Source organism: Paraburkholderia sp. BR10937, assembly GCF_040965695.1.
GTDB lineage: Bacteria > Pseudomonadota > Gammaproteobacteria > Burkholderiales > Burkholderiaceae > Paraburkholderia.
The window spans coordinates 1-56267 of record NZ_JBFRCL010000051.1 but is presented as its reverse complement, the minus strand read 5'-3'; the positions used below and the strand labels follow the sequence as shown (position 1 = coordinate 56267).

Annotated in this window: 53 protein-coding genes and 1 rRNA gene (1 of these 54 running past the window's edge); 28 read left to right on the top strand and 26 right to left on the bottom strand. The window is 65.1% G+C overall.

The features are described from left to right. Both cls and AB4Y44_RS32035 read right to left on the bottom strand, forming a co-directional pair. Positions 1-1118: the 5' portion of a cardiolipin synthase gene (cls, locus tag AB4Y44_RS32040; RefSeq protein ID WP_368701801.1), read on the bottom strand. The gene continues 154 nt to the left of window position 1, outside the view; only the first 1118 of its 1272 coding nucleotides appear in the window; the start codon lies at positions 1116-1118; the stop codon falls past the left edge of the window. Between the two features lie 73 nt (positions 1119-1191). After that, the gene (locus tag AB4Y44_RS32035; RefSeq protein WP_368701800.1) at positions 1192-1668 is read right to left on the bottom strand and encodes a MarR family winged helix-turn-helix transcriptional regulator; all 477 of its coding nucleotides are present in this window, start codon (positions 1666-1668) and stop codon (positions 1192-1194) included. 95 nt (positions 1669-1763) lie between these two features. Here AB4Y44_RS32035 and AB4Y44_RS32030 point away from each other — a divergent pair, with 95 nt between their 5' ends. Then, positions 1764-2132 (top strand): antibiotic biosynthesis monooxygenase family protein, encoded by a 369-nt coding sequence (locus AB4Y44_RS32030; protein WP_342924739.1) that lies wholly within the window; start codon positions 1764-1766, stop codon positions 2130-2132. Between the two features lie 105 nt (positions 2133-2237). Here AB4Y44_RS32030 and AB4Y44_RS32025 read toward each other — a convergent pair whose 3' ends face one another. The 6 genes from AB4Y44_RS32025 to AB4Y44_RS32000 all read right to left on the bottom strand — a co-directional run bounded on the left by AB4Y44_RS32025 (position 2238) and on the right by AB4Y44_RS32000 (position 6201). After that, entirely contained in the window at positions 2238-2579 is a 342-nt protein-coding gene (locus AB4Y44_RS32025; protein ID WP_342924740.1) for an RcnB family protein, read from the bottom strand. A 65-nt stretch (positions 2580-2644) separates the two neighbouring features. Then, a complete protein-coding gene (locus AB4Y44_RS32020) occupies positions 2645-2851 on the bottom strand; it encodes a hypothetical protein (RefSeq protein WP_342924741.1) in 207 nt (68 codons plus the stop codon). A gap of 291 nt (positions 2852-3142) precedes the next feature. Beyond that, positions 3143-3499, bottom strand: coding sequence for a molybdopterin-binding protein (locus AB4Y44_RS32015; RefSeq protein ID WP_368701799.1), 357 nt, complete (start codon positions 3497-3499; stop codon positions 3143-3145). Positions 3500-3644: 145 nt separating this feature from the next. Then, complete coding sequence (locus tag AB4Y44_RS32010; RefSeq protein WP_368701809.1) at positions 3645-5186, bottom strand: methyl-accepting chemotaxis protein; 1542 nt, start codon at positions 5184-5186, stop codon at positions 3645-3647. A 152-nt stretch (positions 5187-5338) separates the two neighbouring features. Continuing rightward, the gene (locus AB4Y44_RS32005) at positions 5339-5638 is read right to left on the bottom strand and encodes a DUF3311 domain-containing protein (protein WP_368701798.1); all 300 of its coding nucleotides are present in this window, start codon (positions 5636-5638) and stop codon (positions 5339-5341) included. 26 nt (positions 5639-5664) lie between these two features. Further along, on the bottom strand, positions 5665-6201 hold the full coding sequence (locus tag AB4Y44_RS32000) for a DapH/DapD/GlmU-related protein (RefSeq protein ID WP_368701797.1): 537 nt from the start codon (positions 6199-6201) through the stop codon (positions 5665-5667). 325 nt (positions 6202-6526) lie between these two features. On the opposite strand from AB4Y44_RS32000, the gene AB4Y44_RS31995 reads away from it, so the two are divergent. Then, a complete protein-coding gene (locus AB4Y44_RS31995) occupies positions 6527-6982 on the top strand; it encodes an MEKHLA domain-containing protein (protein WP_342924744.1) in 456 nt (151 codons plus the stop codon). Positions 6983-7010: 28 nt separating this feature from the next. Here the strand turns inward: AB4Y44_RS31995 and AB4Y44_RS31990 are convergent, their stop codons facing one another. Continuing rightward, a complete protein-coding gene (locus AB4Y44_RS31990) occupies positions 7011-7652 on the bottom strand; it encodes a TetR/AcrR family transcriptional regulator (RefSeq protein ID WP_368701796.1) in 642 nt (213 codons plus the stop codon). A 390-nt stretch (positions 7653-8042) separates the two neighbouring features. Here AB4Y44_RS31990 and AB4Y44_RS31985 point away from each other — a divergent pair, with 390 nt between their 5' ends. The 5 genes from AB4Y44_RS31985 to AB4Y44_RS31965 all read left to right on the top strand — a co-directional run bounded on the left by AB4Y44_RS31985 (position 8043) and on the right by AB4Y44_RS31965 (position 16478). Beyond that, on the top strand, positions 8043-9170 hold the full coding sequence (locus tag AB4Y44_RS31985; RefSeq protein ID WP_368701808.1) for an efflux RND transporter periplasmic adaptor subunit: 1128 nt from the start codon (positions 8043-8045) through the stop codon (positions 9168-9170). 9 nt (positions 9171-9179) lie between these two features. Next, complete coding sequence (locus AB4Y44_RS31980; protein ID WP_368701795.1) at positions 9180-12407, top strand: efflux RND transporter permease subunit; 3228 nt, start codon at positions 9180-9182, stop codon at positions 12405-12407. Then, on the top strand, positions 12404-13858 hold the full coding sequence (locus AB4Y44_RS31975; protein ID WP_342924748.1) for an efflux transporter outer membrane subunit: 1455 nt from the start codon (positions 12404-12406) through the stop codon (positions 13856-13858). The genes AB4Y44_RS31980 and AB4Y44_RS31975 overlap by 4 nt, the downstream gene beginning before the upstream one ends. A 115-nt stretch (positions 13859-13973) precedes the next feature. Further along, positions 13974-15296, top strand: a complete 1323-nt coding sequence (locus tag AB4Y44_RS31970) for a leucine-rich repeat-containing protein kinase family protein (protein ID WP_368701794.1) — start codon at positions 13974-13976, stop codon at positions 15294-15296. A gap of 192 nt (positions 15297-15488) precedes the next feature. Then, the gene (locus AB4Y44_RS31965) at positions 15489-16478 is read left to right on the top strand and encodes a D-alanyl-D-alanine carboxypeptidase family protein (RefSeq protein WP_368701793.1); all 990 of its coding nucleotides are present in this window, start codon (positions 15489-15491) and stop codon (positions 16476-16478) included. On the opposite strand, the gene AB4Y44_RS31960 is transcribed toward AB4Y44_RS31965, so the two are convergent. Then, complete coding sequence (locus AB4Y44_RS31960) at positions 16475-17263, bottom strand: helix-turn-helix transcriptional regulator (RefSeq protein WP_368701792.1); 789 nt, start codon at positions 17261-17263, stop codon at positions 16475-16477. The genes AB4Y44_RS31965 and AB4Y44_RS31960 overlap by 4 nt on opposite strands. A gap of 108 nt (positions 17264-17371) precedes the next feature. Here AB4Y44_RS31960 and AB4Y44_RS31955 point away from each other — a divergent pair, with 108 nt between their 5' ends. Then, the gene (locus AB4Y44_RS31955) at positions 17372-18451 is read left to right on the top strand and encodes a zinc-binding dehydrogenase (RefSeq protein WP_368701791.1); all 1080 of its coding nucleotides are present in this window, start codon (positions 17372-17374) and stop codon (positions 18449-18451) included. A 7-nt stretch (positions 18452-18458) separates the two neighbouring features. On the opposite strand, the gene AB4Y44_RS31950 is transcribed toward AB4Y44_RS31955, so the two are convergent. Beyond that, on the bottom strand, positions 18459-19625 hold the full coding sequence (locus tag AB4Y44_RS31950) for a radical SAM protein (protein ID WP_342924753.1): 1167 nt from the start codon (positions 19623-19625) through the stop codon (positions 18459-18461). Between the two features lie 221 nt (positions 19626-19846). On the opposite strand from AB4Y44_RS31950, the gene AB4Y44_RS31945 reads away from it, so the two are divergent. Further along, positions 19847-20305 carry a VOC family protein gene (locus AB4Y44_RS31945; RefSeq protein ID WP_342924754.1) on the top strand — a complete coding sequence of 153 codons (459 nt, stop codon included), beginning with the start codon at positions 19847-19849 and terminating at the stop codon, positions 20303-20305. A gap of 45 nt (positions 20306-20350) precedes the next feature. Here the strand turns inward: AB4Y44_RS31945 and AB4Y44_RS31940 are convergent, their stop codons facing one another. Then, entirely contained in the window at positions 20351-21277 is a 927-nt protein-coding gene (locus AB4Y44_RS31940; RefSeq protein ID WP_368701790.1) for a substrate-binding domain-containing protein, read from the bottom strand. Positions 21278-21543: 266 nt separating this feature from the next. Here AB4Y44_RS31940 and AB4Y44_RS31935 point away from each other — a divergent pair, with 266 nt between their 5' ends. Then, positions 21544-21819, top strand: coding sequence for a hypothetical protein (locus tag AB4Y44_RS31935; RefSeq protein ID WP_342924756.1), 276 nt, complete (start codon positions 21544-21546; stop codon positions 21817-21819). Between the two features lie 262 nt (positions 21820-22081). Beyond that, positions 22082-22258 carry a hypothetical protein gene (locus AB4Y44_RS31930; protein WP_342924757.1) on the top strand — a complete coding sequence of 59 codons (177 nt, stop codon included), beginning with the start codon at positions 22082-22084 and terminating at the stop codon, positions 22256-22258. Between the two features lie 163 nt (positions 22259-22421). On the opposite strand, the gene AB4Y44_RS31925 is transcribed toward AB4Y44_RS31930, so the two are convergent. Together AB4Y44_RS31925 and AB4Y44_RS31920 are read right to left on the bottom strand one after the other, a co-directional pair. Continuing rightward, positions 22422-22730 carry a hypothetical protein gene (locus tag AB4Y44_RS31925; RefSeq protein WP_028207982.1) on the bottom strand — a complete coding sequence of 103 codons (309 nt, stop codon included), beginning with the start codon at positions 22728-22730 and terminating at the stop codon, positions 22422-22424. Positions 22731-22817: 87 nt separating this feature from the next. Beyond that, positions 22818-23690: a GNAT family N-acetyltransferase gene (locus AB4Y44_RS31920; RefSeq protein ID WP_246089312.1), complete on the bottom strand. Its 873-nt coding sequence runs from the start codon at positions 23688-23690 to the stop codon at positions 22818-22820. Between the two features lie 239 nt (positions 23691-23929). On the opposite strand from AB4Y44_RS31920, the gene AB4Y44_RS31915 reads away from it, so the two are divergent. The 11 genes from AB4Y44_RS31915 to AB4Y44_RS31865 all read left to right on the top strand — a co-directional run bounded on the left by AB4Y44_RS31915 (position 23930) and on the right by AB4Y44_RS31865 (position 36493). Next, positions 23930-25420 carry an aldehyde dehydrogenase gene (locus AB4Y44_RS31915; RefSeq protein WP_368701789.1) on the top strand — a complete coding sequence of 497 codons (1491 nt, stop codon included), beginning with the start codon at positions 23930-23932 and terminating at the stop codon, positions 25418-25420. Positions 25421-25670: 250 nt separating this feature from the next. Further along, positions 25671-26339, top strand: coding sequence for a haloacid dehalogenase type II (locus AB4Y44_RS31910; RefSeq protein WP_342924759.1), 669 nt, complete (start codon positions 25671-25673; stop codon positions 26337-26339). A 25-nt stretch (positions 26340-26364) separates the two neighbouring features. Next, positions 26365-27639, top strand: a complete 1275-nt coding sequence (locus AB4Y44_RS31905; protein ID WP_368701788.1) for an NAD(P)/FAD-dependent oxidoreductase — start codon at positions 26365-26367, stop codon at positions 27637-27639. Positions 27640-27711: 72 nt separating this feature from the next. Continuing rightward, positions 27712-29328 (top strand): ABC transporter substrate-binding protein, encoded by a 1617-nt coding sequence (locus AB4Y44_RS31900; RefSeq protein ID WP_368701787.1) that lies wholly within the window; start codon positions 27712-27714, stop codon positions 29326-29328. 91 nt (positions 29329-29419) lie between these two features. Beyond that, complete coding sequence (locus AB4Y44_RS31895; protein WP_342924762.1) at positions 29420-30376, top strand: ABC transporter permease; 957 nt, start codon at positions 29420-29422, stop codon at positions 30374-30376. Continuing rightward, positions 30373-31329 (top strand): ABC transporter permease, encoded by a 957-nt coding sequence (locus tag AB4Y44_RS31890; protein WP_342924763.1) that lies wholly within the window; start codon positions 30373-30375, stop codon positions 31327-31329. The genes AB4Y44_RS31895 and AB4Y44_RS31890 overlap by 4 nt, the downstream gene beginning before the upstream one ends. Next, positions 31326-33191 carry an ABC transporter ATP-binding protein gene (locus tag AB4Y44_RS31885; RefSeq protein WP_368701786.1) on the top strand — a complete coding sequence of 622 codons (1866 nt, stop codon included), beginning with the start codon at positions 31326-31328 and terminating at the stop codon, positions 33189-33191. Before AB4Y44_RS31890 ends, AB4Y44_RS31885 begins: the two co-directional genes overlap by 4 nt. Continuing rightward, positions 33188-33508: a (2Fe-2S)-binding protein gene (locus AB4Y44_RS31880; RefSeq protein ID WP_368701785.1), complete on the top strand. Its 321-nt coding sequence runs from the start codon at positions 33188-33190 to the stop codon at positions 33506-33508. The genes AB4Y44_RS31885 and AB4Y44_RS31880 overlap by 4 nt, the downstream gene beginning before the upstream one ends. Further along, positions 33487-34962, top strand: coding sequence for an FAD-dependent oxidoreductase (locus tag AB4Y44_RS31875; protein ID WP_368701784.1), 1476 nt, complete (start codon positions 33487-33489; stop codon positions 34960-34962). Before AB4Y44_RS31880 ends, AB4Y44_RS31875 begins: the two co-directional genes overlap by 22 nt. Next, complete coding sequence (locus tag AB4Y44_RS31870) at positions 34959-36128, top strand: FAD-binding oxidoreductase (protein ID WP_342924767.1); 1170 nt, start codon at positions 34959-34961, stop codon at positions 36126-36128. Before AB4Y44_RS31875 ends, AB4Y44_RS31870 begins: the two co-directional genes overlap by 4 nt. 2 nt (positions 36129-36130) lie before the next feature. Continuing rightward, positions 36131-36493, top strand: a complete 363-nt coding sequence (locus AB4Y44_RS31865) for a helix-turn-helix domain-containing protein (RefSeq protein ID WP_368701783.1) — start codon at positions 36131-36133, stop codon at positions 36491-36493. Between the two features lie 152 nt (positions 36494-36645). Here the strand turns inward: AB4Y44_RS31865 and AB4Y44_RS31860 are convergent, their stop codons facing one another. From AB4Y44_RS31860 to AB4Y44_RS31825, 8 genes are all read right to left on the bottom strand, one after another. Beyond that, complete coding sequence (locus tag AB4Y44_RS31860) at positions 36646-37617, bottom strand: succinylglutamate desuccinylase/aspartoacylase family protein (protein ID WP_368701782.1); 972 nt, start codon at positions 37615-37617, stop codon at positions 36646-36648. Further along, the gene (locus tag AB4Y44_RS31855; RefSeq protein ID WP_368701781.1) at positions 37614-39086 is read right to left on the bottom strand and encodes an NAD-dependent succinate-semialdehyde dehydrogenase; all 1473 of its coding nucleotides are present in this window, start codon (positions 39084-39086) and stop codon (positions 37614-37616) included. Before AB4Y44_RS31855 ends, AB4Y44_RS31860 begins: the two co-directional genes overlap by 4 nt. 166 nt (positions 39087-39252) lie before the next feature. Beyond that, positions 39253-39753, bottom strand: a complete 501-nt coding sequence (locus AB4Y44_RS31850; RefSeq protein WP_042269347.1) for an Lrp/AsnC family transcriptional regulator — start codon at positions 39751-39753, stop codon at positions 39253-39255. A gap of 44 nt (positions 39754-39797) precedes the next feature. Further along, entirely contained in the window at positions 39798-41204 is a 1407-nt protein-coding gene (locus AB4Y44_RS31845; protein ID WP_342924771.1) for an aspartate aminotransferase family protein, read from the bottom strand. A gap of 180 nt (positions 41205-41384) precedes the next feature. Continuing rightward, on the bottom strand, positions 41385-42311 hold the full coding sequence (locus tag AB4Y44_RS31840; protein WP_342924772.1) for a glyoxylate/hydroxypyruvate reductase A: 927 nt from the start codon (positions 42309-42311) through the stop codon (positions 41385-41387). A 17-nt stretch (positions 42312-42328) separates the two neighbouring features. Continuing rightward, complete coding sequence (locus AB4Y44_RS31835) at positions 42329-43204, bottom strand: GNAT family N-acetyltransferase (protein ID WP_368701780.1); 876 nt, start codon at positions 43202-43204, stop codon at positions 42329-42331. 132 nt (positions 43205-43336) lie between these two features. Next, on the bottom strand, positions 43337-43711 hold the full coding sequence (locus AB4Y44_RS31830) for a BON domain-containing protein (protein WP_342924774.1): 375 nt from the start codon (positions 43709-43711) through the stop codon (positions 43337-43339). Positions 43712-43893: 182 nt separating this feature from the next. After that, positions 43894-44187 carry a hypothetical protein gene (locus AB4Y44_RS31825; protein ID WP_342924775.1) on the bottom strand — a complete coding sequence of 98 codons (294 nt, stop codon included), beginning with the start codon at positions 44185-44187 and terminating at the stop codon, positions 43894-43896. A 109-nt stretch (positions 44188-44296) separates the two neighbouring features. On the opposite strand from AB4Y44_RS31825, the gene AB4Y44_RS31820 reads away from it, so the two are divergent. Then, positions 44297-45262, top strand: a complete 966-nt coding sequence (locus AB4Y44_RS31820; RefSeq protein ID WP_368701779.1) for a GlxA family transcriptional regulator — start codon at positions 44297-44299, stop codon at positions 45260-45262. Between the two features lie 13 nt (positions 45263-45275). On the opposite strand, the gene AB4Y44_RS31815 is transcribed toward AB4Y44_RS31820, so the two are convergent. Beyond that, the gene (locus AB4Y44_RS31815) at positions 45276-45989 is read right to left on the bottom strand and encodes a GNAT family N-acetyltransferase (RefSeq protein ID WP_368701778.1); all 714 of its coding nucleotides are present in this window, start codon (positions 45987-45989) and stop codon (positions 45276-45278) included. Positions 45990-46105: 116 nt separating this feature from the next. Further along, positions 46106-46969, bottom strand: a complete 864-nt coding sequence (locus tag AB4Y44_RS31810) for an NmrA family NAD(P)-binding protein (RefSeq protein WP_368701777.1) — start codon at positions 46967-46969, stop codon at positions 46106-46108. Between the two features lie 230 nt (positions 46970-47199). Here AB4Y44_RS31810 and AB4Y44_RS31805 point away from each other — a divergent pair, with 230 nt between their 5' ends. Next, complete coding sequence (locus AB4Y44_RS31805) at positions 47200-48117, top strand: LysR family transcriptional regulator (protein ID WP_368701776.1); 918 nt, start codon at positions 47200-47202, stop codon at positions 48115-48117. Between the two features lie 11 nt (positions 48118-48128). Here the strand turns inward: AB4Y44_RS31805 and AB4Y44_RS31800 are convergent, their stop codons facing one another. Then, a complete protein-coding gene (locus AB4Y44_RS31800) occupies positions 48129-49082 on the bottom strand; it encodes a LysR family transcriptional regulator (protein WP_368701775.1) in 954 nt (317 codons plus the stop codon). Between the two features lie 127 nt (positions 49083-49209). Between AB4Y44_RS31800 and AB4Y44_RS31795 the strand changes: the two genes are divergently transcribed. After that, positions 49210-49914: an SDR family NAD(P)-dependent oxidoreductase gene (locus AB4Y44_RS31795; RefSeq protein WP_342924785.1), complete on the top strand. Its 705-nt coding sequence runs from the start codon at positions 49210-49212 to the stop codon at positions 49912-49914. Positions 49915-49947: 33 nt separating this feature from the next. Here AB4Y44_RS31795 and AB4Y44_RS31790 read toward each other — a convergent pair whose 3' ends face one another. Beyond that, positions 49948-50385, bottom strand: a complete 438-nt coding sequence (locus AB4Y44_RS31790) for a carboxypeptidase regulatory-like domain-containing protein (protein WP_368690806.1) — start codon at positions 50383-50385, stop codon at positions 49948-49950. Between the two features lie 508 nt (positions 50386-50893). Between AB4Y44_RS31790 and AB4Y44_RS31785 the strand changes: the two genes are divergently transcribed. The 3 genes from AB4Y44_RS31785 to AB4Y44_RS31775 form a co-directional block, all read left to right on the top strand. After that, entirely contained in the window at positions 50894-53107 is a 2214-nt protein-coding gene (locus AB4Y44_RS31785; protein WP_342924782.1) for a glycoside hydrolase family 3 C-terminal domain-containing protein, read from the top strand. A gap of 353 nt (positions 53108-53460) precedes the next feature. Continuing rightward, on the top strand, positions 53461-55740 hold the full coding sequence (locus AB4Y44_RS31780; protein WP_368701774.1) for an EAL domain-containing protein: 2280 nt from the start codon (positions 53461-53463) through the stop codon (positions 55738-55740). 439 nt (positions 55741-56179) lie between these two features. Next, positions 56180-56267, top strand: a 16S ribosomal RNA gene (locus tag AB4Y44_RS31775); the annotation flags it as partial.

Here is a 56267-nt window from a genome sequence, read left to right as displayed (position 1 = left end):
TTGAGATTGGCCTCGTCGTTGAGCTTGAACGAGCGGCTGTCGAAGTTGGTCGAGCCGACCGACACCAGATATTCGTCTACGACGATCAGCTTGCAATGGAACATCGTCGGCTCATACTCGTACATCTCCACGCCCGCCGCGAGCAGGTCGCCCCAGCACGCGCGCGACGCCTCGCGCACCGTGTGAGTGTCGATGCGCTTGCCGGGCGTGATGATGCGCACCTTCACGCCGCGCTTCACCGCCTCGACGATTGCGTTGATCGTCAGCTTGTCCGGCACGAAGTACGCCGTCGACAAATGAATGGAGTGCGCGGCGGCGGTGATCGCCATGAGGTACATCAGTTCCATGTCGTCGCTGCCGCCCGAGGGTGAACTGCTGAACATGTGCGCGAGGCCGTGGCCCGCGGCGTCGATCTCGGGAAAGTACTGCGTGCCGTGCAGCACATTGCCCGTCGACTTGACCCAGTTGTCCATGAAGACCGCCTGCATCTGTCCGACCGCGGGGCCTTCGATGCGAAAGTGCGTGTCGCGCCAATGCTTTTCGTCCTGCGCGTGGCCGGTCCATTCATCGGCGATACCCACGCCGCCCGTAAAGCCGATGCGTCCGTCGATCACGAGCAGCTTGCGGTGCGTGCGGTCGTTCATGCGGCCAAGACCCGTCCAGTGCGGCTTGTGATACAGCACGAGCTGGGCACCCGCCTCGCGCAGCATGCGTTGATAGCGCTTGTCCATCTTCGACGAACCTACCCAGTCGAGCAGCACATGCACGGCGACGCCCGCGCGCGCCTTGTCGGATAGCGCACGGGCGACTTCTTCGCCTATCGCCCCGGACCAATAAATGAAGGTCTCGAAGGTGATGGTGTGCTGCGCCGAGCGGATGCCCGCCAGCATCGACGGAAAGATTGCGTCGCCGTTCACGAGCACCTCGAAGCGGTTGCCTTCCACGACGGGCGGCCCGAGCAGCAGCCCCATCGAACGGATGAACTGCGGACTGTCGCTCGCGTAGAGCCGGTTGATCTTGTGCTCGATCTTCTTTTCGCCGCTCGTGAGGTTCGCGATCACCAGGATGACGACGAGCGTCACCGCGACCGTCACGACAATGAGGGCAATGGTCGACATGCGTGGGCCTCGCCTCGCGGATGGTAACGATGCCCTGCTGTAGCACATTGCATGCGCACGCAGCGCCGGGAGATCAGTCCGGCTCGTCGGCTCCGGCCATGTCGTCCAGATGCGCCTGCAATTTCATGATGACGCGCTGCAAGGTCTTGATTTCGTTGACGGTCACGCCATCGGAGAGCTGGTTGACCCAGGGGGCCTGAAGACGCATGGCCGCTTCTAAGGCTTGCCGGCCCTCGTCGGTCAAAACGACAAGCTGCGCGCGGCGATGGTGAGGGTTGGCCTCGAAGCGGACCAGACCGTCGTTGGCAAGGTCGTTCACGATCCGCTGCACGTTTTGCCGATTGGCCCCCAGATCGCGGGCGATCCAGGCCACTGGCTGTGGCCGCTCCGCGGCACGGATGGCGCCGAGCATTTGCCAGCGTGCGCTCGTGAGCCCGAGGCCCTCGACCAGGCGGTCGCCCGCGGTGAGCAGGCCGCTATTGAGCCGGAAGAGATCGAGCATGATGCCCGACAGGAGTTCGCCGGCCGGTGTTCTCGCAGCTTCATGCATATGTCACCTTATTTTCAAATTGACATCATCATGTCAATTTACTATAAATTGGCCATGACCGGTTGACATCATGCTTTTAGACTCTGGAGTGCACCATGCTGCAATTACGACCGCTTGATCCTTCTTTCCCGATCGAACGCCAACTTGCCATTGACGCCGAGCCCGTCGTGCTCGTGAATGTTTTCACACTGGATCTGGCCGATGAGGCGAAGTTTCTCGAGGCCTGGCAGGAAGACGCTGCGTTCATGAAGCAGCAAGCCGGCTTTATTTCAACGCAACTCCATCGGGCGCTCGGAGAGCAGGCAGCTTATTTGAATTACGCGGTCTGGGAATCCACGGCGCATTTTCGGGCGGCGTTCTCTGCACCTGCATTCCGTTCGAGTCTGGGCGCTTACCCTTCCTCGGTGATCGCGTCGCCGCATATCTTCCAGAAAGTTGCCGTGCCGGGTATTTGCGAGAGCTAGCTTTATTTGCCGTCGTTGCGGCTTGATTTCAGGTCGCTGCCGGTTGCCGGCCCTCGGCCGCGTGGCGGCGAAGAGCGGGCAAAGCGTGGGAAAACAACGGCATGATCAATGGGTGGCGGCGGGCAGAACCGTTGAGATCACACCGGTCGCGCTGGCAACGAGCACGTAGTCGCCGGCTACGCCGACCCAATGGTAGCCGCGCGGGGGCGCTTTCAGGCCGTGCTGGTTCCAGTTTTCGACCACGAAAATCCGGTCACGGTACTCAGGCGGCAGGCGGTCGCCGCGCTGCCAGTCGCGATGCGGAATCGCACCCACCGGACGGTTGGCTCGTTCGATCGAGGTGGGCGGCGGGTTGCCCGGACGGTGTTCAGGCTGCGATGCGAACGCGGTGCCTGTCGTGGCGAGCAGGGCGGCAATAATGAAGAATGTCGTGACTTTCGCTTTCATGGTGAATGTTCCAAATAGCGTTCAAGAAAAAAGGAAGTGAGCTGAAATTTACTTAGGAATGTTGATCACTCACTAACGGATTCACTTCCACCGGATTCGCTGGCGCGACGCTCCTCATTGGCGACGCGGTTCGACGTACGCTTCTTGACGAGGGATTCGCCATGCGGGACAGTGCTCGGCGCTGGCAAGCGGGCCATGGCCATGAACGGCGCCATCATGAGGAGGCCGGCAATCGCGAACGTGGCGTTGAGTCGGTTGATGTACGTGTTCACGGTTTTCTCCTGGCAATAAAGTAAAGGATGACTAAATTATCGATGGATTGACTCGAGGTTCGAGGGGAGCCCCGGGTAGACTGCGTCCGAATCCAAAGCTTGCATCAAGTTTACATTTCGTAAGATTTGCTTTCAAGCAATGGGAGCGAAGTTTTTGTGCGGCGTATCGCCTCACAAAATTGGAGCGCGAACACGGCGGCGGTGGCTGCCATAGCCGCAAGGCGAGCCGCGGCCGGGCGTGTCAGTCAGTGACGGCCAGCCTGCGTTGCACAGGCCAGCCGGGGAACAGGCTCAGCGCGCGAGGACGCGAGCCTCGATGCGCGCGAGACGTTTGACGTGGCGCGGCGCGGGTACGGGATCGGCGCCCGAAAACAGCACCGGGGCGCCGTGCTGCGCGTCGAGCGCTTTGTCCCCGCATTCGTACGCGAGCAGGTCCGTCAGGCGTACGCCGCGATAGGGCGCGACCGCCCGAATGAAGCGCTGCGTGGTGTAGCAGCGCAGGTCGAACGCCGGGCCCGTCACGGCCGGATATTGCCGGAGCGCCTCGAGCAAAAGGGACAGCGGACGCACGAGGCTGCCCGTGAGCTGGAGCGGGGCACTTTGTCCGGCGGTGTGGTCGATCGGGACGGGGGCGGTGGCGATTTCCATGCATGAGTCTCCGGGCCGGCAATGTAGCATTCGCTATAGTTCCGCGTATATTACGCTCGCGACAGGCCGCAGTCAGCCTCGCCCGCAAGATGCCGGACATGCCGCGGCGCTTCAGTCCCCCAGCGCGCACGGCAATCGCTTGAAGTCAGGCGAGGGCGCCCTCCCTGAGCCTGAACGCGGCCACGGTCTCGCGAAGCGCGTGCGCCTGCTCGGCCAGCGCATACGTCGCAGCCGATGCCTCCTCCACGAGCGCCGCGTTCTGTTGCGTGACCTCGTCCATTTGCGTGACGGCGATGTTCACCTGCTCGATGCCTGTCGACTGCTCGCGCGACGCCGTCGAAATATCCTGCACGGTGCCGGAAACCCGCTGCACGGCTTCGACGATCTCGTCGATGATCTGGCCGGCGTCGGCCACCTGGGACGATCCGCTTTCGACGTGTTCCTTCGACTGCTCGATGAGCGCCTTGATCTCGCGCGCCGCGCTCGCGCTGCGCTGCGCGAGCGTGCGGACTTCGCCCGCGACGACGGCGAAGCCGCGGCCCTGCTCGCCCGCGCGCGCCGCTTCTACGGCGGCGTTGAGCGCAAGGATGTTGGTCTGGAACGCGATGCCGTCGATCAAGCCGATGATCTCGCCGACCTTGCTCGAGCTGTCCGCAATGGACTGCATCGTGCCGACCACGCCGCGCATCACCGTGCCGCCGCGCGCCGCGGTCTGCGCCGCCGTCCCCGCAAGCGAACTGACGTGCTCCGCATTCTGGGCGTTCATGCGTACGATCGACGTCAGCTCTTCCATGCTTGCGGCCGTTTCTTCGAGCGACGCCGCCTGCTCTTCGGTGCGCGAGGACAGATTCTGGTTGCCCGAGGCGATCTGCGCGCTCGCCGTTGCCACGCCTTCGGCGTTGGCGCGGACCTCGCTCACCACGCGCGCGAGGCTCGTCTGCATTTTCGAAAGCGCAGTGAGCAGTTCCGCGGTTTCGTCGTCGCCATGCGCATGCAGATCGGTCGACAGGTCGCCGTCGGCGACCTCGCGCGCAAAGTTCACGGCGCGGCCCAGCGGGCTCGTGACCGTGCGGCTGAACAGCACGCCGCCCGCCAGTGCGAGCAGGAACGCGACCACCATCAGCACGGCGCTCACGATGGTGGCGTGCGCGGCCTCCACCGCGGCCTGGGTGGCCACTTGCGCGTTGGTGGCGGCAATGGTCTGCGCGGCGCGGTCGAGCAGTTGGGCTGGCGCGCGATCGACGCCGGCGACCACGGTATCGCCCGCAACGGGATCGGCGCCCGCCGCCTTGAACGCCTCGAAGCCCTTGCGATACCCCTGGCCCATCGCCTCGTGCGCCTCGGCGAACTGCGCGACGAGCGTGCGCGCTTCGCCTTCGGGCAGTTTCGTTTCGAGCGCGGCGGCGAGATCGTTCACGGTGCGCTCGCGCTTCTGAAACGCGCTCCAGTAACGATCGAGTTTTTGCGGGTCCTTGCCGCGCAGGAGTGTGTCTTTCCACTCCTGCACCTGCAGCTTGAACTCGACGAGCGTGGCCGACACCATGCGCTCGCTCGCGGCGGCGTCCTGTACGGTGGTGCGGTAAGTATCGATGGCCTCGTTGAGCGTGTGGATGCCGTAGAACGCACCCGCTGACATGAGGGTGAGCGACGCGGCGAAGGCGAGGGGAATCTTGCGGCTGAGTTTCATGGGAGTCGTATGGCTGTAAATGCAGGGGCGCATGACGCGCCGACCTCCTTATTACGGCTCGAGCCTGCTGTTCTTGAGTTTTCGCGCGTTACGCCTGCTTTCGTCATACATATGCCGTTGTAAACACCACCTTGCGCGTGCAGCGCCGCGAGCTAGAGATCGACGTCTCCTTCGAACGCTTCGAAATGAAACTCGGCCGCGGAGTCCGGGTCTGGCGTCGAGGCGCCGTCGCCCCTTGTGGCGCGATTCGCGGCATTCACGTCGCCTGCGAGAAACACGATGCCGCTTGTCACGCAGCCACCCAGCAGCCAGAACAGCGGATACCAGTAGAAGAACGGCGTGCCGTCCCACATGGGATCGATCGTGTCGCAGGCGGGCACGGCGATGAGGGCCAGCCACGGCAAATACAACAGGGAAAGCCAGCGTCGCAGCGATTCTGGATTGTCTTTCAATTGAAATGATCAGCGCTGCGAAATAACTAGCTGTCCAACGTGGCGAGATACGGTTGAGGCGACGGACGGTGCAGCGACGGATGCAGCGACCCCCAGCTCCTGGCGCTTTCCAGTGCTTCGATCTGACCGGTTTGCGAACTGCGCCGATACACGAGGCCGCTTCGGCCACTGAGGTCTATGGCTTTTACCACGTCACCCGAAGCAAGCCGGATGCGGGTTCCGGCCGTGAGGTACAAGCCCGCTTCGACCGCGCAATCGTCTCCGAGCGAAATGCCGACGCCGGCGTTCGCGCCAGGCAGGCAACGTTTCCCGATCGTCACCTGATGCTTGCCGCCTCTGGAGGTCGTCCCCATGATCGACGCGCCGCCGCCCACGTCGGATAGCTCGCCCACCAACGCGCCGAGACTGATGCGGCCTTCCACCATGCACGGTCCGATCGTGCCGGCATTGACGCCGACGAAGCCTTCCGCCGCCACCGTGGTGCCGCAAGCCAGGTGCGCGCCCAGCAGCACCCGGTCGGCATCGGCAATCCAGACGTCTTCGGGCATGACGTAATCGATCATGCGAGGCACCTTGAAGGCGCCGCGAACCTCGACCGGAACACCTTCGGCGCGACAAGAGCGAAGCATATCGAGCGTCCGGCCTGGTTCGCATGGGCCGAGCGTTGTCCACGCGACATCGGCCATGAGACCGAGGAAGCCGGTCAGGTTGGCGTGTCGCACGCTGAAGTCGCCGATACCGCGGCATCGGCTCGCAGCGATGCGAATGGAGACCACGTGTCGAGGACCGTGTTGTTGCGGGAGACTGGGCTGGGCGCCCACTCTCGCGCACGGTTGATAGAATTGCGCAACGCGCAAGCAACCTCTCGACTCGAAGGAGCCAGTCTGCATGTCACGGACCACGGATACCGAATTTTTTCGCCTTCTCGCCAACAGCTATCGCCGCCTGTTGGGCGTTGCGCTCGTACCCGAAGGCATGGGCGACACAGAGGGCGCGGCCTGGCTCTACGAGCGCGCGCCGTTCGGCTTGCTTGCGCACGGCACGCAGGCGGACCCCGTGTTCATGTATGGCAATCGTCGCGCGCAAGCGATCTTCGGCTACGATTGGGACGAAATCACGGCGCTGCCTTCGCGTCTTTCCGCGCAGGCTCCCGAGCGTAGCGAGCGCCAGTCATTTCTCGATTCGGTGACGCGCGAAGGCTTCGTGAGAGACTATCGCGGCATCCGCATCACGAAATCGGGGCAGCGCTTCTGGATCGAGCACGCGACCGTATGGCAACTGATTGACGAAGCCGGTGTGCTGCACGGGCAGGCCGCGATGATTCCGCACGTTGCGCCGTGCTGACGCGGGCTTGCCCTCGCGAAGCCCGCCATCATTTCGCGTTCTGCGAACCCTTGCGGTTCGCTTGCGGCGCTGCCACGGCATAGCCCGCGAGAAATACGTCGATTGCCCGGTTCACGACCTCCAGCAATTTCGCGCGCGAGGCTTTGACCTCATAGCCAAGCGTCGCGATTTCGACCAGCTCGGCTTCGAGAAGCGCCAGCAGATGTTGCGCGGCGACGCCTGGGTCGCACGGCCGGATTGTGCCCGCTGCGATCGCGCTCGCCAGAAAATCGCGCACGTGCATCAAGCCCCGTTTCGGACCCGATTCGTACAAGGTCCGCCCCACGTTCGAGCGGTCGACCTCCTGATAGCACAGCCGGCGCGTAGCCAGAACAGAGGGCTGCAGCACGGCCGTCAGGTAGTGCACCCCAAACGCGACGAGCGACTCGCCTAGCGGCATATCGAGCGTCAGCTGACTGAACGCATGGCGGATTTCCGTCCCCGCGCGGCTCGTCATTGTTTCAGCAAATAACGCCTCTTTCGACTCGAAATAGCTATACAGCGTCGCCTTCGACGCACCCGAACGAGCTGCGATTTGCGTCATCGACGCCTGCTCGAAGCCGACGTCCCGGAACACTGCCAGCGCGGCTTCGATGATGGATTGACGCTTTTCTTCGGTCTTCTTTCTCATGGGGTCTCCCTTCCTCACTCGCTCTCAGGCTGGGACGCGAGCGCCCACGTCAATACCCCGACTCGTCATGGATTGAAACATTCGTTGCCGGGTAAGGCGATTGACAGCCATCGATCGTTCCATTATAAACCATACCGTTCAGTTTAGTTATGTGACCGGGAACATCCAATTCAGGTTTGGAAGCGGATACGCAACGAGGTATCCGCCTTTCCGGGCTGCAAGACTTCAACCGCTTAGTACTGCGAGTCAATGGCTTCGCGCCTTCCGATGTTCCGGCAAGGCGAGTCAATGCACGATTCGATGGGATATATGCCACAACAGATTCATGCAAGAGAGGGGTGGAACAGGAAAGGCCGACGCTTGAGCACGGCGCTTTTCTGCTCGACCGTCATATTGGTCGCCGGCTGTCAACGTCACGACGCCGGGATGCCCGCTAACCCCGCCAGCCAGCGCGTCGAAGTCGGCGTCAAGACGCTCGTACCGCAACGCATCGTGATGACGGCCGAGCTTTCGGGCCGGCTTTCGTCGCTCAAGGTGTCGGATGTGCGGCCGCAGATTGGCGGCATCGTGCAGAAACGGTTCTTCGTCGAGGGCTCGGACGTGAAGGCGGGGCAGGTGCTCTACCAGATCGATCCGGCCACCTACCAGGCGACCTACGATCAGGCGCGCGGCACGCTCGCCAAGGCTCAGGCAACGCTCGCTTCGGCGAAGACAAAAGCCGACCGCTACGCACAGCTCGTGAAGATCAACGCGGTCAGCGCGCAGGACAACGACGATGCGATCGCGGCCGTTCGCGAGGACGAGGCCGACGTGATTGCGGATCGCGCATCGCTCGAGTCGGCGCGCATCAATCTCGGCTACACGCGGATCACGGCGCCCATTTCAGGCCGCATCGGCGCTTCGTCGGTGACCGAAGGCGCGCTCGTGACCTCGGAGCAGACCACCCCGCTCGCCACCATTCAGGCATACGACGAGATGTACCTCGACGTCACGCGCTCGAGCGCCGACTGGCTGCGCTTGCGCAAGGCGTTTGCCTCGGGCCGGCTCAAGCGGTCGGGCACGGGCGCGGCGGTGCAGCTCGTGATGGAGGACGGCACGCCGTACGCACACGCGGGCGTGCTGCAGTTTTCAGGCATCACCGTCGACGCCACAACGGGCTCGGTCACGCTGCGCATGGTCTTCCCGAACCCGGAAGGCGAACTGCTGCCCGGCATGTTCGTGCGCGCGCAGCTCGACGAGGGCGAGAGCTCGAGCGCGCTGCTCGTACCGCAACTCGCGGTCACGCGCGCTTCGGACGGCGGCGCGAGCGTCTGGGTCGTCGATGCGACGGGGCACGCGAAGCAGGTGGCGGTGCACGCGGACAGCGCTTATGCAGACCAGTGGATCGTCACGAGCGGACTGAAGGCAGGCGATCGCGTGATCGTGAGCGGGCTGCAGAAGGTGCAGGCGGGCGTGGCGGTTCACGTGGCCGCGAACTTGGCCAGCGCAGTTGCGGCTTCGTCTGCTGCGAAGTCGTAAGGAGGGCGCATGGCAGGTTTCTTCATCCAGCGCCCGATCCTCGCGTGGGTCGTCGCGATCGTCATCATGTTGATCGGCGGCGCGGCGACTACCACGCTGCCGATCGAACAGTATCCGACTATCGCGCCGCCTTCGGTGCAGGTCACGGCGACCTATCCGGGCGCCTCCGCCGACACGGTCGCGAAAGCCGTCACCCAGGTGATCGAGCAGAAGCTTTCCGGCATCGATAACTTGCTCTATATGTCGTCGACGAGTAGTGGAGCGGGGCAGGCGACCATCAACCTGACGTTCAAGCCAGGCACCAATCCGGACATCGCGCAGGTGCAGGTCCAGAACAAGGTGACTCAGGCCACCGCTTCGCTGCCGGAGACGGTGCAGGAGCAGGGCGTGCAGGTGGCGAAGGCGTCGAGCGACTTTCTGATGATCGTCGCCCTGTCTTCGCCGGGCGGCTCGCTCAATTCGATCGACCTCGGCAATGTCATCGCCACGCAGATCGAGGACCCGCTTACCCAGATCAGCGGCGTGGGCGACGTTACGCTCTTTGGCGCGCAGCATGCCATGCGGATCTGGCTCGACCCCGTGAAGCTGCGCAGTTTCGGTGTCACCGCGTCCGACGTGACGACAGCGGTCACCAACCAGAACGTGCAGCTTTCCGTCGGCGAACTCGGCGGCGCGCCTGCTACGGATTCCCAGGCAATCAACGCGACGATCTCGGCTTCGAGCCTGATGACGACTGCCGACCAGTTCGGCGACATTCTGCTGCGCGTGAACAGCGACGGCTCGAAGGTTCGACTCAAAGACGTCGCACGCGTCGAAGTGGGCGGCGATTCATACGATACGTCCTCGCGGCTCGACGGCAAGCCGGCCGCCGCGTTGGCCGTCAAGCTCTCGACCGGCGCGAACGCCATGGCGGTCGCGAAGGCCGTGCGCGCGAAGCTCGTGGAGCTGCAGCCGCAATTGCCGAAGGACGTGGCGATCGCGTATCCGTACGACTCCACGCCGTTCGTGAAGATCTCGATCGAGGAGGTCATGAAGACGCTCTTCGAAGCGGTGATCCTCGTGTTCCTCGTGATGTATCTGTTCCTGCAGAACCTGCGTGCGACGCTGATTCCGACGATCGTCGTGCCGGTCGCGCTGCTCGGCACGCTGGGCGTGATGTCGGCGATCGGCTTTTCGATCAACGTGCTTTCGATGTTCGCCATGGTGCTCGCGATCGGCCTGCTCGTGGACGACGCGATCGTCGTCGTCGAAAACGTCGAGCGCATCATGGCCGAAGAGAAGCTCGATGCGAAGGCGGCGACGAAGAAGGCGATGAGCCAGATCACCGGCGCGCTCGTCGGCGTGACGACTGTGCTGACCGCCGTCTTCATCCCCATGGCCTTCTTTTCCGGCTCGACCGGCGCGATCTATCGCCAGTTCTCGGTCACCATCGTTTCGGCGATGGTGCTCTCGGTGCTGCTCGCCATGACGCTCACGCCCGCGCTCTGCGCGAGCCTGCTGAACCCGTCGGCCGTCGAGCACGCACAGAGTCGCGGCTTGCTTGGCGCGTTCAATCGCTTTTTCACGAAGGGCAACGCGCGCTACAGCGCCACGCTTGCGCGCGTGGTGGCCAGGCCCGCGCGCTGGATGCTCGGTTTTGGACTGATCGTGGGCGTGGTCGGCATTCTGTACGTGACGCTGCCTTCGTCGTATCTGCCGGAAGAGGATCAGGGCGCGATCATGGTGTCGATTTCGGCGCCGGTCGGCACGCCTTCTTCGAAGACGCTGCAGACCGTCGCAGCCGTCGAGCAGTATTTCCTGAAGCAGCCCGCGGTGACGCACGTGATGGCCGTGAACGGTTTCAGCTTCAACGGGCAAGGGCAGAACAATGCGCTCGCGTTCGTGCAGCTGAAGGACTGGAGCCAGCGCGGCTCGAACGATAGCGCGCAGGCGGTGATCTATCGCGCGAACGCGGCCTTCGCGGGCAATCGCGATGCGCAGATCTTCGTGATGAACGAGCCCGCAATTCATGGTCTCGGCACGCAAAGCGGCCTCGACTTCGAGATCGAGGACCGCGCGGGCCAGGGGCATGACAAGCTGCTGAAGGCGCGCAACCAGTTCCTCGCGCTGGCCGCGAAAGACCCGTCGCTCGCAATGACGCGCTCGGCCGGCCTCGAAGATACGCCGCAGCTCTACGTCGATATCGACCGCGAAAAGGCGAGTGCACTGGGGCTGTCCATCGCCGATGTCGACACGACGATTTCCACCGCGTTCGGCTCCGCGTACGTGAACAACTACATCGACACCGGGCGAATCCAGAAGGTCTACGTGCAGGCGGATGCACCGTACCGGATGATGCCGGACGACGTCGGGCAATGGTACGTGCGCGCGGATTCGTCGTCGTCGAGTACTTCGTCATCCTCGAGTTCGTCGTCGAGCTCGACTTCGACTTCGGGTTCGACGTCTACATCGTCCACGACGACGTCGGGCTATGACGGCCAGATGGTGCCGTTCTCCGCATTCGCCACTACGCGCTGGACGTTCGGGCCGCCGCAAATCGAGCGCTACAACCGCGAACTGGCGATGCAGATGAGCGCACAGCCCGCGCCCGGTGTGAGCACCGGCCAGGCGATGGCCGCCGTCGAAAATCTCGCGAAGCAGTTGCCCACCGGATTCGGCATCGAGTGGACGGGGCAGTCGTATCAGGAAGTGCTTGCCGGTTCGCAGGCCACGTATCTGTATGCGATTTCGCTGATCGTGGTGTTTCTGTGCCTCGCGGGGCTGTACGAAAGCTGGTCGGTGCCGCTCGCGGTCATTCTCGTGGTGCCGATCGGCGTGCTTGGCGCGTTGTTAGGCGCGCATTTGCGCGGGCTGTCGAACGACGTGTATTTCAAGGTCGGCCTGCTGACGACAATCGGCCTCGCAACGAAGAACGCGATTCTGATCTTCGAATTCGCGAAGGATCTCCAGGAGCAGGGCCGCGGGCTCGTCGAGGCCACGCTCGAAGCCGCACACCAGCGCTTGCGGCCGATCCTGATGACATCACTGGCTTTCGTGTTCGGTGTGCTGCCGCTCGTGATCAGCACGGGCGCGGGCTCGGCCGCGCGCCATGCGATCGGGACCGGCGTTGCGGGCGGGATGGTCGCGGCGACAGCGCTCGCCATCTTCTTCGTGCCCGTGTTTTTCATCGTCGTGCGCCGGCTGTTCAAAGAGCATGGCGACGGCGAAGCCGCGCAGCCCGCAAAGGAACAGGAATGAAACTGAAGCTTCTATCCGTGCTCTGTGCTGCAGCATTGAGTGCATGTTCTCTCGACCCGGTTTATCAACGGCCCGCTGCGCCGGTCTCCACCACGTGGCCAACGGGCGCCGCGTACGCTACGGGTGCATCGGCGGCTACGCCCTCAACATCACCCGCGGCACCGAACGCGGCCGACGTCGGCTGGCGCGACTACTTCAAGGACCCGCGCCTGCAGGAGCTGATCGGGCTCGCACTCGACCACAACCGGGACCTGCGTGTCGCGGCGCTGCAGGTGGCCGAGTACGAGGCGCAGTACCGCATCACGCGCGCGGAACTGGCGCCGACGATCGACGCCGGCGGCTCGCTCACGAACACGCGCACCGACGGCGCGGTGAGCCACTCGAACACCGTGTCGGTCGGCACGACGTCGTGGGAAATCGACTTCTTCGGGCGCATCCGGAGCCTCAAGCGCCAGGCGCTCGAAAACTATTTGTCGACGCAGGCCTCGCGCACCAGCACGCAGCTTTCGCTCGTGGCCGATGTGGCGACCGACTATCTGCAATTGCTCTCCGACGAGACCCTGCTGAAGGTCTCGACCGACACCGCTGCGGCCGACCAGAGCACCTACGATCTCACGGTGAGCATGATGAAGATCGGTAGCGCGTCGCTGCAGGACGTGCGCGAGGCGCAGACGTCGCTGGCGAGCGCACGCGCAAGCGTGGCGTCATACACGCGCGCGGTCGCGCAGGACCGCAACAACCTGATCGCCGAAATCGGCTGTCCGTTGCCCGACGACTTCGCCACCGGGCCCACGCTGCTCGAGGGCGACACCATGTTCGCCGACGTCGATGCGGACATGCCATCCGATCTGCTCGCGCGGCGGCCCGATATCGTCGAGGCGGAGCATACGCTCAAGGCGGCGAACGCGAACATCGGCGCCGCACGCGCGGCGTTCTTTCCCAAGATCGAGCTGACAGCGAGCGCCGGCACCGCCAGCACGAGCCTCTCGCAGCTGTTCAAGGCGAGCACGGGTGCGTGGACGTTCGCGCCGACGATCACGATGCCGATCTTCGATTACGGCAGCAACAAGGCGTCGCTCGACGTGGCGAAGATCGAGAAGGAAATCGACGTGGCCGACTACGAAAAGGCGATCCAGACGGCGTTCAAGGAAGTGTCGAACGCACTGGCGGGACGCGCGACCTATGTCGATCAGGTCGCGGCGGACCGCGACTACGTGAAATCGGCGCAGGATTACTACGATCTCGCGCAGGCGCGCTACAAGACCGGCACCGACAGCTTCCTGACCGTGCTGACCGCGCAGCGCACGCTCTATACGGCACAGGAGCAACTCGTCACCGACGAGCTGGCGAAGCTCTCGAATCAGGTCACGCTGTACAAGGTGCTGGGCGGCGGCTGGTCGGCGACGAGCGTGCACGAGCAGGCTGCCGCAAGCGAGCAGGCGCGTTCCTGAAGCTTGCAGCCCAAAATGCGGCCCAGGCGAGTCACCCGCTAGAATTGCGATGGTCGGCGCTGCATTGTGCAGCGGCGCTTGCGACTTCCTTGCCATTACTCGATTCCATTCACGCGTGAAGACCGCTACCCTCGAACAACTGCGTGACGGGCAACTCGCCGGCGCACGACAGCTCAAGCTCGCCTGCGGGTTGACCGAATTTCCGCGCGAGATCTTCGACCTCGCCGACACCCTCGAGGTGCTCGACCTCTCGGGCAATGCGCTCACGTCGCTGCCGGACGACCTGCCGAGGCTGCGCCGTCTGCGCATTCTGTTCGCTTCGAATAACCCGTTCACCGAGTTGCCGCCTGTACTCGGCGACTGCGAATCGCTGAGCATGGTCGGCTTCAAGGCGAACCGCATCCGCCGCGTTTCGGGGCGCGCGCTGCCGCCGCAATTGCGCTGGCTGATCCTGACCGATAACGACGTCGATGCGCTGCCGGCCGAAATCGGCGAGCGTCCGCATCTGCAGAAGCTGATGCTCGCCGGCAACCGGCTGCGCTCGTTGCCCGAGACGATGGGCGCCTGCAGCCGGCTCGAACTGCTGCGGATTTCGGCGAACCGGCTCGACGCATTGCCCGACTGGCTGTTGCGCCTGCCGCGGCTCGCGTGGCTCGCCTACGCGGGCAATCCGCTGAACGTCGCGCGCGAGCAGGTGGCGCTGGCCGATGCGCCGGTGCCCGATATCGACTGGCATTCGCTCGCGCTCGGGCAAACGCTCGGCGAGGGCGCATCGGGCGTGACGCATCGCGCGACGCGTCTTTTGCGCGACGGGCATCCGGTGGAGGCGGTCGCCGTCAAGCTGTTCAAGGGCGCGGTAACGAGCGACGGTTTGCCGGAGCTCGAAATGGCCGCGTGCCTGCAAGCCGGGCCGCATCCGAACCTTATCCCGGTACTCGGCAAGATCACGGGTCATCCGCTGGGCGAGCACGGTCTCGTGATGGAACTCATCCCTCCGTCGTTCGTCAATCTCGCCGGTCCGCCGAGCCTCGACTCGTGTACGCGGGACGTCTACGCAGCCGACGTGCTGTTCGACCGCCCGGTTGCGTTGCAGATCGCGCGCGGGATCGCATCGGCGGCGCGGCATCTGCATGGGTGCGGGATCATGCACGGCGATCTCTATGCGCACAATATCCTGCACGACGGCTCGGGGCATGTTTTGCTCGGCGACTTCGGCGCGGCGTCCTTTCGCGATAGCGACGATCGCGCACAGTCTCAGGCGCTCGAGCGCATCGAGGTGCGCGCGTTCGGCTGCCTGCTGGAAGAACTCGCGCAACGTCTGGCCGGAGAGGCCCATGAACGCGACGCCGGGTTCGATGCGCTGATCGCAGACTGTTTCGCCGAGCAAATCGACCGGCGGCCTTTGTTCGAGGAGATTGTCGAGCGGCTGTCCGCCTGACGCCATGAAACGGGCGGTTTCGCTGACGCCCGAGGAATTTTCGCAAGCCGCTGAATACTCGGTGTGAAGGACAAGAATTCTGTCCTCTTTCCCACACTCATTCGTGCAACGAGCAACTACAGTTGAATCGTTGGGGATCAGTTGCACGTTGGACCCGCCATCGCCTGATTGCCGTCCCAGGGTGTGAACGCCATGAATAAATTCCTCAGCGCGCTTTTGCTCGCTTCGGCGCCGTTCGTCGCGTGGGGCGAGACGCCATTCCTCCATTCACACAGCGCGATCGTGTACGACGTCGCGCGCCACGCAGTCCTGCTCGAAAAGAACGCCGACGAGGCCCAGCCGATCGCCTCGCTCACCAAGCTGATGACGGCGATGGTCGTGCTGGACAGCGCCCAGCCGTTGGGAGACACGGTGACCGTCGACAACGACGACATCGATCGGCTCAAGCATACGGGGTCCCGCCTCCCTATCGGTGCGTCGCTCGAGCGAGGAGAGATGCTGCGTCTTGCGCTCATGGCGTCGGAGAACCGCGCTGCATCCGCGCTTTCGCATGCGTTCCCGGGCGGCCAGCCGGCGTTCATCCGGCAGATGAATGAAAAGGCGCGCGCGCTGAATATGGCGAATACGCACTTCGACGATCCAACCGGGCTCTCGCCCGAGAATCTCTCGACGGCGCGCGATGTCGTGAAGATGGCGGATGCCGCGGCGCGCTATCCGTTGATCAGCGAATACACTACGCTTCCCCGTTACGAAGAGGCGATCGGCACGAGGACGCGGTTCTATCACAACACCGACCCGATAGTGAGCTCAGCCGACTGGGACGTGCTGGTCGCAAAGACAGGCTATATCCGCGAGGCGGGGCGCTGCATCGTGGTCGATGCGAACATGCCGAACGGGCAGGTGATGATTGCGCTGCTCGGCTCGCGAACCTCGTGGGGACGCTCTGCCGATCTCGTCACCATACGGCGTTGGCTGAATGGCGACGACACGCCGGTCGTCGAACCGCGCTATTACGCAAGCGCCCGTGCGCATCATCGCTATTCGATGCTCGCGCGTTCTCACGGCGTCAGGGTGCGGCTCGCATCGTACCGGAGCGCCCCGACGTCGGGTGCACACCGGCAGAGCGTCAAACACCACGCCGGCAAGCGGGCGCACCATACGTTGGTTGCCGCGATAGGCTAAGCGGCGTCCGCGCCGATCGGCGTGTAGATCGCGAGCTTTAGCGCCGGGTCGTCGTTGGCCTGAAACGTCGCGTACTCATAGCGCTGCGTACCGCGCTGCGCGTGCGCAAAGACCTTCTGGCCCGACGCGCCGCTGCGCACGTCGTGTGCACTCCACCACCTCGCGAACTCTTCGCTGCCTGAACGCAGGCGCTCGACCAGCTCGACGAACGCCGGGTCGCCCGCATGGAGGTCGTGGCTCGTGCGAAACAGCGCGATCATGCGGCGGGCTTCGTCGGACCAGCTCGCGCCAAAGAGCCGCCGTGCCTCGGGTTCGATGAACATGTAGATCATGATGTTGCGGTCTTCCGCCGCGAGGCGATCGAAGCCCAGCAGATCGGAGGCGGCCTCGTTGCACAGGAGGATGTCCCAGCGCCGGCCGGTCACGTAGGCCGGCAGGGCGAGACGGGCGACGATCCGCGCAAGGGTCGGCGGCACGCTCTCACGCGCGAAAGTGCGTGCCTCGCCACGCTGCGCGAGCGCGCGCAAATGGGCGGCTTCGGCCTTGTCGAGCCGCAGTGCATGGGCAAGCGCATCGAGCGTCGCATTCGAGGGGCTGACGGCGCGTCCCTGCTCGAGCCGGACATACCAGTCGACGCCGATGCCCGCGAGTTCCGCGACTTCTTCACGCCGCAGGCCGGGCGTGCGGCGGCGTTGGCCGCCGCCCAGGCCGACGTCGCCGGGGCTCAGTTTCTTGCGCCGGGAGCGCAGAAAATCGCCGAATTGGGTTTGTGTCGTGACTGTCATCGCGTTCGCTTCGTGTAAGGTGGGACGGCGCAATCCTGGGATCGCAGCGGGCCTTGTTGCCCATTCTAAGCCTGCCAGAATCGGCTCGTTCCCCCTTCTGGAAGCGCCATGAAAGCAGCCATTCTGAAAACGCTCGACACGCCGCTCGCGATCGAACAGATACCGGATCCCCCTGCCGGCACCGGCGAGGTCATCGTGGACGTCGTTGCAGCGCCGGTGTTGTCCTATGCGCAGGAAGTGTTCAGCGGAGAGCGCCGCTATCCCATCGCGCTGCCGATCGTGCCTGGTTGCGGCGCGATCGGCCGGGTTCGAACCATCGGCCCGGATGCGACGAAGCTGCAACCGGGCGATTGGGTGTTCTGCGATCCGACGGTGCGTGCGCGCGACGACGCACTCATGCCCGACATCGTGCTGCAGGGCTGGAGCGCGCGGGGCGAGGGCGGTCAGAAATTGCAGTGCTATTTTCATGACGGCCCGTTCGCGGAACGGGTAAGGGTGCCGACCGAGAATGCGGTGCGTATCGGCGACATCGATCCGGCCGACGCCGCGCGATGGTGCGCGCTCAATACGCTGCTCGTGCCTTATGGCGGGCTGCTCGCGTCCGATCTGCGGGCGGGCGAGATCCTGCTCGTGAACGGCGCGACCGGCAACTTCGGCAGCGCGTGCGTCGCGGTCGCGCTCGCCATGGGCGCGCGCTGCGTCGTTGCACCCGGGCGCAACGTGCAGGCGCTCGGGAAGCTCGCGCGCAAATTCGGCGAGCGCGTGCGAACCGTGGCGCTTTCGGGCGACGAAGCAACGGATCGCGAACGCATGCAACGAGCGGCGCCTGGGCCGATCGACTGCGTGATGGACCTGATGCCGCCCTCGGTTCCGGCGACGACGGTGCGTGCCGCGGTGATGGCGGTCCGCCCATACGGGCGCGTGGTCCTGATGGGCGGGGTCGGCATGCTCGGCGGAGCCGGGCTCGAGCTGCCCTATCCGTGGCTCATGCGCAATGACATCACGGTGCGGGGCAAGTGGATGTACCCCACGCTCGCCGTGACGCTCATGACAGGTTTGATTCGTGGCGCACTGCTCGATCTGGGCCATTTCGATGTGACGACCTTCGCACTCGACGCTGCGAACGAGGCCGTCGCTCATGCAGCGGCGCACGGCGGGCCATTCAGCATGACGGTGATCTGCCCGTAGCGCCGATTCATGCGCTTTGCGGCGACGAACGGCGTGCACCCTTTCGTCCTGCCAGTGCGCCAAGCGCCGTCCGAGGCAATTCTTCGGTGGCCAGTGCCCACAGCGAATACGCCACGCCGCGCTGGAACAACAAGCCGACTGCACTGCGAAGCTCGCCCCTGCCCAGCGCATAGACCGAGTCGGTAACGGCCTTGGCGCCGTGCATCAGGACGCTGGCATGGCGGTAGCACCCCATCATGCAGGCGTTGCACGGTTCGCGTTGATCGGGGAGGCGGTCGAGGTCGAACACGGAGCCCATGGGCTCATGCCACGGCTCGCAACGCCAGACGTCGAGGTTCCAGTCGATATAAAAATACTTGCTGCCGGCGATACACGGAACGAGTTGCTGCTCGCCGCGCACGAACCGCGCGACTTCGTCCAGTGCGGCGCCCGGGTCCATCACGCGAAAGCGCTTTTTGAGGGCCTCGATGGCACTCAATGCTTCGAGTAGTTCGTCACGGCTGAGGTCGACGAGCTTCGAATTCTCGTCGTAAACAAGCGATGTGGAACCGAATGCGTCGCGCCTTGGGTAGGAAAACACCACGGAATCGAAGCCAAGCTGGCTGAGCGTTTCGGGAAGCGCTGCGTAGCGGACCAGATGGCTCACTGTCACCGTTGCGCAAACCGGGATGCCGAAGGTGTGCGCCTGGGCGATGCCCTCGCGGATGCGGGCCGCGAGGCCGGGCAGGCCGCGATTGCGCTCGTGCTCGCTCATGTCCGCGCTATCGATCGAGATCAGGAGACGCTTGAGGCCGGCTTCAGCGAGCTGCTTGATGTGGCGGGGGAGGAACCAGCCGTTCGTGATCACGCCGCACTGGATGCCGGCTTGCGTGGCCGAGCCTACGAGCGATTCGATTTGCGGATGCACCAGCGGCTCGCCGCCCTGGAGCGTCATGTAGCGGATCTTGCGTCTGCGCAGCATCGGCATTGCACGCGCGAACGCATCGGGATCGAGATAGCGGCGCGGGCCTGCCATTTTCTTCTCACGCGAGAAGCCGCAGAAGTCGCATGCAGCGTTGCAAACATTCGTCACCGAAACGTCGCAGACCGCCGGCAGCGGATTGCGGGGCTCGCTCGCGCCGTTGCTTACATTTGGCAAACTGCGCCACTTGATGGTCCGCTCTGTCCTGTCCATGGTGTCCTCGAGGTTTGCCAACTCGTTCCGCACGAACCATCATAGGTTACACAGTGCACACGTGTCGGATCGGGAACGATATTTGTTCAATCATGGCTCAAACGAATCCTGTTTGACTGGCCAGTGTCGGACGCCTTCAATCCCGATGCTTGAGGGCGTCTCACTGGGCAGTTCCGGGCGGGTTCGTGAACGTTATGCACGGGTTGCAGAAGGAGAGGGAAATGGTTGACACCACAACCACCAGGCCGCGCGTCATCGGCTTCAATCACGTCGCGCTGGAAGTCGGCGATATCGAGGAAGCGCTGGCTTTCTATGGTCGCATCTTCGACTTTCAGTTGCGCGGCAAGAGCAGGACGATGGCCTTCATCGATCTTGGCGATCAATTCATCGCGTTGCAGGCGGGACGCAAGCAGGCCGCCGACGACGGCCGGCACGTCGGCCTCGTTGTCGACGACAAGGAGGCGGCGCGCGCCGCGCTCGCGGCGGCGGGCGTGAAACCGCTCGACGGTCCGTTTCTGGATTTTCGCGATCCATGGGGCAATCGCATCGAGATCGTGGGCTACGACAACATCCAGTTCACGAAGGCGCCGAACGTCCTGCGCGGCATGGGCCTGACGCACCTGACCAAGAACGAAAGCGCGAAGAAAGAACTGGCCGAAAAAGGGATGGCGGCGAGTTGAAGTCCAGCTTTCGGTGATGGCGGATCGGCGGGACGGCTGCTTCGCTCAATTCGCTTGAGGTTGCGCTTGCTGCTCTTGTGGCGCCGGTTGTGGTTGCGGCGGCGGTTGCGGTACCGGTTGCGGTTGCAGCGGTGCTTGCGGTGCCAGTTGCGGCTGTGGCTGCAGCAGCGGCAGCGGAGGAGGTTGCGGCGCCGTGATCGGTTCGAGCCCGCTGTGCGTAATCGCGGCCGCCGCCTCGGGCGAGGACAGAAAGCGGATCAGCGCTGCTGCGCCGACCGGATTTCTCGCTGTGGTCGCAATACCGCCGGAGTACACCGTGTAACGTTGCACTTCCGCGGGCAGACTGCCGACCACCGTTATCCCTTTCACCGGCAATAGTTCCACGACCTGTTGCAAGCCGATCTCCGCGTCGCCGTTCGCGACGACAGTGGCGACCCGCTCGGCGGAAACCATGCGGCTTCTGCTTTTCACGCGCCCGTCAAGGCCCAGGCGCGAAAACAGTTCGTTGGCGATATAGGCGCCACTCGCACTATCCGGATAGACAATCGACTTCGCTGCAAGCAGCGTGCGGCGCAAGGCGTCGACCGTGCCGATGTCCGGTTTCGGCGCGCCGTCGCGCACCACGAGGCCGATTGGCGCGCGCGCGAAGTCCACCTTGCTGCCAGGCACCACGTTGCCGGCGCGAACCTGGCCGTCGAGCGCACTGCTGACCACGATCAGCACGTCGGCCCACTCGCCGCGCGCAAACCGCACGGGAATCGCATTCAGGGCGTTGCCCGTTGCCGCCCCCCAGACGGTGGCCAGCGTATAGCCGCTCTCGTCCTCGAATTGCGGGCCCAGATCACGATACGCTGGCGCAAACCAGCCCGACATCATGACTTTCACCTGGTCAGCCAGACATACGCCGGGGCCCAGTAGTGCGAACGCGATGCAGAGCGCGAGTGTGCGAACCCTCAGCTTGTGGATAGTCACGGTTGCGCCCCATCTCGATCGGCTGATCCGGCACCACGGACATGTATCGCTCCCTATTTGCGAGCAAAGCGTGCAACGAAAGCGCGCGATGAAAACGCGTTATGAAAGCGCGTCGTGGATACGACCTTTTGCATCGTTTATACAACACGTTCGTTTGTGCACACACTGGTTTTCTTCGCCTCTGATAGTCTTTTCCCAGCGACAGTTCGAGCGGTTATCAAACTTGACGCGTGCGATCGTGAAATCGAAGACAGGGGGGCTTATCCATGTTGCATTGGCTTTCAAACTTGATTGCCCACAATGCCGCAACGCCGGAGAAGCAGGCTCAACGCGCGATGAGTGAGTTGCGCATGGCACTGTTCCAGGCCGAACAGCGGGTTCTGGATGCGCAACTGCAGGCCGAGTATTACCGCACGCGAATTGCGTTTTGCGAGGAGGTGCTGAAGGCCGGCATCGAACAGGTGTCGGACCTGCGCAAAGGGCAACGCGAAGCGGTTACGCACGACTTGCGTCCGAACCTGAAGCTCACGACTTCGCAATAGTCGGGCGCGGCAGAAGAAACTCCTCGGCAGGGATAGAAAGTAAAAGAATCACAATGTGATGTAATATCTGTCCAGGGAGTTCGCCAGTCGATGCAAGGCCGAATCCGTACGGCGATTTGGGGACAAGGTGTGCGGCCGCACGGATCCGTGCGATGGCCCCGCATGGGCCGTGGCAGTTGCGGCTACGGCACCAAACTTGCTGAGTCGGTGTGTAGGGAAACCTTACTGGTCGAACAACTAGACCCTACATCAGGAGACGATCATGGATAAACGTGAGTACAGCCACTCCCAGGAGATCGAACAGGACGACGTTGATCCGGAAAACGAACCATTTCTGCATCCGTATCGTGCGTTACTGCACGAACCCACCGTCGTACTGATTGGCAACCCAGGCGACCGCGCAGACGTCGCTACGTCGGCGATACTGGGCTATAACTGACACGCAACGTTCGCTCGTTGATTGCCGGGTCAAATACTCGGTATTCCGAATTATCTGATTCGGCGATTCAACGGTTCGACGTTGGCGACAAGCGGCCGATGTGCGCCCATCCGGGCGCATCGCGCTCTTCCATCCGGTAGCCGGCAGAACAATCGACGCACCGCTAGACGCGCGGTAGATCGTCGATGGATTTTTCGACGTTACCGTCCGGCACTTCCAGATCGATTCCATCGATTCCGTTGGGATGCGGCACCGGCTTGATCTTCGGGCCAAGAAATCGCATGCCGCCCAGCGTAAACACCGAATACACCACGGCGCCCGAGCGGATGTCGCTGGTCACGGCCGCCACCTCGGAGATGGTGGGTGTCGAGAGCCAGTCGTGCGTCTGGGGGTCGATCAGCGCCCAGCGCACGTGTGTTACGCGGTCCGTTGAGGAACTGATGCGGACACCGTCGATACCATAGGTAGCCATAGCCGTCACCCTCGAGACGAGAATCCTAATGGTAATCCGTTCGCTGCCCGGGTGGTAGCGCGCCGGATGCCGTCCACCCGGCCGCGCTCACCACACCGCCTGGCTCGTGATTGCAAACTGCTTGAACTGGGTATCGACGTGCAACGGCGCGCCGTGCTCCGTCTTCTCGATGTGATCGACGAGCGGCAGCCCCACGCCTTCGAGCCAGTCGGAGAGGCCCAGGTCGACGGGCGTATCGATGCGCACGAACATGCCCGCGTTGGAGGCGAGCCAATGGCTGATCAGCGCCTTGGCGCGGCAGGCGTCCGGCGAATCGGGGGCGATCACGGGGCCGATCACGTGCCCGTCGCCAAAGCGGCGGAAGAGGGCGAAGCCGATCAGGTCGCCGTCGCGGTCGAGCGCGATGCCGCTCGCTTGATCGAGCAGTTTCGGCAGCATGTCCGAGCGGTCGAGGCCGCTTGCGCGCGTCGCCAGCTCGATGAGGCGGGGCCGGTCGCTCGCGCCGATCGGGCGCAGCCGCTCGCCCGCGGGCAGCGAGACGAGCGGCGGCTGAAACGCCGCGCCCTGGTGCTGGTGAATGCGGCCGATGCGCGTAAAGCCGAGCCGCTCGACGAGCGGCCAGCCCGTGTCGCTCGCGTGGAGCAGCAGCGTGCGCGAGGCGAGCGCCTGCATCCAGTGCTCGATCATGGCCCGGCCAATGCCGCGGCGCTGATGACTGGGCTTGACGATCAGCATGCCGAGCGTCGCCGCGTTGGGTCCGAACAACCAGGAGAACGCCGTGCCGACGAGCGAGCCGCTTTCGTCCACGGCCACGATGCCTTCGCCGATGCGGGCGGCGAAACGCCAGTCTTCGGGGCGGTGCCGCCAGCGCACTGCCGTCGACAACGCATGCGCGGCGGGCAGATCGTCGGCAGTAAATGCGCGGTAGGTAATGACGCTGTTCAGGTTTGGGTCGGACACGCCGGCCTCCAGATTCTGTATACGCGTCCCGTGACTATCGCATTGCCCGCCGTGGCTGACTAGGACGATCTTCCTGTTTGGGCGCGCGCCCGGCCGGCCCCCGTGATGCAATGCAAAACGCGGGGTTGGACGGTCAATAACGCGTCGATTCTGCTGATTGCGCTTTTTTGTCGGCGAAATATGCGGTGGCAGTGGACCTACGATATTTCCCATCGAGACCAAGTCGAGGGAACCCAGTCATGGACCAGTTCGATCCCGCCGCAGTGGCTGCCTCAGCGGCTGAAAAAGCCGGCCATTTCATCGGCGGCGAGTGGGTCGCCGAGGGCGCGGCGCGCATCGGGGTCGCGCGGCCATCGGACGGCGTCGTCTATGCCTCGGCGCCGCTTGGCGATGCGCAACTGGTGGACCGCGCCGTCGACAACGCGAAGCGCGCGTTTCGCGCGAGCGGCTGGCCACGCATGGCGCCGCGCGAGCGCGCCCGCATCCTGCGCCGCTTCGCCGACTTGATCGCCGCCGACACCGCCACGCTCGCGCCGCTCGAAGCGCTCGGCTCGACGCGCCCCGTGCGCGACGTGTGCGCGTGGGACGTGCCGTTCACGGCGGAAGGCATCCGCTTCTATGCCGAGTTCGCCGACAAGGTCGGCGGCGAGGTCGTGGCCACCGATCACGACCATCTGGGCATGACGATCGCCGAGCCTTATGGCGTGGTCGGCGCGATCGCGCCGTGGAATTTCCCGCTCGTGATGGCGTCGTGGAAGATCGGTCCGGCGCTCGCGGCGGGTAATGCCGTGGTGCTCAAGCCCTCGGAGATGACGCCGTTCTCCGTGCTGCGTCTGGCAGAACTCGCGATCGAGGCGGGCATTCCGCCCGGCATCTTCAACGTGGTGCAAGGCGACGGCGCGACGACCGGCGACGCACTCGTGCGCCACCCGGACATCGCGAAACTCACGTTCACAGGATCGACACGCGCGGGCTCGGCGATCATGGCGGCGTGCGCGCAAAGCGGCACCAAGCCGGTCACGCTGGAACTGGGCGGCAAGAGCCCGCAAATCGTCTTCGCGGATGCGCCGAAGCTCGACGAGGTCGCGCGCCGCATCGCCGGCGCGATTGCGGGCAATGCGGGGCAGGTGTGCGTGGCCGGCTCGCGCCTCTTGGTCGAGCGCACCGTTGCGGACGAGCTCGTTGCGCGCATCGAGCAGGCGTTCGCCGCGCTGCGCGCCGGCGCGACGTGGGCTTCGGGCACGACGCTGCCGCCCATCATTTCGGCAACCCAGGCCGCGCGCATCGAAGCGATTGTCGAGCGCAGCGTAGCCGAAGGCGCCACGCTCTACTGCGGCGGCCGCCGCGCCGACGCGCCGGTGCCCGGCGCGTTCTACCTGCCCACCATCCTCACCGGCGTGACGGCGCACACCGAGGCGGTGCGCGCCGAGATCTTCGGCCCGGTGCTTACGGTGCAGACCTTCGACACCGAGGAAGAAGCGCTCGCGCTCGCCTCGCATCCCGAATACGGCCTTGCCGCCGGCGTGCACACCGCGGACATCGGCCGCGCGCTGCGGCTCGTGCGCGCGCTGGAGGCGGGCACCGTGTGGGTCAACCGCTACGGCCGCAGCAACGACTTCATGATCCCGACCGGCGGCTACAAACGTTCGGGCATGGGCAAGGATCTCGGGCGCCAGGGTTACGAAGCGCACCTGCGTTTCAAGAGCGTGCTGATCGATACGGGAACCTGACGACATGCTGACTGCAAAGCTGACGAATGACGCAGGAAAACGCACGGTCATGCGGCTATGACCCGCGCGATGGCGCCACCGCAGAATCTGCTGCGGCGGCCCCTGCAAACGCGTGGTTTATACCGTGCAGGCCCCACGATTCGACGCCAACCCCCAATTTTGCGCTGCTTAAATTTTCCACAGGGACGCACTTCCACCTGTTTTCGCCACTGAGCCCGGAGCGGGTTCATCACACGAAAGGATTGCCATCATGATCGATTTCGAGCCGAAGTACATCACGTTCGACTGCTACGGCACGCTGACGAAGTTCCGCATGGCCGACATGGCGCGCGAGCTGTATGGCGACCGCCTCCAGGGCGCCGATCTCGAGAAGTTCGTCGCGTTCTTCGCGGGCTATCGCCGCGACGAGGTGCTCGGCGCATGGAAGCCGTACCGCGACGTGGTCGTCAATTCGGTGCGCCGCGCCTGCAAGCGCATGAACGTCGAGTTCATCGAGAGCGAAGCCGAAAAATTCTACACCGCCGTGCCGACCTGGGGCCCGCACCCGGACGTGCCCGAAGGCCTCGCGCGCCTCGCGAAGAAGTACAAGCTCGTGATTCTCTCGAACGCGTCGGACGACCAGATCCAGAGCAACGTCGACAAGCTCGGCGCGCCGTTCCATCGCGTGTTCACGGCGCAGCAGGCGCAGTCGTACAAGCCGCGCATGCAGGGCTTCGAGTACATGTTCGACCAGCTCAACTGCAACCCCGGCGACGTGCTGCACGTTTCGTCGAGCCTGCGCTACGACATCATGACGGCGCACGACATGGGCATCAAGCACAAGGCCTTCGTCAAGCGCGGCCACGAGCCGGGCACGCCGTACTACGAGTACTACGAAGTCGAGACGATCGGCGAACTCGCTTCGCAACTGGGTCTGTGAGAAGAGCGATAACCGAGGCCGCCCGATGAAGCTCGACTCCTACTGGCTCGATACCGCCCCTGGCGGTCTGCTCGCAAGCGAGGGACCGGTGGAGGGCCGCGTGGACGTCGCCGTGGTTGGCGGCGGCTTCACGGGGCTTTCAGCGGCGCTCGCGTTTGGCCGCCGCGGCGCGAGCGTCGCGGTGCTGGACGCGGGCCGCATGGGCGGCGGCGCATCGGGGCGCAACGGCGGCCAGTGCAATACCGGCGTGGCGCAGGACTATGCGGCGCTGCGCGAGCAGCTCGGCGTCGAGCGCGCGCAGGGTTGCTACCGCGCTTACGCGGCCGCCGTCGATACGGTCGAGCGGCTGATTCGCGAAGAGGGCATCGACTGCGACTATCTCGCCTCGGGCAAGCTCAAGCTCGCGGCGAAACCGCATCACCTCGAACACCTCGAACGCACGGCCGAGTTGATTCGCCGCGAGGTCGATCCGGACATCGAGATCATCGGCCGCGAGCAGATTCGCAGCGAGGTGGAATCGGACAGCTTCCATGGCGGACTGCTCCAGAAGCACGGCGGCCAGATGCACATGGGGCGCTTCGCGGTAGGGCTCGCAAACGCCGCGGTACGACGCGGCGCACAGCTCTACGAGCACGCCGCCGTGACGTCCATCGCGAAAGAGAGCGGCGGCTATCGTGTGGAGTCGGCTCGCGGAACGTTGCTCGCGCAACAGGTATTGATCGCGACGGGCCCTTCGCGGCATGGGCCGTTTGCGTGGTATCGGCGGCGTCTTGCGCCGGTCGGCTCGTTCATCGTCGTGACGGAACCGCTGCCGCCCGCGCAGCTCATGCGGCTATTGCCCAACCGCCGCTCGTACACGACGAGCCGCCTCATGCACAACTATTTCCGCGTGACGCCGGATTCGCGCCTGCTGTTCGGCGGCCGGGCGCGCTTCACGGCGTCGGAGCAGCCGTCCGATGCCAGAAGCGGGCGCATCCTGCAGCGCACTCTCGCGCAGCTCTTTCCGGCGCTCGCGAGCGTGCGGATCGACTACTGCTGGGGCGGGCTCGTCGATATCACCGCGGACCGCCTGCCGCGCGCGGGTCGGCACGAAGGCGTGTGGTTCTCGATGGGCTACAGCGGTCACGGCACGCAGATGTCGACGCACATGGGCCAGGTAATGGCCGAAGTGATGAGCGGCAACCCGTCCGCGAACCCGTGGCGCGATTTCGCGTGGCCTGCCATTCCGGGGCACACGGGCAAACCGTGGTTTTTGCCGCTCATCGGCGCGTACTACCAGATCAAAGACGTTTTTTACTGACCCAGCTTTTCCACAACACACAGCCTCGATACGTCGAGCTGCGGCCCCCCACATCAGACGCGGAGAAGTTTCATGAGCATCGACAAATCGCTTGAAGACATCGCTCACACGGGCGTGCGGCTCGATGAATTGACGAAGCGCGGCGCCTCGCGCCGCGACCTCCTTCGCGCGATGGTCGCGGGGGGCATGATGTCGATGACGGGTGCGGGCCTGCTTGCCGCGAGCGGCGCGGCCTTCGCGCAGGAAAAGCCGAAGCAGGGCGGCAAGATCCGCGTGGCGACGCAGTCGTCGTCCGCGTCGGACACGCTCGACCCCGCGAAGGAGTCGGTGTCGACCGACTATGTGCGCGCGAACATGCTGTACAACGGCCTGACCGAGTACGACTCGCATCTCGGCGCGCAGATGGCGCTCGCGCAGTCGCTCGAAACGAAAGACGCGACGGTGTGGGTCGTCAAGCTGCGCAGCGGCGTGCAGTTCCACGACGGCAAGACGCTCGCGCCCGCCGACGTGGTGTACTCGCTCATGCGCCACAAGGATGCCGCGGTGGGCTCGAAGGTCAAGACGCTCGCTGACCAGTTCCAGGACGTGAAGGCCACGGGCCCGAACGAAGTGACGATCACGCTCTCGGGGGCGAACGCCGACCTGCCCGTGATCCTCGCGGACGCGCACTTCATGATCCTCAAGGACGGCGCGAACGACTTCAAGACGGCCGTGGGCACCGGCCCGTTCAAGCTCAAGGAGTTCTCGCCGGGCGTGCGCACGGTGGTCGTGCGCAACGAGCGCTACTGGAAGCCGGGCCTGCCGCATCTGGACGAGATCGAACTGGTCGGCATCGGCGACGAGTCGGCGCGCGTGAACGCGTTGCTCTCGGGCGACGTGCAGCTCATCAACCAGGTGAGCCCGCGCTCGACCTCGCGCATCAAGGGCACGCCGGGCTTCGCGGTGAAGGAGACGAAGACGGGCCAGTACACCGACCTCATCATGCGCGATGAAGGCGGCATCACGGGCAACGCCGACTTCCGCCGCGGCATGATGCACCTGTTCGACCGCGAGCAGATCCGCAACGCCGTGTTCCTCGGCTATGGCGCGATCGGCAACGACCAGCCGATCGATCCGACCAACAAATATTATTTTGCTGGCCTGCCGGAGCGCACGTTCGATCCGCAGAAGGCCAAGTTCTACTTCCAGAAGGCGAAGCTCGGCAGCACGCCGCTGCAGATCTATGCCTCCCCGGCAGCGGACGGCTCGGTCGAAATGGCGATGCTGCTGCAGCAGGTCGCGCCGCAGGCGGGCCTGAACCTTCAGGTGGTGCGCACGCCCGGCGACGGCTACTGGTCGAACCACTGGATGAAGCACCCGCTGACCTTCGGCAACATCAACGCGCGCCCGAGCGCCGACGTGATCTTCACGCAGTTCTTCAAGTCGGATGCGCCGTGGAACGAGGCGAACTGGAAGGACCCGAAGTTCGACCAGATGCTTCTGGCCGCGCGCGGCGAGCCGGACGAGGAGAAGCGCAAGAAGATCTACGGCGACATGCAGGTGCTCGTGCACAGCGACGGCGGCATCGGCATTCCGCTGTTCCTCAGTTCGCTCGACGCGCATACGACGAAGCTCAAGGGCCTCGGTTCGATTCCGATTGCCGGACTCATGGGCTTCAAGTTCGCCGAGAACGTCTGGCTCGAGGCGTAGTTCCTGGTGCGATGTATGCGGCCGGTGTGCGCCTGGATGGGCGCCCGGCCACCGATTCCCCGCTTCATGATGCTCAGGGAGGCGACATCCGATGAAAGCTCACGCGCAACGTCTCATTGCCGCGCGTCTCGGTCTCGCGCTGCTCACGTTGCTGATCGTCTCGGCAATCGTGTTCGGTCTCACGGGCCTGTTGCCCGGCGACGCCGCGCAGCAGGCCCTCGGCCAGGCGGCCACGCCTGAGCAGGTGGCCGCGCTGCGCCACCAGTTCGGCCTCGACCAGCCCGCGCTCACGCGCTATGTCCACTGGCTGCTGCAAGCCGTGACTGGCAACTTCGGCACCTCGGTGTCGAACAACCAGCCGGTGAGCGAACTGATCGCCACGCGCCTGCCGAATTCGCTCGTGCTCGCGGGGCTCACCACGCTCGTTTCGGTGCCGCTGGCGCTGGCCATCGGCATCTTTTCCGCGGTGTTCCGCGGCTCGTTGCTCGACCGCGTGCTCAACGTGCTCACGCTCTCCGCCGTGGCCGTGCCCGAATTTCTGGTCGCCACCATCGCAGTGCTGATCTTCGCGGTGAAGCTGCGCTGGCTGCCCGCGCTCTCGTACCTCTCGGAGGTGGACTCGTTCGGCACGCTGCTGCGCATCTATGCGATGCCGGTCATGACGCTGTGCTGCGTGATCGTCGCGCAAATGGCGCGCATGACGCGCGCCGCCGTGCTCGACCAGCTGAGCGCGGCTTATGTGGAAATGGCGCGCCTGAAGGGGGCGTCGCCCGCTCGCATCGTGCTGCGCCACGTGCTGCCGAACACGATCGGCCCGATCGCCAATGCCGTCGCGCTGAGCCTCTCGTATCTCTTCGGCGGCGTGGTGATCGTGGAGTCGATCTTCAACTATCCGGGCCTCGCGAGCCTGATGGTCGACGCCGTGACGAACCGCGATCTCCCGCTCGTGCAGGGCTGCGTGATGGTGTTCTGCGCCGCCTATCTGGTGCTCGTGCTGATCGCGGACCTGTGTCAAATCGTATCCAACCCGAGGCTGCGTCAACGATGAACCGACCCGCCACATCCCATGCCGCGACCGTGCTCTACGCGACGAGCGAGAGCGAGGAACGGCCCGCCGCCGACGTCGTCAAGGACGTGCCGGGCGACGTGCCCACGCCGCCGCGCACGCCGCTGCGCCGCATGGTCGGGCGCCTCCCGGTGCTCGGCCTGATCGGCCTTGCGATCGTCGTGTTCTGGCTCGGCGTGGCCTTCATCGGGCCGCTCGTCGCGCCGTACAAGGGCGGCGCGATCACCTCCACGGAAATCTTCGGCTCGTATAGCGCGGCGCATCTGCTCGGCACCGATTTCCTGGGCCGCGACATGCTGAGCCGCGTGCTTTACGGCACGCAGTACACCGTGGGCCTCGCGCTCGCCGCCACGCTGCTCGCCAGCGGCATCGGCACATTCTTCGGACTGCTTGCGGCGGTCGCGCCGCGCTGGATCGACGAGGTGCTGAGCCGCCTGTTCGATGCGCTGGTCTCCATTCCGAGCAAGGTGCTCGCGCTCGTCGTGATCGCGGCGTTCGGCTCGTCGGTGCCGATGCTCATCACCGTCGCGGCGCTCGCCTATATTCCGGGCGCGTTCCGTATCTCGCGCTCGCTGGCCGTGAACCTGATGACGCTCGAATACGTGCAGGTTGCGCGGGCGCGCGGCGAAGGGCTGTTCTATATCGCCCGCGTGGAAGTGCTGCCGAACATGATCCACCCGATGCTCGCCGACTTCGGCCTGCGCTTCGTGTTCATCGTGCTGCTGCTCTCCGGCCTGTCGTTCCTCGGCCTTGGCGTGCAGCCGCCGGACGCGGACTGGGGCTCGCTCGTGCGCGAGAACATCGGCGGCCTCGCGGAAGGCGCGCCCGCCGTGCTGATGCCGGCCGTCGCCATCGCGACGCTGACCGTGGGCGTGAACCTGCTGATCGACAGCCTGCGCCGTCACGGCGGCCGCGCGCAGGGAGGCGGAAAATGAACATGATCGAAGTGACGGGCCTGCGTGTGGTCGCGGGCGCGGCGCCCGATGCGGTCGTCGAGATCGTCAAGGGCGTCGACTTCACGGTGAGAAAGGGCGAAGTGCTCGCGCTGATCGGCGAGTCGGGCTCGGGCAAGACCACCATCGCGCTCTCGCTACTCGGCCACGCGCGCGACGGCTGCGCCATTGCGGGCGGCAGCGTGAAAATCGGCGGCACCGACGTGCTCGCGCTCGACGAACGCGGCCGCCGCGCCTTGCGCGCGCGCACCGTGGCTTATGTCGCGCAGAGCGCCTCGGCGGGCTTCAACCCGGCGCGCACGATCATGGATCAGGTGACCGAACCTGCGCTGCTGCACAAGCTGATGTCGCCCGCGGCGGCGCGCGAGAAGGCGGTGAGCCTGTTCCGTGCGCTCGCGCTGCCTGCGCCCGAGACGATCGGCGCGCGTTATCCGCACCAGGTGTCCGGCGGCCAGTTGCAGCGGTTGATGGCGGCGATGGCGCTCATCACCGACCCCGCCGTGGTCGTGTTCGACGAGCCCACCACGGCGCTCGACGTGACCACACAGATCGAAGTGCTCGCAGCCTTCCGCAAGGTCGTGAAGGAGCTGGGCACGACGGCCGTGTATGTGTCGCACGATCTCGCGGTCGTTGCGCAGATGGCCGATCGTATCGTCGTCCTGAACAATGGCGCGGTCCGCGAGAACGGCACGACGCTCCAGGTGCTCGACGCCCCCGTCGACGACTACACGCGCGCGCTGCTGGCCGCGCGCCGCCACCCCGACCCCGGGCCGCCCGCCGTGCCGCCTGCCGCCGAAGTGCCGCTGCTCGAAGTGCGCGGGCTGACCGCAGGCTATGGCCGGGTCGATGCGAACGGCGTGCCCGCCGTGCGCGTGCTGGAGGACGTGAGCCTGCGCATCCCGTGCGGCAGTGCGCTGGGCGTGATCGGCGAATCGGGCTCGGGCAAGACGACGCTCGCGCGCGTGGTGGCCGGTCTGGTCGAGCGCGCGCGCGGCGAGGTGCTGCTCGACGGCGTGCCGCTGTCGGCAACGCTCTCGGCGCGCACGCCCGATCAGTACCGGCGCATCCAGATCGTGTTCCAGAACGCCGACACGGCGCTCAACCCGAGCCGCACGATCGCCGAAATCCTCGCGCGGCCGATGTGCTTCTATCACGGCCTGCGCGGCGCGCGGGCGCAAAAGCGCATGCTCGAACTGCTCGATCTCGTGAAGCTGCCCGCCTCGATTGCGAAGCGGCAGCCGGACGGTCTCTCGGGCGGCCAGAAGCAGCGCGTGAACCTGGCCCGCGCCCTTGCGGCCGAGCCCGCGCTCATTCTTTGCGACGAGGTGACGTCCGCGCTCGATACCGTCGTTGGCGCGGCGATTCTCGACCTGCTCGGCGAACTACGGCGCGAGCTGGGCGTCTCGTACATGTTCATCAGCCACGATATTTCGACGGTGCGCGCGATCTGCGACGACGTCGTCGTGCTGTACGGTGGCCAGTGCGTCGAGGCGGGTCAGCGCGACGTGCTGGAGGCGCCGCCTTATCACCCGTACACGGGGTTGCTCGTCGATTCGGTGCCGGCCCTGCAGCCGGGCTGGCTCGACGCACGGCGTGCCGTGGCGGGCGCGGCGCTGCCGCCGCTCGGGGCGTCGGCCGAGGTGCGCGAGCTGTGCGCGTTCCGGGCGCGCTGCCCGGTGCGTATCGATGGCGCGTGCAATGTCTCGGCGCCCGCGATGAAGCGCTTGCCCAACGGCGCGCAGATTCTTTGCCATCACACGACGGCGGAACTGGAGCGCCTGCAGACCTCACAGGCGGCGCAAGTCGCGCAGGCAACCCAATCCACCGGGAGGGCAGCCGCATGAGCGCGCGCTTCGTGAGAGTGGCGGAAGCAGGCCGCCCGACCTTCGAGATCGAGATCGACGGCCGCGTGGCGCAGGCCGCCGAGGGCGACACGCTGATGGTCGCGCTGCTCGCCACGCAGGACGCGCTGCGCGACTGCGAGTTCGACGACGGGCGCCGCGCCGGTTTCTGCCTGATGGGCGCGTGCCAGGACTGCTGGGTGTGGACCGCGCAGGGCGAGCGCCTGCGCGCCTGCACGACGCCCGCGGTGCCGGGCATGTCGATCGTCACGCGCAACACGCTTGCCGGGGAGGGCGTATGGCCGCGCGCGCAGAACTGAAGGTCGTCGTGATCGGTGCAGGACCAGCGGGCGTGCGCGCAGCGCAGACGCTGGTCGCGGCGGGCCTGCGTCCCGTCATCGTGGATGAGGGGCGGCGCGACGGCGGCCAGATTTATCGGCGTCAGCCCGAAGGCTTCAAGCGCGGCTACGAAACGCTCTATGGCACCGAGGCCGAACGCGCGGCGTCGCTGCATCGCGATTTCGACGCGCTGCGCTCGCACATCGATTACCTGCCCGACACGCTCGTCTGGAACGTCGGGCCGAAGTCCGTGCATCTGGCGAGCGGCACGCGCTACCACGAGCTTGCCTTCGACGCGCTGATCGTCTGCAGCGGCGCCACCGACCGGCTCATGCCCGTGCCGGGCTGGCATCTGGCGGGCGCGTATAGCCTGGGCGGTGCGCAGGTCGCGTTGAAGTCGCAGGGCTGCGCCATCGGCGCGCGCACCGTCATGATGGGCACCGGTCCGCTGCTTTACCTCGTCGCCGCGCAGTACGTGAAAGCGGGCGCGACGGTGAGCGCGGTGCTCGATACGTCCACGCTCTGCCAGCGCCTGCGCGCGTTGCCCGATTTGCTGCAACTGCCCGCCACGCTGCGCAAGGGCATGGCGCTCGTGCGCACGCTGCGCCGCGCGGGTGTGCCGATGCATCGCGGCGTGACGCCGCTCGCGATCGAAGGCTCGCCCGAGCACGGCGTCACGGCGGTACGCGTGAAACTCGCGAACGGCGGCGAAGCGCGCGTGGCGTGCGACGCCGTCGCGCTGGGCTATCACTTGCGCTCGGAAACGCAAATCGCGGATCTCGCCGGTTGCGCGTTCCGTTTCGATCAAGCCGCGCGGCAATGGCTGCCCGAAGTCGATCAGGACGGCCGCAGCAGCGTGGCAGGCGTCTATCTGGCCGGGGACGGCGCACGCGTGCGTGGTGCCGACGCGGCCGAGCGTGCGGGCCGTCTCGCCGCGCTGGCGGCGTTGCAGGATGCGGGCGCGGGCGCATCGAAAGGAGCACTCGCCGAAGCGGCAAGACTGCGCGTCGAACTGGCACGCCTCACGCGCTTTGCACAAGGCTTGCGCAAAGCCTTTCCGTGGCCCGCGCATTTCGCGGCGACGCTGCCCGACGACACCGTCGTGTGCCGCTGCGAAGCCGTCACGGCAGGCGAATTGCGCCGCGTGGTGCGCGAGACGGGCGCCACGGAAGCGAATCGCGCGAAGGCGTTTTCACGCGTGGGGATGGGGCGCTGCCAGGGCCGCTTCTGTGCGCACGCGGGGGCCGAAGTCATCGCAGCCGAGGCGCGCGTGCCGCTGGAAGCCGTGGGCCGGCTGCGCGGGCAGGCGCCGGTCAAGCCGCTGACGATGACGCTGAGCGCCGCGGGGAATGACATCGACGAAGCGCAGGGTGGCGCGGCGCCCGCCGCGCAAACGCAGTCCGGCGCATGCCGTACAAAGGAGTTCAGCGAATGACGGATCGCGCCGATGTGATCGTGATTGGCGGCGGCATCATCGGGACGTCCACGGCGTTCTTCCTGAGCCGCCGCAAGCGCTCGGTGATCCTGATCGAACGCGGGCTCACGGGTCAGCAGGCGAGCGGCGTGAACTTCGGCGGCGTGCGCCGCCAGGGACGCGCGCTCTCGCAGCTTGCCATGTCGAATCGCGCGCTCGATATCTGGTATCGCGCGCAGTCGTTGCTCGGCGAGGATGTCGAGTTTCTGCCTTCGGGCCACACGCGCGTGTGCTACCACGCACATGACGCCGAATACTTTCATCGCTACGCCGGGCAGACGCGCGCTTACGACCTCGATCTCGAAGTGCTCGAAGGCGCCGCGATGTTCAAGCGCTTCCCGTTCCTTGGCCGCGAGGTGCTGGCCGCCTCCATCTCGCCGCGCGATGGCCACGCCAATCCGCGTCTGGCCGCACCGGCGTTCGGGCGCGCCGCCGCGCGGCTCGGCGCGACTCTCGTGGAGAACACCGAGATCGTGCGCGTGGAAAAGGAAGCGGGCGGCTTTCGCGTGGAGAGTGCAACGGGCGCCGTGTGGCGCGCCGAGCAACTGCTGATTTGCGCCGGCGCATGGGCGGGAGCGCTCTCCGCGCAATTCGGCGAGCCGGTGCCGCTCGTCGCGCGCGGCCCGCAAATGGCCGTGACCGAGCCCGTGCCCTACCGCTTCATGCATTCGATGGGGGTCTACACGTCGAACAAGGAAGAGAGCGTGTACTTCCGGCAGATTCCGCGCGGCAACCTCGTGCTGGGCGGGGGCGCCCCAGGGCCTGCCGACGCAGCAACGTGCCGCGCAGGCGTGTTGCCGGGCAACACCGTGCAGCAGATCGCGCAGTTCCGCCGGCTGGTTCCCGCGCTTGCGCCGCTGCATGTGATTCGCGTGTGGAGCGGCGTGGAAAGCTACCTGCCGGATTCGGAGCCGGTGATCGGCCCGAGTTCGACGACAGACGGTCTTTTCTATGCGTTCGGCTTCAGCGGCTCGGGCTTCCAGATCGGGCCGGGCGTGGGCGAAACGCTCGCGGAACTGCTCGACGCCGGCGCAACCGACATACCGCTCGAACCGTTTTCGATTGCGCGTTTCGGGCGCATGGAGCCTGCTGCAAGCGCGCGCACATCGACTGCCAGCGAGGCTTGATCATGTATGACGCGAATGCATCCGTTGCCGCGCCAGTCACGCCGCTGCGCGATGCGCTGGCCTATATCGACGCGAATTTCGACAAGTCCGTGAGCCTTGCCGAACTGGCCGAGGTATCGGCGCTCAGCGTCTCGCGCTTCGCTACCGTGTTTCGTCAGCAGGTCGGCCTCTCGCCCTACAAGTACCTGTGCGAGGTGCGCGTGCGCCGCGCGCAGCTATTGCTGCTGGCGGGCGTGCCGGGCGCCGTGGTCGCGACACAGGTCGGCTTCTTCGACCAGAGCCATCTGGCGCGCCATTTCAAGCGCTTTTGCGGCGTGACGCCCAGCGCCTTCCTGCAGCAGGCGAGGGCGCTCGAAGCGGCTTGAGCGCGCTCTGTCCTGCGTCGCGCGTCACAGCATGACGTAGACCTTGCGCATCGTTTCGTCGACTTCCCACGAGCGCCTGCACGTCGACGCTTTGCGTGATCTGCTGAACTTTCATCATCCGTTCGTTAACCTGAATAAAGGGAGGGGGCGCTTCAGCGCTTCTGAACGATGCGCTGCTCGATCTTGCCGAGCCGCACCACGGTCACACCCGGGCGCAACTGGCGCAGCGAAGGCATCACGAGAATGCAGTCGTCGTAGGGCGTGACTACCGGCGCGCCTTCGGACCAGCCGATCACGGCGCCGGCCTTCGGGAACACTTCGAGGCCCGTGTAGTCGCCCGCGAAACGGAAGTCCATGCTCTTCGCCACCACGGGCCCCGTCACGCGCACGACGCGCATTTCCGGCGGCAGCGGCTGCAGCCAGTCGGCAGGCAGATCCGCTTCGTCCACGACGCCCGAAAGCAGCAGAAAGCGCGCGGTGACATCGCGCGCCACGGTCACGGCGCTCGCTTCCCAATGCTGTCCGCACTCGATCAGGAGCGCGTTCTTCGCGCTCGCGGCGTCGCCGAAGCCTTCGTAATCGCGCATGCGGCGGCCTTCCGGGTGGCCCTCGTCGCAAATGACGGTGGCCGGCGCGCCAAGCCGCGCAGAGAGTTCGATGCCCTTGGCGAGCGGCCCAGCGACGATGAGCGGCATGCACTTCTCGTGCATCGAATGGAGGTCGAGCAGCAGATCGACGTCGTCGATCACGGGCCGCATCGCGCGGGCGCGGCGTAGTTCGCTCGATTCGCGCGCGAGGTCGTCCAGCGCCTGCGCGGTCCACACGCGGTTGAAGTCCTGATCGACGAAACGCGCGGCATCGGGCTGCGCAGGGTCGAAGCGGCGGTAGGCTTCCACGTTCGCGAACGCGAGCGTGAGCTTGCCGCGTCGTGGCCGCAGCCGCGCGCGCAGCAGCGCATCGACGACGATCGCGCCACACACTTCGTTGCCGTGCGTGAGCGCATTGATCATCACATGCGGGCCGGGCGCGCCTGCGTCGAACGTGTGCACATAGGGGATGCCCGTCTCGCTGCGTTCGTGCGCGGCAACGTCGGGGAACGCGACTTCGATCGGATAGGTGCTCATGCAAGCCCTCCCTGGCAGAGATATTTGATGGAGAGGTAATCGTCGAGCCCGTACTTCGAGCCTTCCCGGCCATAGCCCGATTCTTTCACGCCGCCGAACGGCGCCGTTTCGCTCGCGAGCGCGCCTTCGTTGATGCCGACGATGCCCGCTTCGAGCTGCCGCGCGACGCGATCGATGCGGCGCACGTCCTGGCTGTAAAAGTAGGCGGCGAGGCCATACGGCGTGTCGTTGGCGGCGCGGATCGCCTCGGCTTCGCCGTCGAAGCGGAACAGCGGCACAACGGGGCCGAAGGTTTCTTCGCAGCTCAGTTGCATGACGGGCGTGGCGTCCGCGAGCACGGTCGGCGCGTACCAGTTCGCGCCCAGTTCGCTTAAGCGCTTGCCGCCCGTGAGCACGCGTGCGCCGCGGCTCACGGCGTCGTCCACGTGGCGGGCGATCTTCTCGACCGCGCGCGCGTTGATCATTGGGCCGATCTGCGCGGCGGGGTCGGTCGCGGGCGCGACTTTCAACGCGGCCACGCGCGTGGCGAGCTTGTCGGCGAAGCGCTCGAACACGCCCGCTTGCACGTACACGCGATTGGGGCACACGCAGGTCTGGCCGCCGTTACGGAACTTCGCGGCCATGAGCCCTTCCACGGCGGCGTCGAGATCCGCGTCGTCGAACACGATGAACGGCGCGTTGCCGCCCAGTTCGAGCGAGAGCTTCTTCAACGTGCCCGCCGATTCCCTCGCGAGATGCTTGCCCACGGGCGTCGAACCGGTGAAGGTGATCTTGCGCACGCGGGCGTCCGCGAGCCAGTCGGCGACGGCGGTGACGCCGCGCTCGCGCGACGCGCAGATGAGGTTCAGCACGCCGGGCGGCACACCGGCCTCGTGCGCGAGCATGACGAGTGCAAGCGCGGTGAGCGGCGTATCTTCGGCGGGCTTGCCGACCACCGTGCAGCCCGCGGCGAGAGCGGGGGCGATCTTGCGCGCGATCATCGCGAGCGGGAAGTTCCAGGGCGTGATCGCCGCGACCACGCCAACGGGCTCCTTCACGGCGCTCATGCGCTTGCCGCGCTGCTGCAGCGGGATGAGGTCGCCGTAGATGCGCGTGGCCTCGTCGGCGAACCAGGCGACGTAGGACGCGCCATACATCGTTTCGCCGCGTCCCTCGTGTAGGGGCTTGCCTTGTTCGAGCGAGATCAGATGGCCGAGTTCGTCGGCGTTCGCCACGATCAGCGCATGCCAGCGGCGCAGTACGGCGGCGCGTTCGGCGGGGAGCGTGTCGCGCCAGGCGGGGAATGCGCGGGCCGCGGCGTCAGTGGCGGCGCGTGCGTCGTTCGCATCGCTATCGGCGACCTCGGCGATCGTTTTGCCGGTCGCGGGATCGGTTACGGCGAAGCGCGTACCGGAGGCCGAGGGCACCCATTGCCCATCGATGAAGTTGTCGCTGCGAATCAGCGCGCTCAAGGGATAACGCGTAGTCATATGCCGGGTCCTTTCCGCACGTGCGGAAGAAGATGGATCGATGCCGGGAAGCGAGCGCGCACGACGGGCACGCCGAAGCCGCGAGGTTTCGGCGCGAAGCGCGCGCGAGAAAACGGAGGCGGGACGCAGGAGCGCGAGGCGCATGCCTCGCGTGCGTCGCCCATGCTCAGGAATGCAGGTTCTGCGAGAACAGGGTTTCGAGCGGGTAGTGCGTCTTGACGAACGCCGTCTTGATGATCACGTAGCTGAAGTACTTCTCGATGCCGATATCGCGCTCCAGCAGCCCCTCGACGATGCTCTGATAGTGGCTCACGCTGCGCGCGACGAATTTCAGCAGATAATCGTAGCCGCCGCTCGCGAGATGGCACTCGACCACCTCGTCCACCTCGCGTATCGCCTTCTCGAACTTGATGAAGTCCTCGCGGCGATGGTCGGCGAGCGTGACCTCGGTGAACACCATCTGCACGTCGCCCAGCTTTTCCAGCTGGATCTGCGCGCCGTAGCCGACAATGAACCCCGCCTTCTCCAGACGTTTTACGCGGATCAGGCAGGGGCTGGGCGACAGCCCGACTGCGTCGGCCAGTTCGACATTCGTGATGCGCCCCCGCTTCTGCAGTTGCGAGAGGATGCGCAAATCGATTCGGTCCAGCTTGCAGTCGTTGCTCATCGTGATGGGGGCGGCCCTGCATGTCGAAGTGTCGAGTGATGGTATCACGCGGCGACACGGACGCTGACCCCATTCTTTGCCGTCAATGCGGCGCGCACTTCGGGCTGCGCGAGCACGTCGTCGAGCGTTTTTTCGAGGCGCTCGAACAGCAGGTCGAACTCGCTTTCGGTGTACGAAAGCGCGGGCGCGAAGCCGAGAATGCCGTCGCCGAACGCGCGGAATACGAGGCCGTTGCCATACGCGGCGGCGGCGATGCGATCGGGCAGGCCGAGCTGTGCGTCGAAGCGCTGCTTGCTCTCCTTGTCGGCGACGAGTTCGAGCGCGCCGAGCAGACCGCGGTGACGCGAGTCGCCCACGAGCGGATGGGCGAGCAGCGCGTCGAGCCCCTGAGCGAAGCGCGGCGCACGCGCGACGCCGTTCGCGAGCAGGCCGCCTTCGTGATAGAGGCGCATGACTTCGAGGCCGATGGCCGCGCTCACGGGGTGCGCCGAATAGGTGTGGCCATGGCCGATCACGGCGGCGGCATCGCCATCGGCAATGCCTCGATAAACGGCATCCGACATCAACACGGCGCCCATCGGCGCATAGCCTGCGGTGAGGCCCTTGGCCACGGTCATCAGATCCGGCTCGACGTCTTCGGCCTGGCACGCGAAGAGCGGACCCGTGCGGCCAAAGCCCGTAATCACCTCATCGGCGACGAACAGAATGTCGAGCTTGCGGCACGCTTCGCGCATGGCTTTCAGCCAGCCGACGGGCGGCACGATCACGCCGCCCGAACCCTGGATCGGCTCGCAGAAAAACGCGGCGACGTTGTCGGCGCCGAGCGCGGCCACCTTCGCTTCGAGCGCGGCGACCGAAGCGGCGATGAGCGCCGCGTCGTCCGCATGCTCGCTGCGATACGCATAGGGCGAGGGAATGTGATGCTGCGTGGCGAGCGGCAGGTCGAAGTTGCGATGGAACGCGGGCAACGCGGTCAGCCCCGCGCCGACTGCCGACGAGCCGTGATAGCCGCGTTCCTGCGCGATGACGTGCTTCTTCGCGGGGCGGCCCGTGGCGTTGTAGTAGTGCGTGATGAAGCGCAGCGCCGAATCCACCGCATCCGAGCCGCCCAGCGTGAAGTACACGTGTTGCAGCGAAGCGGGCGCGCGCTCCGCGAGCAGCGCGGCCAGTTCGATGGCGGGCTCCGAGCCGAAGTGGAAATAGCCGGTTGCGTAAGGCAGGCGCGCCATCTGGCGCGCGGCGGCTTCGACGATGCTCTGATGGCCGTAGCCCGTGTTGACGCACCAGAGGCCGGAGAACGCGTCGAGCAGTTCGTGGCTGGCGGCGTCGCGCAGGAACACGCCATGGGCGGATTCGAGCACGGTCACGCCGCGCGCTTCGTGCGCGCGGTAGTTCACGACGGGATGGATCAGATGTTTGCGGTCGGCTTCAATGAGCGAGCGATTCGGCATGGTTCGGTTCCCGGCTGATGAGTCAGAGGAGTGCGGCGGTTGGCCGTTGATTCACCGTTCCATGCTACCGGGCCGATACCGGTGCACGCTTCGTCAAATAATTCGCGAAATAGCGTGTTTGTGGTGTTTTGATCGGGGGGCGCAGCATATTCTGCTGCACTCCAGGCGCGGCCACGAGCTTCAATAGCCGCGCGTGCGGTCGATGAGCCCGAGCATCGGCACGCCGTCGCGGTGGCGACGGATGTTGTCGAGCACGACATCGACAGCCGTTTCGGGCCGCGTGGCGCTGGCAATGTGCGGCGTGAGGCGCACGCGCGGATGCGTCCAGAACGGATGCTCGGGCGGCAGCGGCTCGGGGTCCGCGACATCGAGAATCGCGTTGCGCAGGTGCGCGCTGTCGAGCGCGTCGAGCAGCGCCTGCTGGTCCAGCTGCGGCCCGCGCCCGACGTTGATGAACGACGCGCCTTGCGGCAGCCTGGCGAAGAGCGTGGCGTCGAGCAGGCCGCGCGTGGCTTCGGTGAGCGGCAGCAGGCAGATGAGGACGTCGGTGCGCGCGAGGAAGGCGTCGAGCGTCTCGGCGCCCGCGTAGCATGCCACGCCAGCCAGGCTGCGCGGCGAGCGGCTCCAGCCCGCGCATGCAAAGCCGAAGAGACGCAGGCGTTCGAGCACCGCGCTGCCCAGCATGCCGAGCCCCAGCACGCCGACGCGGCGCGACGCGGCGGGGCGCACGGGCAGAGCGCGCCACACGCGCTGCTGCTGTTGCTGGGCGTAGTCGAACAGGTCGCGATGGATGGTCAGGACCGACTGCGTGACGTACTCGATCATCCCTTCGACAATGCCCGGCTCGATCATGCGCACCACGGCGACATGCTCCGGCACGCCGGACAGATCGAACTGGTCGATGCCCGCGCCCACGGAGAAGATCACTTCGAGATTGGGCAGCGTGCGCGCGGGGTCCTCGGGCGGTTGCCACGCCGCGAGATAACGCACGGCGGCGGGATCGCCGGTATCGGGCCAGAGGCGGAAAGGGATCTCGGGCGCCTTGTGCGCAAAAAGCTGCGCCCATTGCTTGCCGCGCTCGGGGTCGGCTTTGTAGAGGAGCGTCATGAAGGCGGTTTCCGCAGTCAGCATAGCGCCTGATTGACGATGGCGAATTGCAGCACGCCCGGATCGTGCGCGGGCGCGCCGTTGCGCGCCATCTTCACGACCGTGTCGACGCGCGCGAGGCCGATCGATTCGAGCCAGGGGCCGAGGCCGTGTTCGTCGGGCGTATCGAGGCGCGTGAAGGCCCCCGCGTTGGCGGCGAGGCGGTTGGCGATCAGCGCTTTGGCGCGCTGCATGTGCAATCCGTCGTCGGTGGCGACGGCCACCGGACCGATCGCATGGCCGCGGCCGAACGGGCGCAACAGCGCGAAGCCGAGCACCGTGTCGCCACGCACCAGCGCGACGCCCTGGGACACATCGAGCAGCGGCGGCACGAGTGCGCTGCGATCGAGCCCGCTCGCGCGCGACGCCAGTTCGATGACGCGCGGTGTATCGCCCGGTTCGAGCGGCCGCAAACGCTCGCCCGGCGGCGGCTCGACAATCGGCACCGCAAAGTTGTCGCCCTGGTGCTGATGCAGCAGGCCAATCTTCCTGAAGCCGAGCTTTTCGTAGAGCGGCTGGCCGGCCTCGGTGGCGTGCAGCACGGTCATGCGCGTTCCCAGCACTTCGAGCAGGCGCTCCATCAGCATCCGGCCGATGCCGCGGCCTTGCTGGTCGGCCGAGACGATCACGAGCCCGAGCGTCGCGCCATGCTCGCCCCACGGCCAGCACAGCGCCGTGCCCACCACCGTTTCGCCTTCGCGAACCACGAAGCCTTGTCCGGCCGCGGCGGCGAAACGCCAGTCGTCGCTACGATGCGGCCAGCGGAATTGCAGGGAAAGCGCGTGGGCGCCCTCGATGTCGGAATCGGTGAAAATTTCGCAGACGAGGCTCGAGGACGCAGGCTGGTCGGACACGGCGGGCTCCTTGATCGAAGTTCGATGGCTCACTTTGACAGGACGCGCGCGCGAGGAATAGGACGATCCTGCTGTGCGGCCGATCGAATCCGGCTTTGTGTCGGCCTCTGGGCCCGCTTGTGCGTCCCCCGATCAAGGTCCGCTGCCGCGGGCCGTCCGCACGGTCAGGTGGTTCTCCACCGAGGTGACGCCGCGCACCGACCCGGCCGCGTCGCCAGCCCGCGCGATCTGCGACTGGTGCGGTACCGATCCCGTCAGGGAGACGACGCCGCTATGCGCCGTCACGTGGATGCTGGCGAAATTCAGTCCCGTGGTGCGCGTGAAGGCCCGGCGGACGTCGCGCACCAGCGCACTGTCCGATCTGCCCGATCGTGCGGGCGCGCCTTCCTGAGCGGACGCCTCGCCGGGCGCGCTCGCGGCCGTTTGTGCGAACGCATGGCCCGCGCCACTCGCGATGGCCGCGAGGATCAGCGCGCGGGCGATTTGGCATTTACCGTTAGTTTTCATCCTTCTTCCCTTTGCCAGGTGCTGCAGGATTCCCCAAGGTTCTGCGCCCGCCGCCGGACGGCATTGAAAACAAGCGGCGGATCAGTACGTTGTAGGTGAAATCTCCGGCGAGGAGAAGAAGGCTGCCAGGAGGCCGCCGACAACCCATGGCGCATGCGTCGACGGCGCCTCCTGCGTTGCGCTTACTTTCCTTGCAGGAGCAGGCCGAGCGGTGCGAGCGGGCCCACCGGCAGCAGATCGAACGCGAGGATGCCGGCCTCGACGAGCGGCAGCGTATCCAGCGTGGCCGTTACATCGTCGACCGAGCCCGAACTCATGAGAAACACCACGCCCGGTTTGTCCTGGCGAAACCAGTACTGCTCGATTTTGCCGTCCAGGTAGAGCTTGAGCGTGGCCGGCACTTCGTGCGGCATGATCTCGTCGCGCTGCGCGGGCGTGAGCTCCTTGACGATCGATCCAATGGCGAGAACCTTCATGACAACCTCCTTGATCCATGTTTGTTGCGACTTGCAACGCGATTGAGTGTATCGTTGGGGTCTCGTCGGCTGTACTGTCACAAACGACAACTTTAGAGGCATTTACGCCATGCGCATCGCTATCCTGGCTCTCGACGGCGTCTTCGATACCGGGCTCTCCGTCACGCTCGACGCGTTCTCGGTCGCAAACAAGCTTTCGGCCGCGACCATGGGCTGCGTTCCGCGTTTCGACGTCACGCTCGTGGGGGTGAGAAAGCGGGTGCGCTCGGCTCACGGCCTCGCGGTGCCGGTGCAAACGGTCGCGCCGGACGCGAAGCCCGACTGGGTGATCGTGCCGGCATTGGTGACGTTGTCCGCGCAGGAGCTGATGGCGTCGTTCGAGCGGCGGGACGTCGAGGAGGGCATGGCGCGCTTGCTCGAATGGCAAACGGGGGGCGCGCGAGTCGGCGCTTCGTGCGTGGGGACGTTCCTCCTCGCGGAGGCGGGGCTGCTCGATCACCGCGAAGCCACGACCAACTGGTCGCTCGCGCCGTTCTTCCGGCAACGCTATCCGCATGTTCAGTTGAACGAATCGCGTATGCTCGTGCCTTCGGATATCGGCGTGACGGCCGGCGCGGCCATGGGGCATCTCGATCTCGCGCTCTGGCTGATCCGCTCGGCGAGCCCCGAACTGGCGTCGCTCGTATCGCGCTATCTGCTGGCCGACGTCCGCTCTTCGCAGGCGCCGTACATCATCCCGAATCATCTGGCGCAGGCCGATCCGCTCATTCAGCGCTTCGAACAATGGGCGAGAAAAAATCTCAAGTCGGGATTCTCGTTGCAGGACGCCGCGAAGGCGCTGGCAACGAGCTCGCGTTCATTGCAGCGCCGCTGCCAGGAGGTGCTCGGCAAGTCGCCGCTGGCGTACTTTCAGGATTTGCGGGTCGAGCACGCGCAGTCGCTGCTGCGCAGCGGCAAGCTCGACCTGGAAAGGATTGCCGCCGAAGTCGGTTACGGCGACGGCGCGACGCTGCGCAGCCTGTTGCGTCAGCGGTTGGGAAGAGGGGTGCGGGAACTGCGTTCCGACTTGTTGTGACCGTGCGGCATTTCTATGGCGCGAGGCCGAGCACCGTGAGATGCATCTCGCGGCGCTCGACAAAGCCCAGGGTGCGATAGATGGAAATGGCGCCGTGATTCGACGTGAGCACGTGCAGGAACGGTGTCTCGCCGCGTGCGCAGATTGCCGCCATCAGCAGCTTCATGAGGGCCGCGGCGAGCCCTTGCCCCCGGAAGGCCGGGTCCACGCATACGGCGCTGATTTCGGTATGGCCTTCGATTTTCATGCGCTCGCCGGCCATGGCGACGAGCTTACCCTCCCTGCGCACGCCAAGGTAGCCGCCGAATTCGATGGTGCGCGGACCAAACGGGCCCGGCTGCGTTGCCGCGGCCAGCGCGAGCATTTCCGGCACGTCATGATCCGTTAGGCGCACGTGCTCCAGCTCGGTGGGCGCAGGCGCTTCGCCTTGCCAGACCATTTGCAGCAGCGTGGCGTGCCGGATCAGCGCGAAACCGTCGGGTGGCTCCACGGCATCCAGCGTGGTCAGGGCAACGGGCGCGTGCTCTTCGATCAGGCCTCGCAAGGCATCGAACGATTCAGGCGTGGTGTCCGTCATCGCCGCGAAGGGGGCGACGGCGGGCGCATACCGCACTGCGCGATCGTTTCCGACAGCAAGATGGCGCTGGCGGCCGGTCAGCGCGTGCCCTGGCACGTTGTCGAGCGCGGTTATGCTGCCCGCCGGTTTCGTTGCCAGCACATCGAACATGATTCGCGCTCCAGTACAGAATGTGAACGGTTTGCGACGATAGTCTAGACGAGGCAGGTTCGGCGGACCACGGCCGAACCCGCCAACTTTGGCGTCATTCGCGCCAATGCCTTTCGTCACGCACCGCTTGCCAGCGCTTCGAGCACGGTGTCCAGTTCGACATGCCCGCGAAGGATTTCGTCGGCGGGCTTCGAGAAACAGATCCAGCCTTCGTTGAATCCGTCCAGCATGCGCATCCGCGGCAAGGGATGCTTCATGCCTTGTGCCTGAAAGCGCGACTCCCATTCCTGCCGGTTCACCGCCACCGCGCGTACAGGCCTGCCAAACACGCGGGCGAACGCGGAAGCCATGTCGTTCGCGCTCACGCGGCGCGGTCCCTCCAGCTCGACCACGCGCGTGCCGCTCCACGTCTCTTGAAGCAATTCGGCGGCGAGGCGGCCGACGTCCGCGGTCGCAACCATCGGCACGGCCTGGTCGAGCGGTTGCAGGTAGCTCTCGATGACGCCGATGTCGCGCGCGCTCGCCACATCCCACGCGGCGTTCTCCATGAACCATCCGGGACGCAGGAAAGTGACCGGCACAGGCAGCGCGGCTAGCGCCTGCTCCATCAGCGAGAGTTGCGTGAGCAGATTGCTCTCTTGCGCCTGCGCGCCGATGGTCGACAGACACACGACTTTCGCGGGCTGTGCGCTGTGGATCGCGGTGCAAACGGCGTCGATGACCGCGCGCGACTCCGGAAAGCCCGGCGAGGGATCAAACTGCGGAGGCAGCAGGATGAACACGCCCTGCGCGCCGCTGAATGCAGCGGTCAGCGCGGCGGCATCTTCCATGCTTGCCGTGGCCAGCTCGCATCCTTGTGCTTGCCACGACGCGGCGCGCGCAGCGTCGCGCACGACTGCCCGCACCGGTTGCCCCGAGGCCAGCAGCGCACGGGCGAGTGCGCCGCCCACTTTTCCGGTAGTGCCTGTAATTGCGTACACTTGAAACCCTCCGCATGCGACGACGAATGTGTCGAAAAAGCCGAACACGATGGCAGCGAGGTGCTGCCTGGTTCCGTTTCGGTGAGACGCATTCTGGACGCAGGGCGGCCGAAGCTAAATGCCGCGAAGGGCACTACATCAGTGACTCGCTCGCACGAATCGGATGGCCGGGCCATCATCGCCGAAGGCTGCCAGGGGCCGCCGTACCGGCTGCCATCGGAACGACGACATTGAGAACAACGACACTCGAGAACATTTCCGGCGCGATCAGCGTGTTTGCCGCCGTTGTCGACGCGGGGACGTTTGCCGCCGCGGCAGACGTGCTCGGCATGTCGCCGCCAGGCGTGAGCCGCGCGATTGCGAGGCTGGAGAAGCGGCTCGATATCCGGCTCTTCAATCGCACGACGCGATCGATTTCGCTCACCGAAGGCGGGCGCCGTTTCTACGAGCAGGTCGTTCCGCATCTCGCGGGGCTCGAGGAAGCGGCCATCGCGGCATCGGGGAATGCGTCGGCGGTGCGGGGCAGGCTGCGGGTGAATCTGGACCCGGTGTGCTATCGGGCGATTCTCGGCGCGGATCTCGACCGGTTCATGGACGCCCATCCCGAACTCGAGATCGAACTGATCGCGAGAGATAGTCTTGGCGATCTGGTTGCGGACGGATTCGACGTCGCGATGCGGTTCGGCAAGCCACGATCCTCCACGCTGGTTGCTCGCAAGCTGCTCGATACCGCCGTCGTGACGGTCGCGGCCCCGGCCTATCTCTCGCGCTGGGGAAGACCGCTGCGCCCCGAAGATCTCGAAGGCCCCGCCCACCGGTGCCTCGAATTCCGCGACCCCGAGACAGGCAAGCCTTATCCGTGGGAGTTTCATCGCAAGCGCAAGCACGTCGTGGTGGCGACGCAAGGGCGGCTGACCGTGAACGATCCGGGCGCATTGCTCAATGCGTGCCTGGCCGGCTCCGGCATTGCGCAAATGCTGCTTCTCGGTGCCGAGCCTCTGATCGACGATGGCAGGCTGGTGAATCTGTTTCCCGATTGGCCCGACGAACGTTTCCCGCTACACGTCTACTATCCGTCGCGCCACTACACGCCCGCGAAGACGCGCGCATTCATCGATTTCATCGTCGCCTGGGCCGCTGGGCATTGATCGTGGCGACATCACAGCGGCACGTGTTGCCGGCATACCGTTAGCACGAGTTGCCGCAGCCAGCGATGGACGGGATCGGCCTCGATGCGGGGATGCCACATCTGCGACACCGTGATTTTTTCGGTCGTGACCGGCAGCTCGAAAACGTGGATTCCAGCGGAGTGTAGTGATTCGCGCAGTTCGTCGTGTTGTTCCGGCGGTTGCTCACGGTGATCGCACAGAAACGATCCGGGCACGAGCGCAATCAGATCGGAGGCGCGCGCCACGGCCAGCGCGGCAGGGAAGCTAGGCACCACGGCGACGATCGTCCTTTCCAGTCCCAGCGCGGCCAATGCGGCATCGACGGGGCCATTGCCGCGGCCGCTTCGCGACGCGACAACATGCCCGAAAGCGACGTACCGTTCGGCGGTCGGCCCGCGCGCAAGCGCTAGCGGATGGCCTTGCCTGACGACGCCGACGAAGCGGTCCCTGAAGAGCGCCTGCACGCGGATTTCCGGACCCATCTCGCCCAGCACGCCGATTTCGAGGTCGGCCGAACCCTCGCGCAAATGCGCCGAGGTCTTCTCCGTCTTGGGCGCGAAACGCAAGCGCACGAACGGTGCGACCGCGGTGGCCGCGGCGATGAGCCGCGCGCCGAAGGCTTCCACGAAACCATCGTTGGCACGAATGGTGAAGGTCCGCTGCAAGATGGCGAGATCGGGTTCGGCGGCCGACGGTACGAGGACGGCGCGTGCTTCGTGAACCGCGTTTCGCGTGCGTTCGCGCAGCGCTTGCGCATGCGGCGTGAGCACCATGGCGCGGCCGGCGCGAACGAGGAGCGGGTCGCCGGTCGCCTCGCGAAGGCGGGTCAAGGTCCGGCTCATTGCCGAGGCGCTCAAGCCCAGTCGACGCGCCGCGCCAACCACGCTGCCGTCGTCGAGCAATGCGTCGAGCGCAATGAGGAGATTCAGGTCGGGTTCGGACATGCCCGATGCTAGCACGGCGCTTTTTGGCATGGCGCTGCGTGCAACTGATAGCTGCACGCCATGCGTCTTCCGCCATGTCTGGGACGCCGCTATATTTTCCATATCGACTGAATACAGGGATAAAGCGATGCAGGAATCCCCCCATCAAAAGACGGTCCTTCTCATCGGCGCGTCGCGCGGACTCGGCTTCGCCATGGTCGAGGCATACCTCGAGCGCGGCTGGCGCGTGATCGCCACTGGCAGGGCGGGTTCGATGGACCGGCTTGCACAGGCGGCGCAGGCCTCGCAAGGTGCGCTCGAAATCGACACGATCGATATTACGGTGCCGGAGCAGGTCGCCGCACTCCACGATCGCCTTCAGGATCGCCGGTTGGACATGCTCTTCGTGAACGCCGGCGTCACGAATGACCATCGTGAAACGATTGCAGATGTCTCAACCGATGAATTCGTTCGCGTGATGGTGACGAACGCGTTGAGTCCGATGCGCGTCGTCGAGGCATTTCAGGACCTCGTGCAGCCGGCCGGGACGATAGGCGTCATGTCGTCCGGGCAGGGCAGCGTCAGCAACAACACGAATGGCAATCACGAGGTCTACCGCGGCAGCAAGGCCGCGCTGAACATGTTCATGCGCAGCTATGCGGCGCGCCATCAGGACGACGCGAAAACCTTGCTGCTCATGGCACCCGGATGGGTGCGCACGGACATGGGCGGCCCGCAAGCGCGCCTGGGCATCGAGGAGAGCATCCCCAACCTGGTCAGCACGATCGAAGCGTATGCAGGCCGCACCGGCCTGCATTACCTCGACTACCTCGGGAGAGGCGTTCCCTGGTGAGCCATCTCGACAGGCTGGAGACGCGATTCGTGCTCAGTGCTTGCCCGGAAACGAGAACGTCGCGCGCGCGCTGCCGTTGCCGGCGACGTTCACGCGCTGCGTCCTCGTGACCTCGTTATAGGTGGCGGTGATCGTATAGCGTCCGGCGGGCAGCCGCACGAGCATGTACGGACCGTGCGAACGCGTGTCGAGCACGGACGTGCCGCCGGCGTTCGATATCTGCACATGCACGTCGGCCACATAGCTCGAACCGGGGCCGGTAAACAGCATCGAGAGCGGCCACTGGCTGCGCGCGTGCCGCAGCGCGGAGGACTCGTCGCGGCCAACCCCGCCGGAGACGAACGAGATGTCGCCTTGCTGCTCCGTTTGGGGCATGCCCGTTTGCGCGAGTGCGCCGCTTGCCAGAGCGAATGCGCACGTTGCAGCGAGCAGGGTCGAAGCGATTCGGGGAACCTTGCGTTGCCTTTCCATCGTGGTCACTCCTTACAGTGATGTCGATTTCGCGCACGCAGGCGCGAGCGCCGGCGCTTGCGCAGGCCTCGTAACAGATTAGCTTTTTTCGGCCCGCGCCGCGCTCTGCGCGTTGCGCTCACAGGGCGCCGCTGGGCATTCGCGAGCGCCATGCAAATCACATCGAATTTCGAATTTCCGTTGCGTTCGCAACAATCGCATTACCGCCGTCTTACGATTGCCTGTCGATTTCGCGCCTTTCATGCGTGTTAGCTACCGCCAGCCGGGAAAATACTGAGATAAAAGTCCGTAAGGGTACTCAATAGTTTTTATATGATTATTTGGAGTTTTGCTACATCAACCGGTGAAGCCCAAGCGGATGCATAAAAGCAAACGTTTGCGCGCTGCAACTCAACCGGTTTCCCCCGCAGGAAGTTTGCCGGCGCCTGACGCGGCCGGCCGCTCTGCCAGACCCTGTTTACCGGTCTGATCAGTACTCCATAACGTATTCGAACTCTCGGAGAGACATATGAGGATCACCCGTTGGCCCACCGCCGCCGTGCTGGTTGCGGTGGCCGCTACCGCCCATGCCGGCGACGGCAGCAACGACGTACCTTATCCGTTGCCGATGCCGTTGATGGCCGTCCCCCAGAACCTCGGCGCGCACGTTCGCGCGGACCTGCTGCTCAAGCGTATGACGCAGGACGAGAAACTCCAGTTCATCCATTCCGAATACCAGATGAGCGCCGTGCCGGGCGGCGGAGCGGGCTATATTCAGGGCGTGCCGCGTCTGGGCATTCCCGACCTGAATATGGTTGATTCCGCAACGGGCTCAGGCAGCACGAGCCAGAAGAGCACGACCTTTCCGGCGACGATCGCGCTCGCGGCAAGCTGGGACCCGTACCTCGCGCGAGACTTCGGCGCACGCATAGCCGACCAGTTGCGCGAGCAAGGATTCGGCATGGGCCTGGGCGGCGGCACGAACCTTGCGCGCGAACCGCGCGGCGGACGCCTATTCGAATATCTTGGCGAAGACCCCGTGCTGGCGGGCGAAATGCTGGCGGCGCGCACCATCGGCACGCAAAGCCAGCAGGTGATCGCCACGATCAAACACTACGTCGGCAACGAACAGGAAACCGGCCGCCAGGGCGGCAACAGCCAGATCGACGAGCGCACGCTGCGCGAACTCTATCTGCTGCCGTTCGAAATTGCAGCGAAGGAAGCGCGGCCGGGCAGCGTGATGTGCAGTTACAACCGCCTGAACGGCACCTACGCGTGCGAAAACACGCATGTGCTGACCGACGTGCTGAAGAAGGACTGGGGCTTCCAGGGCCAGGTGCAGTCGGACTGGGGCGCGACGCATAGCACGGCACCGGCGATCAACGCGGGTCTCGACGAGGAAGAGGACGTGGGCCCGACGGTCTATCTCACGCCCGACCTGGTCAAACAGGCGATCGCCTCGAAGGCGGTCTCGCAGGACCGTCTGGACGACATGGTGCGGCGCAAGCTCTATGTGATGATCAGCACGGGCGTGCTGGACCATCCGGCGCAGGGCGGTGCCACGATCGACTTCGCGAAGTACAACGCGTTCACGCAGGCCGCAGAAGAACAATCCATCGTTCTCCTGAAGAACGATAGCGGCCAGCTGCCGCTTTCGGCGCCGAGCCTGCACAAGATCGCGGTGATCGGCGCTCACGCCGATACGGCCGTGCTGAGCGGCGGTGGCTCGGGCAATACGCGCGATCCGGTCACGGGCAACTTCTCGGGCTGCGGCGGGCTCACGTTCGCTTCGTCCGCGGGCTGCGGCTGGTGGACCAACCCGTGGCTCAAGCTCAATACGCCTATCACCCAGGCGATCCAGCAGCTCGCGCCTTCGGCGCAGGTGAGCTTCGCGGGCAACACCGATCAGACGCAGCCGTTCCGCGCCTATACGCAGCAGGAGATCACCCAGGCCGCGACGCTCGCCAGCCAGTCCGATGTCGCGATCGTCGTCGTAGCGCAGCCCGCGGGTGAGGACTTCGGCGATCTGCAAAGCCTGAGCCTCGCGAACCCGTCGAATCAGGACCAGCTGGTCGAAGCCGTTGCGAAGGCCAACCCGCGCACGATCGTGATCATCGAGAGCGGCAATCCGGTACTGATGCCCTGGAAGGACCAGGTCTCGGCAATCGTCGAGGCGTGGTATCCGGGCGAGGGCGGCGGCAAGGCGATCGCGAACGTGCTGTTCGGACAGGTGAACCCTTCGGGCAAGCTCCCGGTTACGTTCCCGGTGCACGATCAGGACACGCCGACGTGGGGGACGAACGGCGCCTTCGCGACGGATCCCGTGTACGCCGAAAAGCTGGACATGGGCTATCGCTGGTATGACGCGAACAACATCACGCCGCTTTACGAGTTCGGCTATGGCCTTTCGTATACGCACTTCAGCTATTCGGGACTAACGGTGAAGCAGGGCCCGGGACATACGCTCACGGCCTCGTTCACGGTGCGCAACGATGGCCGCGTAGCCGGTGCGGAAACGGCACAGGTGTATCTGGGTGTGAGTTATGCCGGCGAGCCGCCGCGTCGTCTGGTTGGTTTTCAGAAGGTGTTCCTGAAGCCGGGTCAGTCGCAGCCGGTGCGCGTGACGATCACCGAACGTGCGCAGAGTGTTTGGGACACGACGCATAACGACTGGGCCTATGTGGCTGGCAGCGCGGTGTATGTGGGGGCTTCGTCGCGCGATATCCGCCTGCAGAGCCGGTAAGCAGGAGGATGCGTGGAGGCCGCGGTGGCGGCCTCAGTTTTCTATTCTCGAAAACGGCCGGCTCGCGAACGTTTGCGAGCCGGTTCAAAATTAAACTCGCCAGTCTTTCCATATCTATCATTCGCGCGCGCAAGAACGCAAATGCCTGGTCCTGCAAACATAAATAACTTCCGCGGGTAATCCCCATTCATTCAGAATAAGGAAAGCGGGTAGACTTGGCCACCCGTCCGTGGGCCTTCCTCCGTTTGCGCGTTTTCCGGATACATGCCGTCACGCTTTACTGTGACTCTGTCTCGTAGTGCCGCGCGCACGCGACACATGGAAGCTGAACCAAGAAGAATACGAAATCAGCCATGAGACTGATCACACGCGCAGTGAGCTGGCTTATCGAAGGCAACCGCCGCGGTCGAATCGTTGTGGTGCTCGTCCCTGTGTGGATGAGTGCCGTAGCGGCGGCCGTGCTCGCCCAGTACTCCCGTGCTGTCATGGCGTGGCCCGTTGCGGTGCTCGCATGCATCGGCATGCTATTACTGCTGCGCCTCTCCCGGCGCCTTGCCGCCCGATTGCATTTGAGCGAGGAGCGCTTGAGCCTCGGCTTCGAAGGCATCAATGCTGGACTATGGGACTGGGACCTCGTCAGCGACCGTGCCTACTATTCCCGCTATCTGTACCAGCAGCTCGGCTATGGCGACGGTGACCTCCCCATGGATACCCGCGCTTTCAATGCGCTCGTGCATCCTGCGGATCTGCTCCGCTTGCGCGAGACCATCATCAACCATCTGAAGCATGACAGCCTCTATGACGTCGAATACCGGCTGCGAATGGCCGATGGTCGATACCTGTGGTGCCGGGGACGCGGCAAGGCCATACGCGATGAGAGCGGCCGGGCGACGCGCATCGTCGGTTGCCTCTTCGATATCTCCGAACTCAAGCGGGCAGAAGCTGCAGCCGCGAAGGAAAAGAGCCTCACCGAAGCCACGCTCGCTTCGATCGACGACGGTGTGATCCGCATGGACAACCAGGCGAGCGTGACCTATTGCAACGCCGCCGCCGAGCGCATGCTCGGGCGTCCCTCGCGCGATATCTGCCAGAAGCCGTTGTTCGACGTCTGTGATCTCTACGACGAGCGCTCCGGCAATATCGTCACTGCGCAATGCCTGCGCAACCGGGCAGCAGCGGCCGACGACGACGCGCAGCGCAGACTCTCGGTGACGCGTCCGGATGGCTCGCTCCTGCCCGTGGCCTGCTCTGTGGCGACGATCCGCGACGACGAAGAGGAAATGCTGGGCACGGTGATGGTGCTTCGAGACGCGAGCACGGAGCGCAAGCATGCCGCCGAACTCGAATATCAGGCGACGCACGATCATCTGACGGGTTTGCTGAACCGACGCGAATTCGAGCGCCGGCTATCGGGCTTGCTCGAGAAGGCCGGGACACGCCCGCATGCGGTGATGTTCCTCGACCTCGATCAGTTCAAGGTCGTCAACGATACGTGCGGCCACGCGGCCGGCGACGAATTGATCCGCAGCGTGGGCGGCGCCTTGAAGCAACAACTGCGTGTCGCCCATATCCTCGCACGCCTGGGCGGTGACGAATTCGGCGTCGTGCTGCCGGAATGCTGCATCGACGACGCCCTGCGGGTCGCGGAGGATTTGCGGGAGGCCGTGACGGTCATCCGGCTACCCTGGGACCAGCGTTTGCTGACGACTGGCGTGAGCATCGGCGTGGTGGAGGTGGACGACACGCAAATCTCGACATGGGACATCATGAAGGCGGCCGACGTCGCCTGTTATATGGCCAAGGAAAAAGGCCGCAACCGCGTGCACCAGTACTGCCTGGAAGATCAGCTCCAGTCGACCACCCATACGCAGATGGAGTGGGTGGCCCGCGTGAAGGCGGCGCTCGAGCACGACCGTTTCCGCCTCTACGCGCAACAGATCAAGTCGCTCAAGGAGGGCGGTCCCGGCGAGGAAGTGCACGTCGAGTTGCTGCTGCGCATGGTCGACGAATCGGGTGATGTGATTCCTCCTGCGTATTTCATTGGCGCCGCCGAGCGCTTCAACCTGATGCCGCTCGTCGATCGATGGGTGATCGGCCGTGCTTTCGAAGCCATCGCGGCGGGCCATCTTGCGGCAAACGTCTGGTCGATCAACCTCTCCGGCGCATCGCTCGGCGACGAGGACCTGCTCGCGTACATCGTGCAGCAGCAGCAGCGCTGCGCAATCAGCTTCGAAAGCGTCTGCTTCGAGATCACGGAAACGGCCGTGATCACCAACCTCTCGAAGGCGATTGCCCTCATGGAGAGCCTGCGCGCACTCGGCTGCCGATTCGCGCTCGACGATTTCGGCTCCGGCATGTCCTCGTTCACTTACCTCAAGCGCTTGCCTGTGGATTATCTGAAGATCGATGGCAGCTTCGTGCGCGGGATTGCCAGCAGCGACCTCGATCGCACGATCGTCCAGTCCATTCACCAGGTGGCCCATGCCGCGGGCAAGGCGACCATCGCCGAGTTTGTGGAAAGCGAGGCGATCATCGGGCGCCTCAGCGGGATTGGCGTCGACTACGCGCAGGGGTTTTGCGTCGGGTTGCCCCAGCCGCTTCCCGAAGGCGTCGTCGAGACCGTCGGCGCTTGATCGACAGCGACATCGCTGCACTCGAATCTGAATGTGCTGTGGGCCGGGTGCAGCTGCCGTTCCGGATTTGGTGACAGAAGGGGCGACCTGTCTCGTGTGGGCGCCGCTAGCTGCCGATAAGCGGCGTAGCGGCCCCCAAAAATAAATATTCGAAAGTCGCTTGACGATATCCGGAATGACACGCATAATTCGCCTCCTTCGCTGATCGCTGCGAACGAAAACGAAGCGATTAAGACGAATTGCTCTTTAAAAATTTACAGCCGATAAGTGTGGGCGCTTGATGCGGTGGCGACCCGATCATTCTCCGGAATGACCGGGAGCAGCAAAAGTATCAAGAGTCTCACACTAAAGTAAGTCAGGTTTTTGAAGCAATTCAGATTCCTGTCAGCTTTGAGTGAGGGACCGGTCTCGAGAGAGACCGAAAACAGTAACAGGTATTGAACTGAAGAGTTTGATCCTGGCTCAGATTGAACGCTGGCGGCATGCCTTACACATGCAAGTCGAACGGCAGCACGGGTGCTTGCACC

Coding starts and splice junctions, on each gene's coding strand:
- AB4Y44_RS32035 (WP_368701800.1), bottom strand. CDS start 1,668: ATGCATGAAGCTGCGAGAACACCGGCCGGCGAACTCCTGTCGGGCATC.
- AB4Y44_RS32030 (WP_342924739.1), top strand. CDS start 1,764: ATGCTGCAATTACGACCGCTTGATCCTTCTTTCCCGATCGAACGCCAA.
- AB4Y44_RS32025 (WP_342924740.1), bottom strand. CDS start 2,579: ATGAAAGCGAAAGTCACGACATTCTTCATTATTGCCGCCCTGCTCGCC.
- AB4Y44_RS32015 (WP_368701799.1), bottom strand. CDS start 3,499: ATGGAAATCGCCACCGCCCCCGTCCCGATCGACCACACCGCCGGACAA.
- AB4Y44_RS32010 (WP_368701809.1), bottom strand. CDS start 5,186: ATGAAACTCAGCCGCAAGATTCCCCTCGCCTTCGCCGCGTCGCTCACC.
- AB4Y44_RS32000 (WP_368701797.1), bottom strand. CDS start 6,201: ATGATCGATTACGTCATGCCCGAAGACGTCTGGATTGCCGATGCCGAC.
- AB4Y44_RS31995 (WP_342924744.1), top strand. CDS start 6,527: ATGTCACGGACCACGGATACCGAATTTTTTCGCCTTCTCGCCAACAGC.
- AB4Y44_RS31990 (WP_368701796.1), bottom strand. CDS start 7,652: ATGAGAAAGAAGACCGAAGAAAAGCGTCAATCCATCATCGAAGCCGCG.
- AB4Y44_RS31980 (WP_368701795.1), top strand. CDS start 9,180: ATGGCAGGTTTCTTCATCCAGCGCCCGATCCTCGCGTGGGTCGTCGCG.
- AB4Y44_RS31975 (WP_342924748.1), top strand. CDS start 12,404: ATGAAACTGAAGCTTCTATCCGTGCTCTGTGCTGCAGCATTGAGTGCA.
- AB4Y44_RS31965 (WP_368701793.1), top strand. CDS start 15,489: ATGAATAAATTCCTCAGCGCGCTTTTGCTCGCTTCGGCGCCGTTCGTC.
- AB4Y44_RS31960 (WP_368701792.1), bottom strand. CDS start 17,263: ATGACAGTCACGACACAAACCCAATTCGGCGATTTTCTGCGCTCCCGG.
- AB4Y44_RS31955 (WP_368701791.1), top strand. CDS start 17,372: ATGAAAGCAGCCATTCTGAAAACGCTCGACACGCCGCTCGCGATCGAA.
- AB4Y44_RS31950 (WP_342924753.1), bottom strand. CDS start 19,625: ATGGACAGGACAGAGCGGACCATCAAGTGGCGCAGTTTGCCAAATGTA.
- AB4Y44_RS31945 (WP_342924754.1), top strand. CDS start 19,847: ATGGTTGACACCACAACCACCAGGCCGCGCGTCATCGGCTTCAATCAC.
- AB4Y44_RS31935 (WP_342924756.1), top strand. CDS start 21,544: ATGTTGCATTGGCTTTCAAACTTGATTGCCCACAATGCCGCAACGCCG.
- AB4Y44_RS31930 (WP_342924757.1), top strand. CDS start 22,082: ATGGATAAACGTGAGTACAGCCACTCCCAGGAGATCGAACAGGACGAC.
- AB4Y44_RS31925 (WP_028207982.1), bottom strand. CDS start 22,730: ATGGCTACCTATGGTATCGACGGTGTCCGCATCAGTTCCTCAACGGAC.
- AB4Y44_RS31915 (WP_368701789.1), top strand. CDS start 23,930: ATGGACCAGTTCGATCCCGCCGCAGTGGCTGCCTCAGCGGCTGAAAAA.
- AB4Y44_RS31910 (WP_342924759.1), top strand. CDS start 25,671: ATGATCGATTTCGAGCCGAAGTACATCACGTTCGACTGCTACGGCACG.
- AB4Y44_RS31905 (WP_368701788.1), top strand. CDS start 26,365: ATGAAGCTCGACTCCTACTGGCTCGATACCGCCCCTGGCGGTCTGCTC.
- AB4Y44_RS31900 (WP_368701787.1), top strand. CDS start 27,712: ATGAGCATCGACAAATCGCTTGAAGACATCGCTCACACGGGCGTGCGG.
- AB4Y44_RS31895 (WP_342924762.1), top strand. CDS start 29,420: ATGAAAGCTCACGCGCAACGTCTCATTGCCGCGCGTCTCGGTCTCGCG.
- AB4Y44_RS31890 (WP_342924763.1), top strand. CDS start 30,373: ATGAACCGACCCGCCACATCCCATGCCGCGACCGTGCTCTACGCGACG.
- AB4Y44_RS31885 (WP_368701786.1), top strand. CDS start 31,326: ATGAACATGATCGAAGTGACGGGCCTGCGTGTGGTCGCGGGCGCGGCG.
- AB4Y44_RS31880 (WP_368701785.1), top strand. CDS start 33,188: ATGAGCGCGCGCTTCGTGAGAGTGGCGGAAGCAGGCCGCCCGACCTTC.
- AB4Y44_RS31875 (WP_368701784.1), top strand. CDS start 33,487: ATGGCCGCGCGCGCAGAACTGAAGGTCGTCGTGATCGGTGCAGGACCA.
- AB4Y44_RS31870 (WP_342924767.1), top strand. CDS start 34,959: ATGACGGATCGCGCCGATGTGATCGTGATTGGCGGCGGCATCATCGGG.
- AB4Y44_RS31865 (WP_368701783.1), top strand. CDS start 36,131: ATGTATGACGCGAATGCATCCGTTGCCGCGCCAGTCACGCCGCTGCGC.
- AB4Y44_RS31860 (WP_368701782.1), bottom strand. CDS start 37,617: ATGAGCACCTATCCGATCGAAGTCGCGTTCCCCGACGTTGCCGCGCAC.
- AB4Y44_RS31855 (WP_368701781.1), bottom strand. CDS start 39,086: ATGACTACGCGTTATCCCTTGAGCGCGCTGATTCGCAGCGACAACTTC.
- AB4Y44_RS31850 (WP_042269347.1), bottom strand. CDS start 39,753: ATGAGCAACGACTGCAAGCTGGACCGAATCGATTTGCGCATCCTCTCG.
- AB4Y44_RS31845 (WP_342924771.1), bottom strand. CDS start 41,204: ATGCCGAATCGCTCGCTCATTGAAGCCGACCGCAAACATCTGATCCAT.
- AB4Y44_RS31840 (WP_342924772.1), bottom strand. CDS start 42,311: ATGACGCTCCTCTACAAAGCCGACCCCGAGCGCGGCAAGCAATGGGCG.
- AB4Y44_RS31830 (WP_342924774.1), bottom strand. CDS start 43,711: ATGAAAACTAACGGTAAATGCCAAATCGCCCGCGCGCTGATCCTCGCG.
- AB4Y44_RS31825 (WP_342924775.1), bottom strand. CDS start 44,187: ATGAAGGTTCTCGCCATTGGATCGATCGTCAAGGAGCTCACGCCCGCG.
- AB4Y44_RS31820 (WP_368701779.1), top strand. CDS start 44,297: ATGCGCATCGCTATCCTGGCTCTCGACGGCGTCTTCGATACCGGGCTC.
- AB4Y44_RS31815 (WP_368701778.1), bottom strand. CDS start 45,989: ATGTTCGATGTGCTGGCAACGAAACCGGCGGGCAGCATAACCGCGCTC.
- AB4Y44_RS31800 (WP_368701775.1), bottom strand. CDS start 49,082: ATGTCCGAACCCGACCTGAATCTCCTCATTGCGCTCGACGCATTGCTC.
- AB4Y44_RS31795 (WP_342924785.1), top strand. CDS start 49,210: ATGCAGGAATCCCCCCATCAAAAGACGGTCCTTCTCATCGGCGCGTCG.
- AB4Y44_RS31790 (WP_368690806.1), bottom strand. CDS start 50,385: ATGGAAAGGCAACGCAAGGTTCCCCGAATCGCTTCGACCCTGCTCGCT.
- AB4Y44_RS31785 (WP_342924782.1), top strand. CDS start 50,894: ATGAGGATCACCCGTTGGCCCACCGCCGCCGTGCTGGTTGCGGTGGCC.
- AB4Y44_RS31780 (WP_368701774.1), top strand. CDS start 53,461: ATGAGACTGATCACACGCGCAGTGAGCTGGCTTATCGAAGGCAACCGC.